Here is a 57,671-nt window from a genome sequence, read left to right as displayed (position 1 = left end):
GTACTCTTTTTTTACCTGTAGAAAATCCAATACTCAAAATAAGATACCCATTTCACCCTTACATCCTAGCATGTGAAATGCTCCTGAAAAAAACTACATTTAACCTATTTACTTATATACTTTAGAAAAACAATAATAATCCCCCACCATTTGGTAAAGGGGATTAACTAAACCTACTGAAAAGTAATTTATTCTATTCGTTATTTAATTGGAGAAGGAAATCTTGCAGCTTCAAAATGTGAGCCGTCTTCTGAAGGACTTAAAACTCCGTCTATGCTACTTTGTGCATAAACCTCAACTTGATCTCCTTCATTCAATTGAATAATCGTCGAAACACTTACTACATTTCCAAAACCTATTGGACCGAAAAAATCATTATCTATAGCTATTGCTGCGTTTCCATTTACACGAATTTCTACACGAGCTCTATAATTTAAGCTAGGATCGTTTGGAAAGAAACCAATCGTTCCAATAATAGAGTAAACTCCCCTAGTCTTCGGAATAAAAATAGACGTTACTGGATTATACTCATTTGCTAAATCAAATTGTTCATTTTGGAACAATACCTTTACAAAAGTATTAGCAGGAACCGTTTGATTCACCGTATTTCTAGCTCTAAATGCAGATACCCTAACAAGCTTCCCCTCGTTGTCATTACACTTACTCGTGCTCTTACAACAATCATGCTGTTTCTTTTTATACTCTTTACAATACTTACAGTAGTAATAGCAAGACATACTAGTTCCCCTTTCATGCTTATTACTACATATTATGTAAGAGGGATTCGCAATGTTTGGACGAGCTATTGTTTTAGCACTATACTTATCGCCTATTTATATACACTTGAGAGGAAAACATATTAATAAAAACACAACCTAGATGTATAGTGCAATCCATTCAAATTTAATGGATTCTTCTCTTAGCTATTTTACTTTCAATACAAAAAAGAGAGAATCTACATTCGCTCTTTTTTTATGGCCCAAAGCTTATCATCCAACCTAACATAAATCCAAATACAGAAAACAGAAACATAAAAATAAATAAACTACATGCCCACAATGCATATTTTCGACTTTTGCTTTTTGTAATCATACCTATGACTGAGCACACCACTCCAATACCAACTATTTGCAGAAAACTTTTATCTATAAATGTTTCTTGAATAAGCAATATAATGTTCAAATACAATAACGCTACAAAGGCAATAATTAATGAAATAGTCCCCATCCACGTTTCCTGTTTATACATATGATTCTTCCCTTTTTTTAAGAATGCCAATTCCATAACCTCGCTTCACCTACTTTCAATTTTCTAACTTTTTCGTAGCTCATCAATTTTTCAACTTCTACTTTAGGCCCAGTTACAACTGCCCCGTATGTTTTTATCCCATTTTTTTCAAGGAAAGAAATACGCTTTGACAACTCTAATACTTTCGCTCTAGATAGCTTCACTGCTAAATCTTCATGCTTCTGTAATGACTTTAAAACATCAATAAATTGTTCCTCATGAGGTGAATCACTTTCAAAGGCACCACTTGGCCTTGAGATCATTTCTGCTGGAAAGCCAATCGGGGCTACATACATACCCTCTTCATTCGTTTGCTTCTCCTCTAATCCTGTATTAACGGCATACCACACAATATCAATAGTAGGAAACATATTCGTTACCTCTTGTACACTTAATAATTCTCTAAAAGATACAAATGCTTCTACAACAGATTCTTGCGGAAGACCCTTTAATACTTGCGCTTCTTCGCTACTATTATAGGACGCATTATAATTATTAGGATGAGACAATACTTCGTTGTCTATATACGGGATTTCTGGAATTTTTTCATCTGTTGTATATTCACGGCTTACTTTCGTTGCTCTACTAAGTACATAATCTGTTTTCTCTTCTCCTATTCGAATATCTTTCTTTCCTACTCTTTTATACAAATCAAAATGCAATTGCAAACTAAGCGGTAACAACGTTTGCTCCATGTCCCTATCTTTCAAAAATACATTTGGTTCTGTTACACTTAACGTTTGATTTACTACATTCCGTATCTCCATTGCGTTTGTAGGTGCCACTGTATAATATAAGAGTGTTGATATATATAAAATAGGTTGAATAAGTAATAAAAAAGTAAATACAATTAAAACATTCGTAATACGTGCTCTTTTTTTACCTATTTTCAACAATTGCTCTTGTTTTCCATCAGATAGTGAAGCCGGTCTTTGATGAATAGCTTCTTGTAACAGTTCTTTATAATCATCTTGTTCAGAATGAGGTTTATCATTTGTCATTTTGACTCTTTTCCTCCTTTAACAATTCTTTTAATCTCTTTCTCCCGCGAAACATGTGACTTTTATACGTATTTAACTTTAAATCTAATACAGAAGCACCCTCTTCGTACGTTAATTGATGTACGTCACATAATAAAATAACTTGTGCCTCTATTACCGGTAGAGTATGAATAATCTGAATTAACTTTTCATAACTATTTTTTGCGACTACATACTCTTCTGTAGATTCCCTCGCTTGTATTGTCTCTAATTCCTCCGTTCCTACAAAGGTTACTTTTTTCTCTTTCCTAACAAAATCAATAAACGTATGATATGCCACTTTAAAAAGCCATGATTTTACCTTTTGATTTTCATAGTCTTCTAAATAAAGATACGCTCGATAAAAAGTCGCTTGCATCAAGTCCTCCGCTACGTGATGGCTACGAGAAAGGGAAAATAAATACCGGTACACATCGTTTATATAAACCTTATATATTTCTTCAATCTCCATCCCCCTCCTCCTTTCATATATAACACGAATAAACAAATTCAAAAGTTGCATTATTTTTCCTTTTTTTCTTTTTTATTTATAAAAAAACATCATTTATACATTTTAATAACTATTTACAATTATAAATAAAATATGTGATGTCATGGCTGTAAATATCTTTCAAGATTAGAAAAAACGGGTCGAATCTTCTTTGTAGGTTACTATTCGATATAACCACAAATAGGACTTCGTTGCTACATCTCGATCTAATCCACGTAAATAAATGTTCATGTATCCTTTCATACAGAGCCATTAACCATCATTTTTCATGATAAAATAATCCCTATTTTTTCTTTAATCGGTATCATCTCATCAAAAAACACTTGTAATATGTACGGAGATTATCTCATCGACTATTTATAAATTGTAGTTGAGAACTATTTGACGCTTACATATCCCCCTCTCCATTGCGGGTAATAAGACTCCCAAAAAATTTCGGAACATGCAAGAAAGATAGGTAGGAGCCGGATCGTCCGTATATGTCCAATTGGTGAGGACTAATAATCGGTTTGGGATACCTGCCCCCTACTGATTAAACTTTTAATTTATAGATTAAATACAGTTCCATACGGGATAGTAAGAAAAGAACTTCCATACGGTGTGATTTGATGCACTGGGTAAAAATACTCCATAGATGAATAATACGGCTGGATACCTTGTTGCTGCATTTGCATTTGTTGTTGCATTTGTAACGCTTGTTGAACAGCTTGAACTGTACTTTGTGCTCCGCTAAACGTTATTGATGTACCATACGCTGGTCGCATACCTGCTTGGGTAGTAAAATATGAATAAAACATTATTTTCATCTCACTTCCGTAAAAGTAATTACAATTTATGTTATGATTTTTTATTTCAGTGGGTGTGGAGAATTAATCTATTAGCTTTGATTAAGTTTAAAGAATTTTTATTATCTGTTACACTTGCATATTTCGTTTACAAGGTTCATCTACTAATACTAATTTAATTTTTGAAGGGGCATTTCATTAACAGGTTTCTGATAACTATTTTTTAAATTCGACCACTTTCAAAATTTTAGAAATGAATGTTCAAGATTACTAAAAATAGATTACTTATCTATACAACCTTCACAAAATAAAAACACCCTAAACGGATGCTTTATTTTTCACTACTTTTATTCATTAACAATAATTCAATTGTCCTCGTATTTCACCATTAGAATGTTGTACTGTATGAACATTAATATATATGTTTCCAGATATGATTTCATTTACAAGAGTACCTAATGTTTGACCCGCTAACGGCCCGACCAAATCTTCTTGAGTAATCATTCCCGTAAGAGTTGCAAACTCTATTGAAACTGGATTTATTATAGGTCCAAATAAAAAAGCTACAACAGGACCGTTCGTTCCTTTTGACCCAAGATGCAGATGGGCAGCTACTACATCCTCTATATCGAATAAATCTAACTTAAATTTTAAGCTAAGCTTGTCCGGGCTTAATTTAAAGAAAGCCTCTCCTCGAGCATCTGTCTCTACTGGTGGAACTTCATTCCTACCGCGTAACTTTGCAAAGAACATATTTACCACTCCTACGTTTTTATATACTCCTAATATATTCTTGTCCTTCATATATGGTGTTAATAAATCAGGTATTAGTCTACTTAATTTTTTTATACTATAGGTTAAATTATCAATTCTATTAAATTCATTAATCTGACTATTACGTATTAATTTTTTATCCATATACTATATTAGATTACTCGAAAGGAGGCGAAAGTATGGAAAGCTGTGTTTTGTTCGTTAATGGACAACCTCTTTTAGTGGTCTCAGTCGCTGGAATCGAAATTGCTAGATTAGAACTTTCTCTTCAAGTAGCATTGACCTTAATAGCATTAGGAATTCCAATTTGTGCATAAACGTTAGGTATCTATTCAAAAGAGAGCTTAGGCTCTCTTTTTTATTTATATCTTTCCTTCACAACAAAAAAGACACCACTAAAAGCATGGCATCGCATAAAATAACTGCTATTTGTTTAATCATTTCTTCACTAGCAACCCTAATTCATGTAGAATTTCTGAGAACGAATAGCCATATGCAAAACCTACAATACGAATCCCTGGAATCCATCTATGTTCTAAATTTTCATTGTATGTTTTCTTATAATACTTTAATTTAGAATCTATACTATATTTGTCGTCAATAATTACTTCATCGCTATGAAATCCATCCATTTCAATCTGAACAGCTACGTACTCTGCTCCCTTAATAAAGGCTTTATTATAACACTTTTCTAATTCTTCTAATGTCACTCCCATTATTAACCTCCTTTCCAAATGGGTGTTTTGTTCAATAAAAAAGAGCATCTAGATCAGTAGATGCGAAGATATATAAAAGGTAAGCTCTTGGAGTATTTAATAGATTATAAACTGGTTGCTTGTCCTACAATATATTATATGATTTTCATATAATAATGGTTCATCAAAAAACAAGGTGAAAATTACTCATTGTCATTTTAGAAAATAGTTACATTTTAATTTTTTAAACTAGTCTATCAATCGCTCCCTTCCAACTCCTCATTTTCTTCACGTATTTGTCCAATTAATGAAATTACGGAACCGACGGCTTGTATCCAACTTCCTGCTATTTCTATCAGCTGTCTTCCTTTATTTTTTCATTCGGTTCGCTATTTACTTGAGTGTTTAAATTTTTTCCATTTATATTACTTTTCCTATAAAACAAAGTAGTTTTTGCAAATAGATGACTTCTTCACTAGAACACTTAATAAATTACTCTTTTTATGTTTTAAGTTAATAAAAATATATTTCCCTATTGTTTTCTAGTCTTACTTACACTTTCTGTTAATAACCAATTATTGATTATACATCCCATAAGAACGTCTCGTTTTTCTAATCATATACTTAGAAGAAAAATATTCCTGAACATTACACAAATACTTACAAACCCTTTAAATGCAGAAGAAAATACAAACTCTTAAAGCATACTTAACGATGATAAAATTTTAAAAAGGAGGTAATTATGAAAAATAATCAAAACTCAAACGATCCGTGCAAAAAATTCCAATTTCCCTGTTTTATTTCTATATCCTCTTGTGATCAAAGTAATTGTTGTACACCTGTTTTTTTCTCATTTTCTCAGCAACAAGAATTATTGTCCCTAATTAACCAATTAAATCAAGCTATCCTTTCTTTCTTTACCACGCCAAATCCGACAACTATACAAATACTCCAATCATCATTACAAGCGTTTAATGATTTAATCATTGCAGTACAACCAAATACTCCAAATAAAAATTTAGTTATACGAACTATCACTCAATTAATCAATTCTTTGCCTACTGCATCTCTTACTCAAATCTCTGCGTTATTCCAATTTCTATTCCAAAATTTATCTTCGCTCATTAGTTGTTCCAATATATCGGACCCATTGTTACAACAAACATTCAACTTAATTTTGCAAGGAATATTGAATAGTTCTCTATTAAATATTATCGGAATACCCGGTCCTACTGGAGCGACAGGACCTAGAGGATTTCCAGGACCTAAAGGAGCTACTGGTCCTCAAGGGGTGCAAGGTATTCAAGGGCCAGAAGGACCAGAAGGAGCTACTGGTCCTCAAGGGGTGCAAGGGCTTCAAGGACCGGAAGGACTTGCAGGAGCTATACTGGACCTCAAGGCGTGGAAGGGCTTCAAGGGCCAGAAGGACCGGAAGGACCGACTGGACCCCAAGGTGTGCAAGGGCTTCAAGGACCACCTGGGCCACCTGGACCCACTGGCTCTGGGACTGGAATGGGAGTTCCTGGACCCCCAGGACCGACTGGACCTCAGGGAGTACAAGGAATTCAAGGGCCGGAAGGACCAGAAGGAGCTACTGGACCTCAAGGTGTGCAAGGCATTCAAGGGCCGGAAGGACTCGAAGGGCCGACTGGACCTCAAGGTGTGCAAGGTATTCAAGGACCGGAAGGACCAGAAGGGCCGACTGGACCTCAAGGTGTGCAAGGTATTCAAGGACCGGAAGGACCACCAGGACCGACTGGAGATTGTGAGTGTCCAACAGGACCTACGGGACCGACTGGGCCAACCGGACCGACTGGACCTTCATGTAATTTTCTTGTTTATGTTACAAACGCAGGGGTCATAGATGATCCAACAGATGATACAGTATCTGTAATTAACACCGGAACAAATACAGTTTTTACTACAATTACTGTAGATAATGCACCACTCGAAGTAACAGTCTCACCAAATGGAACTCGCGCTTATGTTACTAATATTTTTTCTAATACCGTTTCTGTTATTAATACTGCCACTAATATAGTTGTCGCTACTATCCCTGTTGGATCTAATCCAATCGGTGTAGCTGTTACTCCAAATAACACAACTGTTTATGTTGGAAATCACGGTAATAATACGGTTTCTGTTATAAATGCTGCTACTAACACAGTTTTTGCTACCATTCCCGTTGGCAACGCTCCGCAAGGAATCACTGTTTCTCCAAATGGAACCTTTGCATATGTTGCAAACGAATTAAGCAACAATATTTCTGTTATTAATACTGCTACTAATACAGTTAGTGCTACCATTTCTGTTGGCATTCGTCCTAGAATAATCGTCTTTACACTAGATGGTACTCGTGCGTATGTCACAAATCAAAACAGCAATACTGTTTCTGTTATTGACACCGCTACTAATTCCGTAATTAATACAATTAACGTAGGGACTGAACCGGTTGGTATAGATATTACACCAGATGGCACACGTATTTACGTTGTAAATAAAGTTAGTAATAATGTATCAGTAATAAGCGTGGCGACAAATACTGTAATTAATACAATTCCTGTTGCCTTATCCCCGGATCAAGTAACCATCATACCAGATGGCACTCTCGCCTACGTTACAAATCAAGGTAGCAATACTGTTTCTGTTATCAATACTGCTACAAATATGGTTATAGATACTGTTCCAGTAGGCGTTGCTCCAACTGGTATAGCAACTGGAACTATTTGTGAATAAAAAAAACAGAGAGACAAAAATATATGTCTCTCTGTTTTTTTCGCTCCTTAAAAACTTCATATTCAAAGTCCCCCCTTGTATGAAATGAAGTAACTGCTTAACTTTACGAACGTGAAAAACAGTCACAAATTATCTATATCACGCTCTAATCATATTTTCTAATCTTCTAAAATTCTTTTATAAAATAAAAAAGCAGCTGTTAAGCTACTTTACATTCGTTTTATCCCCAAGTGAAATGATATATATATTCTCCCGTTACCCTTTGATTAATCCCATTAATTCTAGCAAACCTCATTAAGTCCGCCCCTTGAAGAAAATACATCGCAAGCATTACTGGCACTTGTGACCACATAAACTGATAAAGCTCCTCGACTCTCAAGTTTGTCGAAACAATTAAATCATTTACAGGTCCTTGATTCCATACAGAAGTTCTAACTGAAATAAACGGAAGATCCTTCCCATTAACCACTATTCTTGCCATGCTTTGAGTTATGTCCACATCAATTCCCTCCATCATTACAAAAATCGGACCTGTGTATTTACTCCTATGGTTATAAATATTCTCGACTTTCATAAATGACTAAGGCAAACCTCTATTTTTCACTTCTATTCAAATGAATTTATTTATTACAGTAAAAAACAAATGAAATTTTAATATTACTCTCCCTCAACTTCCATGTGTATGAACATAGGTTTTTCTAGCATCTAGTTCACCTCCTTAAAAATGCAGGATTTCCCTTTCCAATATCGAATTAGTAATGTTTGGAAAGGGGGTGTAACATGGCAGAAATTAAAGTGGGACTTACACAATTTTTAGACTTCACACTGAAAAGTAGTGCAGCTAAAACAAATTTTGTAAAGAATTTAAAATCTCAACCTGAATATCACCCGGTTTTTGATTACTGGAAACAATTACGAGAAACTGTTATTAAATTTCATAAAAACGAACTACCTTTTGACTGTTTTGAAACATTAGTACAAACTGTTGATCAGAAGAAAAAGCAAAACTACATTGATGTTATAAAGCAGTACAAAAAATTTATTAAAAACAAAGAAGTCTCTTGGTTTGATCCAGGTAAATCACATTGGTTATCAGGTAATTTAATCGTCCGCTCATCACCTGAACTCGGTTTGCTCATTAATGATGAGCCGCATCTTATTAAACTGTTTTTCAAAGGTAAAAAAGAGCGAATTGATAAATATAACATCAACTCAACACTGACATTATTAAATGAATCAACATTTTCAAATGAATATAACGATGCGAATTATACTGTCCTTAACATCCAAAAGAACAGAATGTATACGAATAACTCTATTAATAATGATCATTTAATAGCTCTTGAATCAGAAGCCCACCAGCTTTCTTATTTATGGAATAAGGTGTAAAAGGGTATAGGTATCTATTTCAATACCTTGTTCATGCGTAATTTGGGCACAATTTTCAAAAATCCAATTCGTTTCTTTTAAGTGAAGCTCACCTTCTTGTTTCTCACAAACAATGCAAGGTGGGCGTTTTTTGAAAACAGTTTCTTTACCCATTTCAACATCCTAATTCCCCCCTTGTTAGTCACGCTTCTTTCACCCACATTTCTTTATTTGGTTGTGATTATTGCTGGAACTCAGCTAACGCCGCCCTAATCTCTTCTCTCACAACTTCACGAATAAGTTCTTATAACGATTCCTCTAAATTCATATATGCATCCCCTACATCTTTTTTGAATTTCCTTCTTGTTGTTTAATTCACTCATAAAATTTATGAGTGATCATCCACCGTTTACCTTCTCTAAGTACCGGAAAGAGATTGCTTGTTTTATCCGACATCACATTACGGGCACTTCATAAACTTCTCCTAAAAATATGTGAGAAAAGAACGTTATAGCGATGGCTATCATGAATACACTTTGAATTACCCTACTTATAATAGTAACCTTACAATTCAGAAGTTTGACACAACCCTAGAAAAAGCTTATAAAGAAAAGTGAGGTTCCTAATATTCGTTTCTAGTTTCTAAGGTATACATCCGAAGATCATTAGCGAACGTTTAGGACTTAACAGAGTAGGTATCACATTAGACAATTACTTCCATGTTGTACCAGGACTTCAAGAAACTGCGGTGGATCAATTTGCAAACGAATTATTCAGAAAGAAAACTCTCGTTAGAAGTTTTCATTTCACAGCAAATACACCAACTAAACAATCAAAAATATTGATAGTGAAAAAGGAGCAACAAAACATGAAAGAAATCAAATCAGAACAGGAATTCAAAGACATTATCGCAAGTGAGGAGCCAGTAGTTGTTAAGTTCTTTACTACATGGTGCCCAGATTGTGTGCGTATGGACAACTTTATCGGAGATGTAATGGAAGAGTTCAATAAGTTTGAATGGTATTCTATTAATAAAGATGAGTTCCCAAGTATCGCTGAAGAGTATCAAGTAATGGGTATTCCAAGTTTACTTGTATATCAAAATGGCGAGAAGCTAGGCCACTTACATAGTGCTAACGCAAAAACTGAAGAGCAAGTTACTGAGTTTTTAGAAGCATACTAAGATTAAAACCCTCTGAAAAATAATTTCTAGAGGGTTTTAATCTTTTTTCACAATTATCTTTCGTAGTTGTTTCGTCATTTCTTCAGAAGTGTAATAAACAGTGTCTTCATGACCAATGTACATAATTACACTCCTTTCCCCTTCATCTCCGAGGTATAAATGGATACCCTTCGTATCACTATTTTCATATGTAATTAGTATATCGTATTGTGGTATTTCACCTCTTCTCTTTTGTTTTTTCATGCCATTAAACATATTATTAATTCCATTGATTATTTGTTTGTCTTCCATGTTTAGAAAATAATTTTCATTTAATCCACCGTAGCCATTAAAAGTAGATATGGATACTTTAGAAATATTATGTTCCTTCACATTTTCGTTATTTGATGAATTACACCCAATCATTATAAGAACAATACATAGTAAGAAAAATATTAGTTTTTTCATCCTCTTACCCTCTCACCCTTTAATTGTAAATCAATCCCAATTAATTTCACACCCTAACTTTGCACTTTACAACATATTTTTCCTTCACGAAACTTTGTTATCCCCTTCTTAAAAACCTAAAAAACGTCAACAATGTTTGTATAGACCCACACGAGTTTCGTTTGGTACTCTATTTATAGAAAGAAATTCCTTGTAGAAAGGTGAGTGATTAAAATGGATACTCTTTCTCATAAAGAAGCTGATAAAGGTGCTATTGTCAGCATTATGGCCTACATATTTTTATCCTCTATGAAAATCATCATCAGTTATATTACCCTCTCTAGCGCATTACGTGCTGACGGTTTAAATAACTTAACGGATATCGGTGCTTCTTTAGCTATATTAATTGGTCTAAAAATCTCTCGTAAACCTCGTGATCCAGATCATCCTTATGGGCATTCGCGCGCAGAACAAATTGCATCACTTGTTGCTTCTTTTATTATGGCAACGGTCGGTTTAGAAGTTATTATTAGTGCTATTCAATCTTTTTTAAATCCGAAACAAGCAGCGCCTAATGTACTTGCTGCATGGGTAGCCTTATTTTCTGCTGTCGTTATGTACTTTGTGTATTTGTATACGAAAAAGATTGCAGCGCGCACAAAAAGCAAATCATTAGAAGCCGCTGCAAAGGATAATTTATCAGATGCACTCGTAAGTATTGGTACAGTAGTAGGTATTGTCGGTTCGCAATTCCAAATGCCTATTTTAGATCCTATTGCCGCTTTAATTGTCGGCCTTATTATTTGTAAAACTGCATGGGAGATTTTCGTAGAAGCTTCTCATATGTTAACGGATGGAATCGATCCAGATAAGATGGAAGAGTACGCTGGTGCTATTGAACATATTGGTGGCGTGGAAAACATCGTAGACATTCGCGCGCGTATGTACGGGAATCAAACGTACGTTGATATTACAATCGAGGTAGATGCTCGTATGGATGTTGGTGAAAGTCATTGTATTACTGACAACATCGAGGCTATGCTTCGGAAAAAGTTTGGCATTTACCATGCACACATTCATGTTGAACCAATGGAAAAAGAACCTATTATGACATAGGTTCTTTTTTAATGAACGCTTTATGAAATATAACACATAAAACGAGCCAGCTACCGCCAGCTGCCCATCCTGCTAATATGTCAGATGGATAGTGAACGCCAAGATATATTCGGCTAACTGAAATAGATAATACAACAAAGCTCGCTATAAAAATAATCAACAATTTTTTATGCAATGTAATACGTTCTTCAGTAATTGTGACGTATGCAATAAATCCTAAAAAAGCAGTAGCATTCATCGTATGACCGCTCGGAAAACTATATCCAGTTGCAGTAACAAGCTGCGTTACATCAGGTCTTGCTCGTTCGTACCATAGTTTAAGCATACTGTTTAAATAACGAGATCCATAATAATTAATAGTTAGAAGTAATGCACTAAGCAACTTTTTTCTAACGAGAAAATACATTACAAGAATGATGAGTAACGGAAAATATATTCTTTTGGAACCGATAAAAGATACCCAAGTAAAGTAGGCTGTCAAGTAATCGTTTCGAAAGCTTTGAATAAAATGCGCGACTATATTGTCAAATTTCTCAATACAAGCGGTATGATACGAAAGTGATAATACGACAAAACAAATGAGTAGCGTAAAACTTAACAAGTATAAATGTCGATATCGTTTCACATACATAACCTCACTATACAAAAAAATGGAGCGGTTGTTTTAGTTTTCCTCTCCATTTCTTTTTTATGCATAGTTTATTTAAAAATATAATTGTTAATTTTTTCTTGCATTGTTGGAATATCTTCATTCGTTACTGTAAAGCGAATCACTTTCTCGTCAAGATCAAGCGCTTCTGCAAATAAACCTGCTAATCCGCGAGATTTTCTGTCTACTTCCATAATAATCTCTAGGCAATCGTAAGCGCTTGGTAAGATTAATAATTCTAGTTCATCTAATTTCCCATAATACTCTCCGGAAACAGGAACAAACTCAAATTCTTGTGCAAACGGAACTTGCTTACGTAATCGATACGGTAATTCTTCACATTCTATATGACGCGCTTTAAAACCTAATTGATTTACACTCTCTAACACACTATTTAATAGTGCATTAGGCAACACTTGAATGTAATCACGATCACTTGGATCTATACTACGTTTAATATCAAGACCTGTATGCACCCAAACTGTTTTCATTCCAAGTGTAAGCGGCGTTTCAACTGGCATTATAAATGAAAATGGAATTTCTTTTTTTTCATTCGGCTCAACAGAAAAAGGTTCTGTTAAACGAACTCGCTCTAAATCATATGTTGCTGTTACTTTTTTATCATCCACTTCTCGTACATACGACGTCGATAACGTTAAGTAAATGCTTTCAACTTGTTGGCTAACTGAACCACCAGTTATATGAACCTTCCCTAGTATCTCTTCTCCAACAATATACTCATCTTTTTCAAGAACTGTATCTACTTTTGCATTACCAATACCAACACTTGCTAAAAACTTTTGAAACATGGAACCTCCATCCTCTCTAAAGCAAAAGCTATATCTTTTTTTAAATCTTGTACATTCTCATAGTACGGCGTTTTTATTTGTAACATTCGCATAAGCATTTCACGGTTATAATTTTCCAAAGTTAATTCGTCATACCATGGTTTTTCATGTTTTTCATTAGATTCATAGCCTGCATATAATAAAAATAACGAGAAATGACCAAGCGCATAAAAATCGCTACGAAAGTGAACTTCTCGCATCAAAGCTTGTTCACCTTCATAAGCTGTAGCTCGTTCATCACCCTCACCCTTCAATTTAGCTAATCCAAAATCAATAATACTAATTTGGTTTTCTTTCATTAATATGTTCGGAATACGTAAATCTCGGTGAATTATACCTTTATTATGAAACACCGATACAATTTCTAATATTTCATATAAAATTTTTAAAACTTCACGTTCTGTATATGCATGCCCATCTAAGAAAATATAATCTTCAAAATTTTTACCAGGCATATATTCCATCACGAAAAAGCTTTTTTTCTCCCATACGAAATGATCATATAAACTAGGAATTGCATGATGATTTAATGTTTGTAAAATCATTTTCTCTTGTTCAAATGATTTTCTACCAGACTCATATCTTTGTTTACTTTGTCTTAATTGTTTTAAGACTTTATATCTATTTATTTGTAAGTCATTAACGACATATGTAACCCCATAACTGCCCATTCCAATTACTGATTCAATTTTATAACGTTCTGCAACGATTGTATTTTTTCGCAGTGGTCTATCAAATAAAGCTAGTATACGACGCCATTTCATCAGCTACTTGAAAAGAAGCTACGACTTTTACGTTTTCTTTTATAATGCTGATGCCCATAACCGGATGAACGTCGTTTATAATCGCTACTTGAATAAGAGCGACCTCTATGGCGATAATCACTACTAGAATGCGAACGATACTTTTTCCTACCTAATAAAGAATCAATAATTTTTTTGAACATCCCTTCACCTCTTGAGTAAAATTTTCTTTTAATTATACCAATAATTTCCGACTATATTTGTGACAAGTTTGTAAAGAGTAAAAAACGACGAGTTAAGCCCGCCGTTACTTTCGCTCATCCTCTTCATCAAAAACTTCATCAATCATACATTTCTCTAATAAATACTCGAATGTAATATCTGCGAGATCTTCAATTTCTTCTCGTTTTGGGACGTACCCTCTTTCAATTAGTTGCTCATAAAAAAACTCCGCAATCTCTTCCGTATCAATTACGACCTCAATTTCCTTCATGAGCATCACTCCTTTATTTCTGTTTTATGAAAAAATCTCAAAATTATGTATATGAGATTAGAAAAATAGTTTTTCTTTTTTTATAGGTCATATCCTTTGGACGAGATGCATACGATGGTAGTACAAGCTATCAAAAAAGGGGGATTTAATTATGGAATACCAATATGAGGTAGAACAAGAAGTAGGGCAAACAAAAGAAGAGTTCATGCATGAAGATCAATGGGCAGACTCTCTTATTAAATGGCTTTTTATTTTTTTAATAATTGTAGGCATACCTTATACTGCATATGTTGTTGTTCAATTCATTCTCTCTTTCTAGTTAACTATTTTTTCTCTGTCAATTTAACTAAATAATTATGAACAACATCCATAACAATTTTGTATTCTTCATCTTTAAATGTATCGAATAACAATTGATAATCGTTATAAATATCAAGTAATCCATCAATGATCTCTTGACGATTTGTCTTAACACTCACTTTTTTTGAGTTGTTAATTGACTTTAATTTCCCTAAATCTAATTTATTCATACCAGCTTTATCTTGTTTCATTTTCTTCAAAATTGCATTTGCCGTTTGAGCATTAGCAAGTAACGTTAAATCTGATTCATCCGCTTCTAACCATTCACCATCCGTAATTCGTGACAATTCGTATATAGTATCTTCCCATGCGTCATTTTTATATCTCCATACTTCTGTACGAAAACCAACAATTCGAAACACATCTTTATCGTATCCTGTTACTTGCACGAGATCACCAAATGTGAAATTATAATTTAATTCGATCCACTCAGTTTCACCTTTTTTCATATCTTGCTCTGAAACGTGCTGCAACGTTTGCTCTACGTAAAACCCATCGTGATTATTGACTTCGTATACGTAAACTCCATCCAAAACCTTCATATTTGTGATTTTACCAACGGTTCCATATAGCGTAATCACGACTATGTCCCCTACGTTATATTTAGGTTGCTTTTTTCTCGCCATCTATATCTCTCCTTTTTTTGACGTCGTGATTTTGATAACAGTATATGCAACCTACATAAAAACGCTTATCACAGAAGCGTATATTCATAAATTTTTTCAATAAAAAATATCACCGTATAAAAAAATTATTTACAACGTAAAAAAAGCTAGCAAATAGACTAGCTTCACGTCAAAAATTTCATATAGTTCTTATCTCTCTTGTATGTATAAATCCCAAGCTTCATCAAATATAGACATACTTTCTAGCAATCCACTTAACTCTAAGTATGAACTAATTTCATCATAATCTTCAGATTGCTTTGGAAAGCTTAAATCATCATACATTGCTTCTGCTAAATTCGATACTTCATTACTAAATAAAGCTGCACGATGCTTCATCATATAGTGGTAAAATGTCTTTTTCAAAAATATTCCCTACCTTTCTAACTTGGATACATTATACAAGGCAAAAAAGAAAAAAACCAGCATAAATGCTGGTTAAAAGTCGAAATAATTTCTTTTTAATAGACGTGGTCTTCCCATTAATTCTTCATATGTTAGTTGTTTTGGTAAATCTTTCGTATAAATTAGAAACAATTGATCTTCTATTTCTTTCACTGTTTGATCTGCTTGATAGTCCATACCACATGAGGAACAAGAAATGCATGGTGTCTCTTGGATTTCAATGGCTTTCGTACCATCTGGTAATTCCCAATATACAGTATTCAAGCTTTCTTTCGCTTCTGTACTGTCACACCACATACAATTCATACTGCATCACCCTCATTTTTTTTGTCGTTTTCTTCTAATTTAGCCATTTGCGATTGATACTTTTTATCTTTAAGTTGATCACGCTTATCACGTTTATCTTTTAGTGATGCATGAGTGTCATTATCTTCATAGTCTTTACGACGGCTCATACGCTGTAAGTCGTCTGGAACAAGGTTAAATTTCTTATCACTCATAAGACCTGCGATACCAACATCTGAACGTTTTTCTTCGTAGTTTGGATAGATTTCTTTAAAGTACCCTTCTGCTCTTCCTGGGATATAGCTCTCTGGCTCTGGATACGTTGTAATAACACCTTCAAAGTTACGAAGCACAACTTTATCTGCACTTTGCGAAATTAAATAGTTTGGTTGAAGCGCAATTTTCCCGCCGCCTCCTGGTGCATCTACAACGAATGTTGGAACCGCATAACCAGATGTATGACCGCGTAAACCTTCAATAATTTCAAGACCTTTAGATACTGGTGCACGGAAATGACCAATACCTTCAGATAGATCACATTGATAAATGTAGTATGGACGTACACGGATTTTTACTAAGTCATGCATAAGTTTTTTCATAATTGGAACGCTGTCGTTAATACCAGCTAAAATTACTGCTTGGTTTCCGACTGGAACACCAGCATTCGCTAGCATTTCACATGCTTTTTTCGATTCCTCTGTAATTTCAATAGAAGTATTGAAATGTGTATTTAACCATACTGGATGGTATTTTTTAATAATGTTACATAAGTTTTCTGTAATACGCTGCGGGAATACTACCGGCGCTCTCGTTCCGATACGAATAATCTCGACATGCGGAATCTCTCGTAAATTTTTTAATACATATTCTAAAATTTTATCGTTAATAAGAAGACCGTCTCCACCAGAAATTAATACATCTCGTACTTGTGGTGTATCACGAATGTAACCAATTGCATCATCTAATTGTTTCTTCGGCACACCCATTCCAATTTGTCCACTAAAACGACGGCGTGTACAGTAACGACAATACATAGAACATTGATTCGTTACTAAGAACAATACGCGGTCTGGGTAACGATGTGTTAGACCTGGAACTGGTGAATCTTCATCTTCATGAAGCGGATCTTCTAAATCATATTTTGTTTTATATAACTCTTCCGAGATCGGTACAGATTGCATCCGAATCGGACAGCGTGGGTCATCAGGATTCATTAGCCAAGCATAGTACGGTGTAATATTTAACGGGATCGTTTTTGTTGAAATTTTAACGCCTTCTTCTTCTTCAGGTATTAAATTAATCACTTTCTTTAAGTCATCCAAAGTTTTGATCGTATTCGTTAATTGCCAAACCCAGTCATTCCATTGCTCTTCAGTAACATCCTTCCACAACTCGATATCCTTCCAGTGACGATTTGGTTTGTATACATCATGTAACATTGCTATTCCCCCTTTTTATACGCTCATCCTTTATATAAGCAATAGTTATGCCAACTTTACATTATTGATAAGTAAATGTACGGTGAACGCTATTACATAAACGAAAAAATATTTGTAAGCACTGTATAAAATCCATACATACTATCATATTCATTACTTTTTATATATGTAAACGCTCTTTTATTGGTGCAAACACACAAAAACCGCCAATTATTCGGCGGTTTTGTCGTACTTACTCAATTTATATTGAAGCGTTTGGCGAGGGATACATAACATTTTTGCAGCTTGTAATATATTCCCTTCCGTTTCAATTAACGCTTGATCTATTAATTCCTTTTCTGTTTGATGAAGTGCTTCTCTAAGTGGCAATATGCTCTTCTTCTTTGGCAAATTCTCTTTCCGAAATGTACGCGGTAAACAATTGGCTGTTAGTGTATCCCCTTCTGCAATAATGACAGCATGTTCAATCGTATGTTTTAGCTCACGAACATTGCCAGGCCATTGATAAGCTTGTAGTCTTTCTTTCGCTTCCTTATCCATTTGAAGTACACCTTTTTTATAACTTTTATTATATTCGTTCAAAAAATAAGACGCTAATAATAAGACATCCTCAGTTCTTTCACGTAGCGGCGGAATATATAATGAAAAGACATTTAATCGATAATATAAATCCGTACGAATTTTATTCTCTCTTAAACATATTTCTGGTGGCTGATTCATTGCAGTAATAACGCGAACATCTACTTTTCTCGTCTTATTATCACCAATTCGACGAATAACACCATCTTCTAATACACGTAGCATTTTCGCTTGTAAATCGAGAGGCATTGAATTCAGTTCGTCTAAAAACAATGTCCCACCATCTACAAGTTCAAATAATCCCGCTCGTTCAATTGCCCCAGTATAGCTACCTTTCGTCGTTCCGAACAATAAACTTTCTAATAGCGACTCTGGCAAAGCTGCGCAGTTTTGTGCAATAAATGGCTTGTTCTTCCGTTTAGAAGCTTCATGAATCGCTTGTACAAATAACTCTTTCCCTGTTCCTGTTTCCCCGTATATTAAAACATTTGCATCAGTTGGCGCTACTTTTTGTGCTAATTCTTTCGTCTGTTTAAATCGAGCATCATCCGTCACAATCGTCTCAAATGCAACATGCTTTTTAATTGCTTTTTTTCTAGATGACCGCTTTATTTTTGACTGCAAATCTACAATTGTATCCGTAAGTTTTTGAACTGTGGAATAATCCTTTGCAATTTCAACAGCCCCAGCAATATTTCCATCTATAAAAATAGGTAACGTCGTATTTACTGTACAAATGTCTTCCCCATTTAAATTTTGATAATGCTGAACTTGATGAACGATTGGTTTTTTTGTATCTAACACTTTCATTAACGTACTCGTTTCCCTAGATAAAGAAGGAAACGCTTCTAACAAATGTTTTCCTAACACTTTTTCAATTTTTGACCCATCGTGTTTTGCAGCTACAGTATTATAGAAAATTGTAATACCATTTTCATCTACTGCGTGTATAGCCTCATCAATACTGCCCAAAATCGCTTCAATGACTTCTTGTGTCGAAACTGCTAGCAATGTCATCCCCCCTTTTGCCGAAAATCCAGCAATCACATGCCGAATTTCCGGCATACCTATATGCGATTATAAGCATGACGATTCCGTTCTATTTTTTATACCGTACTATTTAGACAAATCTTTCACCCATATATTCATATCTTCCAGCTTATTGAAAATGTAGCAATTGTTCGCCAGTCTTCCTGTATACGTATAACCTAACTGATGAAAGGCCGCATTCATTCCGAAAGAAAGCGATCGAGCAATTGTATAGGAGCAGAAAATCGATTTTTCTTGCAGTTCTTCTTCTAACTTAATTAGTAAACTTTTCATAAACCCATGCTTACGATATTCGGGTAAAGTAGCACAATTCGTTAATTCTGCATTTCCTTCTTTTATATTCATTTCTGCAGATGCTGTACTAATTATTTTCCCCTCGAATTCGTACACATAGTATATTGTATCGTCTTCCTTCATCGTTTGTTTTACATAACTCGCTTCGTTTAAAGGAGTCGGATAAACTTCAAATACTTTTCCAAAGACAGCCGCTAATTCTTCCGCATCCTCTTCTGTCGCTTTTCTTAATAAAAATTTCTCTGGTACTATTTTTTCCTTTACTTCTTTCGCTTTAACACCGCTTAAAATGGTATCTTCCTCAGCCCAATGAATACTATTTCGTCTTTCATCATTAATAAATTTCACGAAGAAGTATGCATCGTGACCTTGAAAATAATGCGGTATTGTTGCTTCCAATAAAAAACCGAAAGAGAGCCATGTAGAAACATGCTCTCCCTTTCCTTTAATAATACATTTAGTGAAAGAATGCTTCTCTGCTAATTCGTCAATTGTTTGGATAATCCTCTCAATATTTCCTGTGTAGTGGTCTACTCGAATACGTTTATTAAAATAATCTAAAACGCCTTCTACTGTATAGTCATTCGTCTGTTCTCTAAAAGATTCATAGTATTTCATTTTTTCACCTCACACCAATCTAGTAATGTACATGCAATAATTTTTGCGGCAGCTATCATTTTATCAACTTCTATATATTCGTTTGGATAATGTGCTACTTTCGTCTCTCCTGGACCAAATACTATCGTTGGTACACCTGCGATTTGTGTAAATAAACCTCCATCAGTCCCCCACGGAGATGCTTCAATAATCGGTTCATTCCCTTCGATTTCAACAAAGTTATGCTCTAGTGTCGTAATTAACTCATGATTTTCTTCTAGTTCACCAGGAACCCATCTCGCTCCAAACCATTCTACTTCTACAGGATTTTCAACAAACCAATTGTCCACATTATTTAATTCAGCGATCCAATTCTCGAACTCTTCTTTTGCTGCCTCTATAGTCTCATTCGGCGCAATACCACATCTTCCTTCTAAATTTAATGAATCAGGAACAGAACTTGGCCAGCTCCCACCTTCAATTTTCCCAATATTAATTGGAATTGGAATCGGGATTCCTTTAAATAACGGGTCTGTAATTCGGTCATTTCTCTTCACTTCCAATTTTCTCAAATGATCTACAACAAACATACTTTTTTCAATTGCACTTACTCCTTCATAACGCGTTCCACCATGTGCTGCTTTGCCTTTCACATGTAGACGAAACCACATGGACCCTTGTTGTTTCGGGAAAAACTTCATATTTGTTGGTTCTGGAATAATGACACCATCTGCTTTATATCCTCGTAATATAGTCGCTAATGTTCCTGCCCCGCCGCTTTCTTCTTCAATTACACTTTGAAAATAAATATCTCCTTTTAATTCAATACCAGATTCAATAATAGCTTCCATCGCAAGCATCAGTGCGACATTGCCGCCTTTCATATCCGTTGTTCCACGACCATATATACGATTCCCTATTTGCTCACCACTATAAGGGTGATGGTCCCACTGATTCACATCTCCTTCTGGTACGACATCAATATGTCCATTTAATATCATAGATTTCCCGTCGCCACTTCCTTTTAAAGTTGCCACTATGTTCGGGCTATCTGAAAAACTTGTACGCGGTGATACAAAATAAGGATGATCTTTCATTTTAGAAAATGAAGGTTCCCAAATATCAAGATCTAAACCTAGCTCACGTAATTTTTCAATTACAATTGCCTGCGCACCACTTTCATCACCAGATACGCTTTTTTCTTGAATTAATCGCTTTAAAAATTTTACGCTTTCCTCTTCATGACTCTCGATATAATCACAAATTTTCTTTTTTAATTGCTCCATATATTACATCTCCCCTCATTCGATTACTAGTAAGTTAGAGCCAATTTTAAAATCAGCTTCTGTATGTTGTTTTATATCTTCCACTGTGTATGGACTCATTAATTCTTGTAAAACGAGTCCACCCTGCGTCACTTCCATAACTGCCATATCCGTAATAATTAAATCTACACATTTCTTTGAAGTTAATGGTAATGTACACTCCGAAACAATTTTTGCATTTCCGTATTTATCGACATGATTCATCACAACAACGACCCGCTTCGCTTTTTGTGCCAAATCCATCGCTCCCCCAATACCTGGAACTCGTTTTCCTGGTACAATCCAGTTCGCTAAATCACCATTCTCACTTACTTGTAATGAACCAAGAATCGTTATGTCTAATAAACCTTTTCGAATCATCCCAAACGCTGTGCAACTATCAAAATAACTCGCTCCTGTAATAAGAGAAGTCGGTAAACCTGCTGCGTTACATAAATTTTCGTCTTCATTCCCTTTTCTTGGCGTAGGTCCCATACCTACAATTCCATTTTCCGCATGAAACATAACGTTTATATCGTCAGGAAGATGATTCGGTACAAGCGATGGTATACCAATACCTAAATTTACAATCATACCATTTTGTATTTCTTTCGCCGCGCGCCTAGCAATCTTATCTCTCACTTCTACGCCCATACCCATTTCCAATTCACTCCTTCCGACGGTACGATATAATTTACAAATACTCCTGGGACAACAATTTCTTCTGGATCTAAACTTCCAAGTGGAACGATTTCTTCTGCTTCTACAATCGTTATATCCCCTGCCATAGCTACGTGAGGATTCATATTACGAGCACTTTTATCAAACACAAGATTACCAAACGGATCCGCTTTTTTCGCATATACAATTGCAACCTCAGCAGTTAATGCTGTTTCAACTAAATATGTCTTGCCATTCATTTCAACTGTACGTTTTCCCTCTTCTACAATCGTATCAACACCTACATCAACTAATACACCTCCAAGTCCTACACCACCAGCGCGAATACGCTCTGCTAATGTTCCTTGAGGAGAAAACTCGATTTGTAACCTTCCTTCGTTTAGCTGTCTTCCTGCATTTGGATTTGAACCAATATGTGAAGTAATTAATGATTTTACTCTTTCATTCGTAACAAGACGACCGATTCCTACATCAGGAAATCCCGTGTCATTTCCTATTAAATTTAAATTTGTAACTCCTTTTTCTAAAATCGCCTGTATTAAAGATGGCGGGGATCCAATCCCCCCAAATCCTCCAAACATTAATGTCATATCATCGTGGAACAAAGAAATTACTTCCTCTATCTCTTTTAATTTATCGAATGTATTCGTAATAGTTGTCATGCGATACTATGCCCTCCTTTTTGCATCATTTCTTCTACACTTTTTGCAAAAATTGAAAGTAATTCATCTAACTCGGAATATGTAGTTGTCATCGGCGGTGCTACAAGCAGTGCACTATCTTCTTTTCCTGCTTGCCCTGAAACAGCTTGGTATAAAAGAAGACCATTTTTAGCTGCAACCGAAATAAGTTCCGACGCTTTTGTAAACGGTTGCAATTCTACTCCAATCAGCAACCCTTTTCCGCGCACATCAGCAATGATTGTCGATTGTTGCTGAACTTTCTGTAGTCCTTTTATTAAATACTCTCCCTTTTCTGCTGTTTTTTCAGGTAGATTATGTTTCTCCATATATTCAATAACAGCTAGAGCTGTTGCTGCAGATAATGGATTTGCACTTAACGTATGCCCACTCATTACAGAACGCGATCCACGTAAAATTGGCTCCATAACACGGTCACTTACAATCGTCGCTGCCATCGGTGTATATCCAGCTCCTAAACCTTTACCAAGAGTCATAATATCCGGTTCTACACCCCAATGCTCCATCGCAAACCATGCGCCAGTACGACCAAGCCCTGTCATTACTTCATCAGCAATAAATAAAATATCGTAATGACTACAAATATCTTTAATGACTTTATAATATTCTTTCGGCGGAACGACTGCTCCTCCAGCTGCTCCGATAATCGGTTCAGCGATAAAAGCTGCGATATGTTCTGCACCAATTCTTTCAATTGATCTTTCTAGTTCAGTCGCACAAGCAAGCTGACAAGTTGGATATACCTTTTGCACCGGACATCTAAAACAATATGGAGCTGGAATAGTTGGATAATCTTCTAAAATTGACACGAAACGTTGTCTGCGCAGTGGATGCCCAGACATTGATAAGGCTCCCATCGTAATACCGTGATAACTCATCCATCGTGACAAAATTTTATGCTTCCCTTGAATACCTCGCTCTTGAAAATGCTGGATTGCAATTTTCATAGCTGTTTCATTTGCTTCCGTACCACTATTCACAAAAAAGCTCCAGTTCAAATCTCCTACACTTAAATCGCTTAATTTCTTCGCTAATTTTTCAGCTGGTTCACTCGTGAACTGTGATCTATAAACGAAAGCAATCTCCTCTGCTTGCTTTTTTATAACATCTGCAATCTCCTTTACGCCATGCCCAATACCTGCCGTAATTGCCCCTGACGAGCCATCAAAATATTTATTTCCGTTTTGATCATACAAATACACACCTTTTCCATGTGAAATCATTGGATACGGCTGACCAACAAGTGGTTTAATTAAGTAATCGCGCATAGCGCTCCCCCATTTCTCCAATTTGTATATATATATGAAGAAAATTGACGTTTCTTTCATAAAAAAGAACCCTCTGCGAAAGCAGTGATTTTATCAAAAAACTATTATAAAATATACAAATGAGTGCTAAATATTAATTTCAAAAACAGAAAATTCGGAACTTAAAACAAAGACCAACCCTTATCTATACGCTCCAATAACCCTCCTTTATATAAAATAAACGCTTCACTACATATTTTCTTAACATAATATCAGCTTCCCTCAATTGCCGACATTGTGTAAACTTCGACGAAACTCCCTTTAAACTCCTTCCTATTCTCCTACTTTATATTGCATATTTTCAAACAAATATCGACAATTAATCCTACTAAATGCATAGCAATTATTTTTATAGAAACCTATATTTTACATACATTCTCCTCCGTTTTATACAATAAAAAAAGAACCGATTAACCACATTAATCAGTTCGGCACGACGCTCTTTTATCGGTTAATACTGCCACTTGCTAACGTAAATAGAAAAAATAATGTTACAAATTCAAAATTCATCCTACATCGTAAAGCACAAAATCGTCCATAACTCCACAATTCCTTTTTGGATATCCCCATCCCAATATTTTATTCCTTTCCTTATGTTTAAACTACCTTTCCTTTATAATTTATGTAGGACAATTATCACTTTGTATGTGTATTTGCCCATTATTAAAAAAATCCCTAGTTTTCTAAGGATTTTTGGACATGTTTTCGATATGTTACTTCATACGCTCTTAAGGTTTTTTATTTCGAAATATACGTTGTAATCGGTACATCATCATCCAACATAGATGATATATTGCTGTATACTCTAGAAAATTATAAGGCTCTTTCGCCTAAAAAACACTTATCCATAAGCAATACTCTTTATTAATTTTCAACTTTTCTCCTTCAAAAAACAATTTTTTCGCATAACCTCTTTCTTGTTAAGCATATAGTTTTAATGATGACAAAGGAGGAATATTCATGTCTCAATCTGAAATCGAAAAATATGGACAAGAAGCTGCACGTTACGAACAGCTCGCTCGTTACTATCAATTTAAAAATCCGAAAAAATATGTAGAACTATATATGAAATATTACGATGCGCTTACGAAACTTGTACAGGCGTATGAAAAAAGAGATTCACAAGAAGCTGCTTTACCGTCACACATACGTTTTTTTCACTCTGCTTCCAATACACCTGCGGTTGACATTTTAGTAAACGGGCAAAAGGTTATTAAAAATATTTCATTTAAACAATTTAGTCCCTATTTAACATTAGTGCAAGGTAAATACCGTATAGATATTGTCCCTGTTGGAAATGAAACTCCCATCTTTTCAGCTTTAGTACCAATAATGGGGAATCACACTTATACTTTTGCCGCAATAAATAGTGATAATCATCTACAACTACAACCTATGCTTGATAATACACATTTACCAGCTGGTCAAGCAAAAATACGCTTTGCACATTTTTCTCCAGATACCCCTGTTGTAAATGTAGATTTAAAAGGTGGAGATCATTTATTTGAAAATGTACTCTTTAAACAAATAACAGATTTTTTGGAAGTTAGTCCTGGTACAGCAGATATTGAAGTTTCACTCGCCGATAATCCCAGCGTCTTACTAACTATACCGAATTTCAAAGTCGAACCGAACATCATATATACAATTTCACTTTTAGGTTATTCAACTAAAGATCCTAAATTAGAAGCCGTTATACTTACGAATTAAAACAGTCTACACCATTCATTTGGTGTAGACTGTTTATTTTTGAAATACAATTTGAAATTCTGTCCATTCGTTATCTGAACGGCACATGATAGACCCATTATGTTTTTCTACAATTTGTTTACATACAAATAATCCAATACCAGTTCCTAACTTTTTAGTAGTTACAAATGGTTCGAAAATCATTTCTACACTTTCAGCTGGAATCATTGGCCCATTATTTTTTATCACAATTCGAATCGATTGATCTTCTTCAAATACATCAATGATAATTTTCCGTTCTTCTTTCATTGATTCTAGAGCGTCAATTGAGTTCATTAATATATTTAAAAATACTTGTCTCACTTCACTCCGATAGCCAACAAGTGGAATTGGATACGGTAAATTCTTTTCAATCGAAACATTTGCATTGACCAAACTCGGATATAAGAACTGTATAATATCTTGAAACAAATCATTAAGCCAAAATTGTTCTGATTCATTCCACATTTCTTTTTTCGATACGAGTAAAAATTGCGAAATACGAAAATTTAATTGGTCTAATTCATGCGAAATAATATCTAAATAAGATAAACTTGGATGATCTGCCTTTAATAATTTAACAAATCCCATAATTGAAGTGAGTGGGTTACGGAATTCATGTACAAAACTTGCTGACATTTGCCCTAAAATCGTCAGCCTTTCTTTATGTGTTTCGTTAATATATTGCTGTTTTTCCTCTAAATTTTTTGATATAATTTCCGAGTATTTTAAAACAGTATAATAAATTAATTTATCAAAACAAGTATGTATTTGGGCCATAATCGGTTTCAATTCACGTGCGCTAACATCTAATTCACACATCGCTTCGAAAAGTTCATTTCTTCCCACATTTGCATTATAAACAAAATCTCCAATATTCGCATCTGCCCCTGCACGTTCAATAGCAATTTTCTCGCATAATGGCTGAAGATAATCTATATCTTTTTCTTCCATAGTAAGTTCGATAATTAACTCTAATAAATCCTCTCCATTTTGAACTGCTTCTAGTTTAAATGGATCTTTATCGGAAATTATCATTTTGTTTTTCCAGTTCTCAACGAATTGGTGCCTGTTGTTTTTCAAGTGCGAACAAAATACTTCTTTAATATCCTTATCGATTGGAAAAACCCCCATTCCCTCCATTTCCATGCGACGAACACCCTTTATATTTTGAATATTAACACAAAAAATGCGATTCGTTAATAGATTATTGTCACATTTTGTTAATATGTGTTGATAAAATTTTTAATGTCTTTATTAATTGTTTAGATTGATACATTCCATTTCCCTTCCTTTCATTCAAAGTTTTTTACATTCGATGCGACTTTTTTTGCATCCTGCTTCATTCTTTCGTACAATAGAAAATGAAAGGTGTGAAAAATATGGTAAATAAAAATGTGGAAGATTATCTCCAAGAAGGCATTTACGGCCAAAAGCAGAACAAACCAGAAGAACGTAATATGTATTTAACTACGTTACGTGAGCGTGTAGAAATCGCTTTAACTATCGGTCAAGTAATGCAAAGTAATGTATATTCTGAAGTAGCTAGTAGCATGCGCTCTTCTCAATCATTACAAATATTCCTAAATGGTGGCATTGCTTACCCACATTTATCAAAATACATTAAATTAGCAAATGAAAAAAATGTTCCTTTTACAATTGTTCAAAATAAAGGCATAGAAACACCAATCGGTTTAGTATTATCTCATAGCACTGCTGTTGACAAAGAACAAATTTATGTAGAAGATGCTATTTTCAAACAAGAAATGAATTAAAAGGTACACTTGGTTAAATTAAATCGTTCCGAGAAACGTAAAACAAACAATAAAAAAACGAGTATGGAATCGTAAACATTTCCAGCTCGTTTTTTATTAGGATGTTTAAGCTCGATCTACTTTATTTTTTAATACACACTAATTTCATTTCTGTCATTTCTTCTATTGCATATTTAATTCCTTCACGCCCCGTACCACTTTCCTTAACACCACCGTAAGGCATATGATCTACCCTAAACGTTGGAATATCATTAATCATGACACCACCAACCTCTAGCTCATCAATTGCACGCATTGCTTTAAACAAATTATTTGTAAACACACCTGCTTGTAGACCGTAACGTGAATGATTTACTTGCTCAATTGCCTCATCAAATTCTTTAAATGTATTTACTGTCATGAGTGGACCAAATACTTCTTGGCACTGAACAGATACATACTCTGGAACATTTGTTAATACAGTTGGTTCAAAAATCCTTGCATCACGTTTCTTACCACCGTATAAAACAGTAGCACCTTCCTTAATAGCTTCTTGCACCCAAATTTCTATTCGCTCTACATCTTTTTTCGAAATTAAAGCCGATACGTCCGTTTCTTCCAGCAATGGATCACCAACAACAACTGTTTCCATCGCTATCTTTAGCTTTGAAAGAAATTCATCCATTCTCTTTTCATGTACAAAAACACGTTGTACCGAAATACAAACTTGTCCATTGTTTACATATGCTCCCCATTTTACACGTTCAATTACTTCATCTGTTAATTCTACATCTTCATCAATAATAACAGCAGCATTTGATCCCAGTTCCAACGTAACACGCTTTAACCCAGCCTTTGCCTTAATTCCAATTCCAACTTTTGGACTTCCCGTAAAAGTAATGGAAGCAACATCATCATTTGTAACTATCGCCTCACCTACAGTTGAACCGGGACCAGAAATAATATTTAAAGCTCCTTTTGGCAATCCTGCCTCTTCAAATAATTCAACTAATGCGTAAGACGATAATGGCGTTTGATCAGCTGGTTTTAACACAACTGTATTTCCGGCAGCAATTGCAGGGCCGACTTTATGTGCCACTAAATTTAATGGGAAATTAAATGGTGTAATAGCTCCTATAACCCCTATCGGTTTTCGTATTGTGTATGCAATACGCCCATCTGCACCAGGTGCTGCATCAAGTGGCAGTGTCTCGCCGTATATACGCTTCGCTTCTTCCGCTGCAAATTTGTATGTCTGAACGGTACGATCTACTTCTCCCCTCGCAGCACGAATTGGTTTTGCAGCCTCTTTTGCAATAATCTCTGCAAATTCTTCTCTTCTTTCATCCATTTTTTGTGCAACCTTCTCTAAAATAGTCGCACGATCATATGCAGATAATGTATTCATTTTTTTCATTGCATTTTTTGCAGCAGTAACAGCCTCTTGTACATCTTCTTCCGTTCCTTGTGCAATTTCCGCTAACGTTTCTTCAGAATATGGTGCGTATAATGGTTTATAAGTGTTTACAGACTTCCAATCTCCATTTATATATAAATGCTTTTTCATAACTCTTCCCCTTCCAAATATATGTATACAACAATATTTCACCTAGTGAAAGGTCTGACTTATGCCATTGTATCATAGCCCTCATTCTGCCAAAAACATTATGCTCAAAAAAACCCTGCCATATAGCAGAGTCTACGAACTAATTTGTTCTTGAAATGGAATTTGTTTTTCATCTTCTAAAATAACAATTGATTCTACAGTTTTTGTAACTTCTAATCTCTTTATATAGTGTCCATCTAATTCTTTTACACAAAACTTATAATTTTCAATTTCAATGAAATCCTCTTCAGCAATTTCTATATTCTTCGTTAAAATCCAACCACCGATTGTATCAACACCATTATCATCAATTGTTAAACCTAATAACGTATTCACTTCACTAACAAGCACTTTTCCCTCTAGTATTGTTTTCGTTTCACTAACTTGTTGAATTTCTGGCTGTTCATCCGTATCAAACTCATCTTGAATATCTCCCACTATTTCTTCTAAAATGTCTTCAACTGTAACAAGTCCAGACGTACCACCATATTCATCTATCAATATAGCAATATGCGTTCTTTCTTTTTGCATTTTTAAAAATAAGTCGTGTATTGGGATAGAGTCGATAACTAAAATGATTGGCCTAATATATTGCTCTACTTTCTTATTACTTACTGCATTATGCTGCACAAAATCTGTGAAAATATCTTTAAAGTTTACAAAGCCTATTACGTGATCTTTGTCCCCATCTACAACTGGATATCTCGTATATTTTTCCCGAGACATTTTTTGCAAAGCTTCTTCAGCAGGCATTTCTTTACTTATAATATGCATCTCAGTTCGGGGTACCATTATTTCTTTCGCTATACGATCATCAAATTCAAAAATTTTATTTACATATTTATATTCAGATTGATTAATCTCTCCATTTTTGTAACTTTCTGAAACTAACAACCGTAATTCTTCTTCTGAATGAACCTCATCGTGCCCTTTCGGTGGTTTCAGCCCTAACAACTTCGTAATAATTCGGGCTGATCCATTTAGGATCCAAATAAATGGAAACGCCATACGATAAAAGAAAATTAACGGTTTAGCAACAAACAAACTCACTTGTTCAGCTTTTTGAATCGCGAATGTTTTTGGGGCCAATTCCCCTATTACAACATGTAAAAATGTAATAAACAAAAACACTAAAATTACAGCAAAAATGTCTGCTAGTTGAGTAGAAATGTTCAAATTCACAAAAAGCGTGTCAAACATTTGCTTTAACGCCGGTTTACCAAACCACCCAATCCCCAGAGCTGTAACTGTTATTCCTAGCTGACAAGCAGATAAATATTCGTCTAAGTTTGTAATGACTGTTTTGACAGATGTTGCGCGATTATTTCCTTCTGCAATTAAATAGTCAATTCGTGAACTTCGCACTTTAACAATTGCAAATTCTGCTGCGACGAAAAATGCCGTTAAGGCAATTAAAACAATCACTATACTTATACTATATATGTCCAAATACTTCTCCTTACCTACATTGTAAGCAAGGAAGCCACCTCCTACTTAATTTTATTCAAGTGAAGTAAGCATTCTAATACTCTAAAAAAATTCTACATTAGCAACCACCTTTTTATATATTATATGCATACATAAAAAAGATATTTATCATTATGATAATCTAATTCATTTCCCTTAGTCAAATAGTTCTAAATCTTAGGATAAAATATTTTATATAAACGATATATTCTTCACAGCTTCATTTCGTGAAAAAACACTTTCTTTGCCGATTCCACACTTCTTTTGTCACACTAGAAGGGAACTTCCTTCATAGATCGAAATCATTCAACAGGATATATATAGGAGGGATTATTTTGGAATATAAAACACCATTTATCGCAAAAAAATTAGGTGTTAGCCCAAAGGCTGTTGTCCGGATTGCACAACAATTAAATCTTACGATAGAAAAAAATAAATATGGTCACTTTATTTTCACACAAGAAGATTTAGATCAAATGTTAGAATTCCATCTTTCACAAATAGAGCAGTCTCAAAACTCTCACCCTACTCAAAAAACATCATCAAATGATGTTGAAGAATTAAAAACTCAAGTAAATACAATTGTTCAAGACAAATCATCACATGAATTTGAGCAATTAGCAGCTCAATTAAACACTATTACGAGAAGGCTAGATCGAATGGAAGAACAAATGCAAGATAAGGCAAATGATGTTGTTACGTACCAACTTTTACAACATCGCCGTGAAATGGAGGAAATGTTAGAGCGAATTCAAAAGCTAGAAGCTTCCCTGAAGAAAGAAGAACCAATATATATTACTCCCGATTCAAAACCAACATATGAACGAGAAAAGAAGCCGAAGCGCCGCAAAATGATTTTTAGTATATTTGGATTATAATTTTTAGACCCTTATTAAAATAATAAGGGTCTTTTTTCATGAAGAATGACTTCATATTAAAATAGCATTCTCTTTATTATATATATTCATTTCGCTTTATTTTGTTAACATAATATTTTTACTGTATTCTGCGATTAATGCCTGTGCATGAGCATTCCCTTGAATCACATCTCGAAATTCTTTTAAAGAATACAAATGCGTAGCCCCTTTTCGGGCATGAATTCGCACTGGTACACCTTGTAAAGTATCATGAAACTGAAATGGCTTATCTACCGGTTCAATTGGGAAACCGAGTGTTAATAAATACATATACATTCTTTTTGTCACTGCTGCAATATACCATTCTGCTTTCGTTTCTAATGCATGCATAAATAAAATAGCTGTTAGTCTTTTGAAGTGTCCTCTCCCACGAGACGTTTTCGCAATACTCAACTTGCCTATTTCATACACATTTTTCAAATCTTTCACTAAATCATTTTTAGAAAACGGATAGAAAAACTCAGAATTCGATTGCTCTGGTTCCGTATACTTAATACATTCTACTGTACCAATATGATGTTCATCTTCTATTAATAAAAATCGTGATGGATTTAAATTACGTTCTACGAACATTAAGTTTCTTTCTTCACAAAAATCTCCCCATAGTTGCTCGAACCAAAAATGTTCTTCTTTTGTTTGAACACGCTGGAACATATTTACCCGCCTTTCCCATCGCCGCTCTGTTTTTGATAACGCTTTCACTATCTATCATATAAGAACAAATCTTCGTATGCAACTAAAAATATTTATGACTTATTATATTCTGTAAAACGAATTAAATTCCATCTTAATCGTCTTTTATCCCTCATGTACCGTTCTTCTAACAACATACTTATATTACTTTCAAATTCAAATCGTATAAAGTTGTCTTCCATACAGCATATATTTCTTCTTAATCTAAAAAAATCCTTTATAAAAAAGGATTTTTTTACTTCTTCATGCTTTTTAACCACTTCTCAAAAATTTGTACCATTCCATGTTTTCCGGCTAATTTCTCTTCCCCTTGTTTCGTTTTATATGGATATAATTGCAAAAACACACCACATCCAGACTCAATTTTTTTACTATGCATATGACTTCCTGGATATACACAAATAACTTCATAAATGGCCCTTCGATAATAGACTCTCTTTCCATCCTGTTCTTCTACATATTTTATAGACCAGTACTTATACATTTGCTCAGTTGCCTTCGTATTTCCAACGTGCTGAAAAATGTTGTACATTGGGCTATACTTCACTTCAATAATAATAGAAGATTGATATACGTATTTCCCTTCTTCCTTTACATAACAGTCTAAGCGAATGTCTGGCTTCTTCGTATCTTCTCCATTATAAAAATTACTCCCTTTACTTAATGCAATAAGGGGATGAGTTTCAATTAAATCATTAAATGCGACATGTACTCTAATATCATCTCGGTGTAAAACTACTGTCGTTCCATCCTGTAATCCATCTACATAAAAATGTTCTTGAATTTGTTCACGAATGGAATTTCTAGCCTCAAAACCAATTTGCTCTAACATGGAAATAACGATAAAAAAAGCGTAATATTCATACACTAAAAATGTTGGTTTATAAACAAATAATAAAGATGGAGATTGTTCTGTATATTGTGGAAGTACATCTAAATGCTGTAGTAGTTGTTGATGTGGTATCGGTAAATTATGTGAGTACATGTTACCTGTTTCGGAAACTTCTCTCCAAAATGGAGAATGCATTAAAGTTTGAAAGTATTGTACACTTTCATGTACAAAGTGCGCTAATATTTTATATTCTTGTATCTTCATAGAGCTTTTTCGCAAATCCGCCTCTTTTAGTAAATGAATATTTTTATACTTTTGTTTCTCTCTATCGGTCACTGATCCATTACGCTCAATTGTTTGTATAATCGTTTTTACAGCTTGAAATTCTTCTGATTTCTTTCTTTTTGCTCTTTCTAATATTTCAATTGTTTGGCTCAAAAAACTTTCAGCTTCAAGTAAATAGAAATAAAAGTGCATCGCTTTAAATTTAAGAAATGCATTTTCCTTACTATTTTTTTGTTCTATAAACTTACGATTATAATATTTTGCATACGGTTTTCTTTCCGCCACTACGGCTCCTTTTCTCGTTGCTTTCCGCTCTTTTTCTTCCCATTTATATTCATGTATAAATTTTGAACTCGATTCTATTTTCTTAAAAATTTGCTTTATCTTTTTCATTTTTTGCGGCAACTTTCTAAGTAACACTAAATAAGAAGAATCTTCAATATCACTAAGTGCAGAGAAAGTCTTTTTATAATAACCTCTATCTAAAATCAACTCATTCAAAATTGACTTTACATAGTTTTGAATCATTTCAAATTGATCATCAAAAAAATTTTTGGGAACGATTTGAAATGCGCCATAATACGTTCTATCTTCTATATTCACTTCAAAATGATATAATCCACAACGCCATGGATAAAAGAATTCCGTTTTTCCATGTTCATATATTAATACCTTTTGTTTTTTTTCATTTATTTCATATTTTGACTCTTTTATATTTTTCTGTCCCTCATATACTTTATTCCATATAAAAGTAATATTCATTGGACTTTCATAATGGTAATGCAATCTAATTGGTTTTAATTCTTGTACTTTATAAATACATTGAACTAATGCTGTAGTAGATGTACAAAGACGATTTAATAAAATATATTCCCCCTTTGCCTCAGTTCCAATGATTAACTTTAATACAAAAGGGAGTGTTTCTTTCGTATCAACGATTTCTGTTTCATATCGCCCTTCATTTTGCATAGCCATACAGCTCCAGTTCTCTACGCTTTTCTCTTATATATGCTAAAGAGTGTTCAAATGTAGATACTCTGTTTGCAAGTGGCGATTGCAAAAGAGGTAGTAATGTCGCCCCCCTTTTTACGTCTTCAGAAAGTAAAGACCCAACCATCATTTCAGTACCTCTTATTTTCGTCAATACACGTTGCTTAATTTGTAAATCAAATCCCTCTTCTCTACTGATCATATAGGAATGATTATTTTGGAACGGTATATTTTGCAAGTAAGTAGCGATTGCGTTTGCACATCGAAATGAAATTCCCTTTGACATATCATGTGATGACAATACAACATGTAACTTATCTAATAGTTCTAACTCTTCTTCAGAAAACACCTCAATCATCGCTTTATTCCTGACCCAGCTTATACGAAATTCTCCTGCAGTTACTTTCAGAGGTGGTTGTAATACAATTTTCTCTTGTTCCATACACATCTCACAAAACGGAATCTTTTGTAACGTTATTAAATTCGTCCGATCTAATAATCGATCTGAGAGTTCTTTCGTTGTTTCATCAAAATTTACTGTACCTACAAATATAATATTTTCACCAATTTCAATTGTTGATGGAATTGGATTTTCTTTTCCTTGTACACCTTCATACAAATTTAGAATACGGTTTTGCTTTTCAAGTTGAAGAACAGATAGAAATGGAGTAAACCAATGCTCAATATGTGACATATTCATTTCATCAAAAACGATTATATATAGTTGATTTTGATTTTCTTTTGCCTTCATTAACGCCCTAACTAATTTTGTTTCACTTTCAATAAAAGTACCATTTGGGTGAAGGTAACCAAGTAAATCATGTGGTTCTTGATACGATGGTGAAATCGGAATCCAAACCAATTCTTCCCCATACTGTAACCCAAGTGCTTCTGCATAAGCTTGCACAAATCGGGATTTCCCAGCGCCTGGTATACCACCTAGAATCGTCAACATATTTGTTTTCGCACTTATATGGAAATTATAAATGTCCGTTTCATCCAAATATAGCCCTTTATTACGTACAAAACTTTTTACATACTGTAAAAAGACGGATTCACGCTCATCCCATTCCCATTCATCCTTGTGCACTTTTATTTCCTCTACTTCTACATGCTTACCTTCTTCAGTCATTCGTTTTTTTAATTGCTCATACATGTGATTGCTTACAAAATACAATTGATCTTCTACCGCTATTTCCACATACTTCATCCAGTCATTTAAGTCTATATACTTACATTCCCTCTGCTGTTCAAAATATGCGATTGAACTAATTGATGATGACTTTAAAGATATATTTCCATATAACCTTCCATCGTGCCACAATAATTCGGGAGGCTCAAAGTCTTTCGGATATTTTGGCATTAGAAATGACAAATAGCCATTTCCAAGTTTTCTTTCTAAAGACTCTCCTTTTTTGTATTCGGAAACTTTAGGTACTGGAATCATTTTATAGCCATTGGCCATTTCTCGTGGTTCTTCTGCACAAATTAACTCCACGTATATATGTCCTCTTTCATAATAGAGACGAAACATAACCAATTGCTTTTCTAATTTTCTTTTCTTTAATTCCGAAAAGACTTTTTCATTCTTTTTATTGCTACATAAACCTTCAAATACGTATGGTTCATTTTTTAATTGCTCTTGTAACGTGAATGGTATTGGCGATAGGCATTGTACAAAGAAGTTCTCTCCATTCTTCTCTCTCTCTGCTTTTGTAAACTTTCCGATAAACCTCATATAGTACATTCTTTTTATAAAACTTGGCTGAAGAGCTTTATGTAATCTCACCTTCGTCACCTTCTTTTTTTCATACTATTCTTAGTGTATGAAAGAAACGAAAAACTAGAAACAAAAAACCTGACGTTATCCGCCAGGTTCAAAATTAAAACGTATATTAATGAGATAGAAATGCTTTTTTCTCTTGTAAAATGGCATTATGAGCAATTTTCATTTTAGCAAGTACATATCGCAATCGATCTTCAGCGTTTTCATCTGTATTTTGCTGTAATTCCGCCAAATTCTCTACAGCACTCGCTAAATTTTCAATCACTCCTCGTAGTTCAGGATGATGATTAAAAAAGGATTCTTGCACTAATACTTTCCTTACTTCACTCGCTAAATCAACAATTCTGGTTAACTGTTCTTTTTCTTCCATTTTCATCCCTCCTGAATATCTTATGTATTAAATATTCTCTAGACAAAGAAAAAAGCCCTTTATTTAAAAGGACTTTTACATTTTTATATTTCCAGTTAATAACATATAAAGTGATGTGATAGCTGCGATAACAATTGCCCACATTACATATCTCTCAATACCTTTAAAACAACGATTTCCTTTTTCTTTTCTTGCATACATGTAAACAATAATCCCAATTCCATACACGATTGAAACAAGTAATAAATTTTTCAAACCAGCTGCATATAGAAGCCATACAGAATAAGTAGAAGCAATTAAAGCTAACGAGCCGTTTTTTACTTTTGCATCTTTTAGTTCGTTTGTAATAACTAATTTAAATTGGAATAACGCTGATAATAAATATGGTACTAAAATTGATGTTGAAGCAATGAAATACATAATTTGATATGTTGATTCTGAAAACAGAACGATTATAAATATAATTTGGGCAACGCCATTTGAGATCCATAATGCCATATGTGGCGTTTGTTTTTTATTTGTTTTCGTAAAGACTTTCGGAAACACGCCATCTTTTCCTGCTACGTGGGAAATTTCAGAAACAAGTAAAAACCAGCCTATTAATGTACCTACAAGTGAAGCAACTAACCCAATGTTAATCGCAACCGCGCCCCAAGTCCCAACAACATGTTCTAATACATGTCCCATTGACGGGGTTTCTAACACGGAAAGCTCTCCTCTTGTCATCGCTCCCATAGACAAAACAGAAATTAAAATATAAATAGACATTACTAAAATAAGTCCAAGTACTGTCGCTTTACCAACATCTCGGCTATTTTTCGCTCTACCAGATAATACAACCGCTCCTTCAACCCCAATGAAAACCCAAAGAGTTACAAGCATTGTATTTTTCACTTGACCAAGTATAGAGGAAACTGAGATCGTTCCTTCTCCCCAAAAATCATGTGTAAATGTATCCCAGCGAAACGCTGTTACCATTACAACAATAAATAATACGATTGGAACTAATTTCCCTATCGTTGCAATAACATTCATAATAGATGCTTCACGAATTCCAAATAAAATTAGAAAATGAAGTGTCCATAATAAAAGTGATGCACCAACGATAGACGCAACATTATTTCCACCTTTAAAAATGGGGAAGAAATAACCTAATGTACTAAACAGTAACATGATTGTTGCAACGTTTCCTAAAATTCCTGCTAGCCAATATCCCCAAGCACTGTTAAATCCGATATATTCTCCGAAACCAGCACGTGCATAACTATAAATCCCGCCCTCAAGCTCTGGTTTTTGTCTTGCTAACGTTTGATATACGAGCGCGAGTGGAATCATTCCCATCGCTGTAATACACCAGCCAATTATTATAGAGCCGCTATTTGCTCCTACTGCTAAATCATGCGGTAAACTAAAAACACCGCCACCAACCATTGTTCCGACTACTAATGCAATTAATGGAAAAAATCCTAACTTCTTTTCTATTTGTACCACCCCATCTGTCATTCTAGGTGTTATGTTCGTTCAACTATTAAAGTCACCTTTTTCTCTAATAGACGTTTCTCTTATATTTTTTCAGGAAAACATTACTTATTCTAAAAGAAAATGAAGAAAAATGGAATACTTTTTTGAAAAAATGTATAAGTATGCACAAAAAAACCGTTCATTTTGTAATGAACGGTCATTTCATACATATAAATTTGTATATTTCTTGTAAAATTAACGAAGTAAATTCTCTTTTTGTAAAAATTGTTTCGCAACTTCTTCACTACTTTTTCCATTCACATTTACTTCATAATTCATTTTTCGCATTTCTTCATCTGTAATCTTCCCAGATAATGTATTTAATACTTTTTCAAGTTCAGGATATTTCTGTAACGTCTCTTTTCTTAATAATGGTGCACCTTGGTACGGTGGGAATAACCCTTTATCATCTTTTAGCACTGTCAGTCCATACTGCTCCAGTTCACTATCAGTTGAATATGCATCGATTACGTTAACATCCCCTGATTGAATTGCACTATAACGTAGTTTCGGTTCCATCGTTTTCACATTTAAAAACTTATAGTTATATAATTTTTGCATTCCTTTATAACCGTCTTCACGATCAGCAAATTCTAATGTGAATCCTACTTTAGCATCCTGTGCCATTTTTCCTAAATCAGAAATTGTATTTATATTATTTTGATCTGCTATTTTTTTCGGCATAGCTAGTGCATATGTATTGTTATACTCCATCGGCTTTAACATAACCATATTATATTTCTTTTCCATTCCAATGCGAGCCTGCTCATATACTTCATCCCGATTTGTGCTTTTTGGCTCTTCTTTCACGAAAGTAGATAAAGCTGTTCCCGAAAACTCAGGGTATATATCTACTTCTCCTGATTTCAATGCTTCAAATACAAATGCTGTTTTTCCAAGACCTGGTTTTAATTCCACATGTAAATCAGTATCCTGTTCAATAAGCTGCTTATACATTTGAATTAAAATTTCAGGTTCTGATCCAAGTTTTCCGGCAATAACAATATCTTTCTTTTGTGTGTTCCAAAGAAAGGGAGAAGCAATCATTATACAAGTAATACATATCGTCAATATAATACGCTTAGAAGAGCGTTTTGGACTCTCAAGTACTCGAAGTACTACATCAAAGAATAAAGCGAGTAACGCGGCTGGTACGGCCCCTAAAATGATAAGCGCATGATCATTTCGATCGATACCAAGTAATATGAGTTTTCCGAGCCCACCAGCACCTATAAGAGCTGCTAATGTAGCTGTTCCAACAATTAATACCATCGCCGTACGAATACCGGCCATAATAATTGGTAATGCAAGAGGAAGCTCTACCTTCCACAGTCTTCTCCAGCTATTCATCCCCATAGCTCTCGCTGCTTCGATTAAAGATTCATCTAACTCCCTTATTCCTGTATATGTATTTCGTAAAATAGGTAATAGTGCATACACAACTAATGCAATAATGGCCGGGAGTTTTCCAATTCCTACTAACGGAATTAAAAGTCCGAGTAATGCCAGTGATGGCACTGTCTGCATAACCGCAGAAGTTCCTATTATAAATTCAGCCATTCGTTGTTTTCTCGTTAATAAAATGCCAAGTGGCACCGCAATAATTACTGCAAAAAATAGTGAAATAAGCGATATTTGTAAATGCTCACTTAATGCAGTTAGTAATTCTATTTTTCGCTCTTGGAACGTTTGTATAAAATCAGTCACTGTTTAGCCTCTTTCCTTCATTTGTTCAACAATGTAATTAACAATATGACGACTTGTTAAAGCTCCAACATATTGACCATTTTCTTCAACTGGAACGACTTCGTCAGCTCGTACACGAACTAATGCTTCTTGTAAAGAAGAATGCATTGATAGTGCATCCCCTTCTACCCGTATACTTTCATCAAGTGGCAATACATCTTCTATACTTTTCCCCTCATACCAAGGTTGTCCACGATTTCCAATGAACTCTTCTACAAATTCATTTTTCGGATTATGTATAATACCTTCTGGTGTATCTAATTGAACTACTTTTCCTTCTTTCATAATACAAATACGATCTCCAAGTGATAATGCTTCTTGCATATCATGTGTTACGAATACAATTGTTTTTTGAATCTTCTTTTGCAATTGTACGATATCCTTCTGAAGCTGTTCCCTACTTAATGGATCTAACGCACTAAACGGTTCATCCATAAGAACGATTTTCGGGTTTGCGGCTAATGCCCTTACGACACCAATGCGCTGCTTTTGCCCTCCTGACAATTCATCAGGCATACGATCGCGATATACGTCTGGATCTAGCCCGACCATCTGTAGCAACTCATCGACACGAGCTTTTATTTTTTCTTTGCTCCATTTTCTCATTTCAGGAACTACTGCAATATTTTCTGCAATTGTCATATGCGGAAACAAAGCGATTTGCTGCAATACGTATCCTATATTCCAACGCAATTCATTAATATTATATTGTTGAATATCTTTTCCATCGATTAAAATAGATCCTTCAGTCGTTTCAATTAAACGGTTAATCATTTTCATTGTCGTTGTTTTCCCGCAGCCACTCGGACCAATGAGAACAAAAAATTCTCCCTTTTTAATTTCTAAATGCAATGAATCCACTGCTTTCGTGCCATCTTCATACGCTTTTGACACATGATTAAATTGAATCACAAATACAGCTCCTTTAATGTTGTTTCCTTTATTTTGATGGAATACGGCATTCATTTCAAATGATACGCTTTATAATTAAAAAAGAGCTCAAATTTGAGCTCTAACGGTCGAACAATATTGTTTTCATTATTGCAGCATATTCACGTACATACATTTTTTTCTTAGAGCGCATTGGTGTTTCAGCAGCTAGTGCCTCCATCTTCATGCCTAAACGCTTTGCGATTATTTTCGTTCTATATAAATGATACGTATTACTTACAACTACCGCATGTTTCACATCATATAAATCCATACTAAACTTTAAATTCTCATACGTATTTGTAGATTGATCTTCCATTAAAATACGATTCTCATCTATACCATGTACCATTAAATAGTTTCTCATACTTTGAGCTTCCGGTATATCTTCATCTTCTCCTTGACCACCTGAAACGATTACTTTCGCTTCAGGATGAGAAAATAAATATTCCAACGCTACATCCAAACGGTTTTGAAGAGATAACGACGGTCTTTCTCCAAATAACTTTGCGCCTAAAATAAGAACGTATGGAGAGTGATTACTCAATTTTTCACGAGCAACTTTCTTCATTCGAAACGTCATATAAAGAATGTATAGTGGTGGTAATAATAAGATTATAAGCAAGATCCATTTGTTCATAAATAAATTTGCACTCCCTTTCTTTTTATTATATAGAAAAAGATAGGAAGGCAGAAGTACTTTTTATACGATTGATTTATCACTCCACTCCTAGTTGTTTTTTCACCTCTTTATATACGCTCATATATGCTTTTAATTCTTTAACTAAATCATGAATTAATGGTTTTGCATCTTCTCCCAGTTCACCGTCTTGTACATGAAGTCCATCAAGCACAACTTGTTTTGGGATTGCATTTGCGTACACCCCTCTAGCAACAATACGCATACTGTTTAATGCGTTAATGCCACCTTTACCGCCTCCAGCAATTGCAAGTAATGCGACAGGTTTATGAACAAATTCACTACTGCTTAAGTAATCTAACGAATTTTTCAACGCTCCACTCATTGCATTATGATATTCAGGTGTACATAGTACTACACCGTCTGCAGTTTTCACTAATGCCTTTAATTTTTTTACCGCTTCTAATTCACGTTGTGATTCTTCCCCGTTATATAAAGGCAGTTCCTCTACTGATAAATCGTATAACTCCCCTTCAAATTGATCAGCAATATATTTTGCCACCACACGAGTTCTACCGAATTTTCTTGGCGTACCGTTAATAACGACTAGTTTCATAATTATTTCTCTCCTTTGTTTTTCAGTTACACTCATATATTATCAGAAATTTCTATACAAAACACAATATAAAGAGGGAACTAGCTTGATAAAATAGTATGATAGACGAAAAAAAGAACTCATACGAAAGTAGGAGTTCTTCACAATTAATTTTCTTCCGCTTTATCGCTCAGTATGTCTATGCTTCTTTTTGCTTCAAAATGGTTATACGCTTTTTCTGCTAATTTAATACGTTCTTCTGGTAATTCTATATATTTCATAACGTTTTCTATTATTTTTTCATACGGAGTAAACACTATTCCTGGCCACTCTATCTCGTCCTCGGGATTACTATTTTCAGAGATAATAAATTTCTTATTTGCCACTGCATAAGAAACTCGAGGAGTTTCAAGAATACCCGATAAGTAAAAATGAATATTTAATATAATTTTAGACCTAGCAATCAACTCATTTCTAACAATTCCCCACGCATTATTTTTAAAAACAATATTTAAATTCGGGGCAACTACTTTTAATTGATTAAAAATAGCTTGTCGCCTTGGGTTAAGAGCACCTATAAACAGTATATCGATGTCTTCAGTTAACTCTTCATCAAATGCATCTTTTTTTATTTCTAGAGTTGGGGCATAGTTCATTTCCACATGTTTTATTTCTTTTCCTACTCCTTTTTGTTTTAACCATTCTATATTTTGTTTACTATAATCCCAAATTTCCTTATCTTTTAATAACATTAAATAAAGAGGATGCGCATAAGGGCTTCCTTCATATAGCTGTTCTAAATTATAAACAATTGCATTTTTTGGTAGTAGATTCGGATTATGTGCGTACGTATGCGCTCCAAAAACAATTGTATTTTTCACATTTTCTAGTATTGTTTCTGAAATAATTGCTGTATTTCCCTCCTGCTCCAATCGCCATTTCAAAGCTCGCGCAACATCTATAAAACTACCATACGTCTTTGGGCATATAAAAAGACAATAATCATATTCTTTATTCAAATAAGCTTCCATTAGTCTTAAATTATTTTTATATAAATCCACATCCGGATATCTAATTAAAAGCTCACTTGCATGTTTTTTTGCTACTTTATACATTCCAGCATAATAAGCAGCAATGCACCTTCTTAATTCGATTTTTTGCCGATGCTCTTCTGCTACGTCCATGTCTATAAGGAGATTTGCGATACAATACGCTTTTAAATGATCACGATCATAATAATAATCTAGTAGTGGCATCAATTCTTCATACGTATTTCCATGCACGGATTCCCCTAGTTCTAGCGCCCATCGTATTAATTCCATGATTACTCCACTACTCCTTTAACCGACAATGTATTTAATAAAATTTCGCATTACTTTCTACCATATTTGCTATATGCAACGGTAGCTCTTCTTTTCTCGATTCCAAATATTTTTGTGATACTGCACCTAAATGTTTTTTATGCGGTATATAAAAAGCACTTATAGAAATCTCATAGTCAAATAAGTAATCATACACATGATAATCTACAAATAGCAGATCATTTTTCGGAAAAGGAATTTCCTTCCCTTGCAACGCATACATCAAAGCAATATTATTTTGAGATTTTAATCGATACATTCTTGCAAGTTGGTATAATGGCTCAGCCCGAGTTGGTCTATATTCCCACGCTTTTTGAAAATAAAGAATAGCTAATGCTGTATATTGCTCTTCTTGCGCCTTAGCATTTTCTTTTTCATCCACTTCTGTTACCTCATATTGTTTATTTGCTGAACGGTTTGCTAATTGTTCATAACAAAATCCTATTCGCAATAACGAATAGAACACCTCTTCAACCCATCCACCTGCTTCCACTCTTTTTTTGTACCATTTAATCGAATCTTCAAATTGACTTAAATGAAAATAAGTTTGGGCTAAGTAAAATAAATATCTTATATGCAAATCTGGCGTTGTTTCTGGATCACTCAATCCTTGTAACAACAACCGCTCATCTCTCTCAAATTTATCAGCTTTACTACCACCATCCCCAGGATCGTTAACGACAAGCGTCTCTAACCTAGCTACCCTCGTATTGTAATTCGCACCAACTTTGGAACGATCTATATCCCAATACTCATGAGTAACACCGACAGATTTCCATGGTAAAGAAGCTTTCAAAAGGCGTGTAAGCCAATACTTAATATGAATATCATATTGCATTGTAAGATAGTGGTCTTCCGTTAAACTAGTCTTATCAAACTCGGGATCAACTTCTAATATCATATCTGCATCTAATATTAATAAATAATCTGCTTCTGGATATGTTTTTTGTGCTAATGAAACTGCTAAACTTCTGTTATAGCCAAAATTTTGAAATGGTTCATGATGAACTGTTCCAGGGATTTCATTTTCTTCACACCAATTTTCAATAATTTCAGGTGTATTATCAGTTGATCCCGTATCACAAATAGAAACAAAATCTACAATTGATTTTGTAGCATTTAAACATCTTTCCATAATTCTAGACTCGTTTTTAACAATCATACAAAGACATAACTTTTTTTCTTCCCCTGCATTCTTCACTTGCTCATTTCCCATTTAACCACCTCATATTTTATTAACACGCTCTTTTCATATGTAACACCACTTCATAGCTACACTGATGACATAATCATCCTTTTACTATTTATGAAAATTTCATTTTATTTATTCTTATTTTTATGTTGGGACATCTTTCATGCTTCACTATATATTTGATACAATCAGTACAAATAAACAATGATTGATTGATATTTTTAAATTAGAGATTTCTTACACTATAAAAAAAGAAACTTGCGCCTATGCACAAGTTTCTTTTTAAAAACAACCTTATTTTTTCACAACTTCATGTCCACCGAACTGATTACGAAGAGCTGAAACTACTTTTCCGTGGAATGTATCATCTTCTTGAGAACGGTAGCGCATAAATAATGACATTGCGATTACCGGTGCTGCCGCTTGAAGTTCAAGTGCCGTTTCCACAGTCCATTTCCCTTCTCCTGAAGAGTTCATCACACCTTTAATGCCATCAAGTTTAGGATCATCTGCAAATGCCTTTTCAGTTAAGTCCATTAACCAACCGCGGATAACTGATCCGTTTGCCCATACTTTAGCAACATCTTCATAATTGAAATCAAAATCACTTTTATCTAACACTTCAAAGCCTTCAGCGATTGCTTGCATCATTCCGTATTCAATACCGTTATGAACCATTTTTAAGAAATGACCACTTCCGACGCGGCCTGCATAAGAATACCCATTCTCTACTGCTAAATCTTTAAATAAAGGTTCTAATTGATCGTAAATTTCTTTTTCTCCACCAACCATTAAGCAAGCACCGTATCTAGCTCCTTCTACACCGCCTGATGTACCGATATCTACGTAATGTAAACCAAAACTTTTCGCTTCTTCAGCACGGCGTAACGTATCTTTATAGAATGAATTCCCGCCTTCAATAACGATATCGCCTTCCTCTAATAATGGATATACATCTTTTAGTACCGATTCAACAACTTCTCCCGCAGGTACCATTACCCAAATTTTACGAGGAGCTTCTAGTTCAGCAATCATTTCTTTTAATGTATGACGAGCGGTAATCCCTATTGCCCCTGCCTTTTCAACAAGCTCTTTATTAACGTCATATACCACTACTTCATGCTTGTCTTCATATAAATGTTCTGCTAATGGGAATCCCATTTTTCCTAATCCAATTAAACCTAGTTTCATATTAATCAATCTCCCATTCTATACAAATATATTTAATAACGAAATGAGTCCAAGTGCTACAACAGATAATATCGTCTCCATTGCAGTCCATGTTAATAATGTTTCTTTCACAGTCATTCCGAAATATTCTTTAATCATCCAAAATCCAGAATCATTTACATGTGATAAAATTAATGACCCTGCACCTGTTGCAAGTGCTAGTAGTTCAACATTTACACCTGGTGTACTTGCTGCAATCGGCGCAACAATACCAGCTGCTGTCATCATAGAAACCGTTGCCGATCCAGTTGCGATTCGGATAAGTGCCGCAATTCCCCAGCCTAATAATATCGGTGAAATATGAGATTCTTTCGCCATTTCTGCGATTGTCGTTCCAATTCCAGAATCTAATAATACTTTATTAAATGCGCCGCCTGCACCGATAACTAACAGTATGTTCGCAATAGGCCCAAGGCAATCGTTTGTAAATTGTAATACTTTATCCTTTGAGAAACCTTTTGCATAACCAAGACTAAAGAAAGAGTATATCGTTGCAATTAATAACGCGACGATTGGATCTCCAATAAAGTGCAATACTTGTGCAAGTTGACTTGTTTTGTTTAGTGCTACTTCCGCAATTGATGCACCTAGCATTAGAAATACTGGAAGTAAAATTGTAAACAATGTATTTCCGAAACTAGGAAGCTCCTTCTTCTTATCTCTTTCAATAAATTGCTCCGCTATATCTAATGGTACTTCTTTATGTATACGAGCACCAATCCATTTCCCGTAAAGCGGACCTGAAATGATTGCAGTTGGAAGTCCGACGATTAAAGCATATAAAATTGTCTTCCCTACATCTGCTTTAAAAATACCTACTGCTGCCATCGCTGCTGGATGCGGTGGCACGAGTCCGTGTACAACAGATAGTCCTGCTACTAGTGGAATACCGATTGTAATAAGTGATACCCCTGTTTCTAACGCAATTGTAAATACTAATGGAATTAGTAGTACAAATCCAACTTGGAAAAATACTGGAATCCCTACTAAAAATGCAACGAACATCATCGCCCAGTGAACACGTTTCTTCCCAAAGCGATCTATTAATGTGGTAGCAATTCGTTCAGCACCGCCAGATTCGGCCATCATTTTTCCTAGCATGGTTCCTAATGCTAATACTATCGCTAAAAACCCTAACGTATTACCAAGCCCTAGTTTAATAGAATCGATAATCCCTGGATCTTTTGGTGAAGTTCCAATCAATGGCATTCCCATTGCTAGTCCTACACCAATTGCTGTTAAAATTAACGCGACAAACGGATGCCATTTTACTACTGTAATAAGTAAAAGTAGTATGACAACTGCCGCTAGTACGATTCCAACTACCATTTCTCCCAATCCCCCTATTGTTTACGTTGGAAAGCAGCTATACAATCAAATTCTTCTTTCAAGCGATTGTAAAGTCGTTCATACATATAAAACATTTCTAAATATATAGCCGTATTTTCTTTATTCGGTACATGATGGTGAACAATATCAATCCAATCCTTTACCTCTTCAAGAGAATCAATTTTTCCTACAGCATATAAAGCAACTGCCGCTGCCCCAAGCGCAGATGCTTCATGACTTTCAGGAACAAGCAATTCTTTTCCCATCATATCGGATAACATTTGTCTCCAAAATGCAGATTTCGCAAAACCTCCTGAAACGCGTATTTCAGTAAGTGGCCCTGTACAATCCCTGATTGCGAGTGCAACAGAATATACGCTCATACAAACACCTTCCATGACTGCACGTATAAAATGTTCTCGTTTATGCTGAAGGTTTATTCCAAAGAATGTACCACGAGCATTTGCATTCCAGTACGGTGCACGCTCTCCAGATAAAAACGGTAAAAATAGCAATCCACCCGCTCCAGCTGGTACACTTTCCGCATACTTAATTAATAAATCATACGGATCAATGCCAAGTTTTTTTGCTACTTCTTGCTCTGGGCTACCAAATTCATCACGTAACCATCTCAGTAATATTCCGCCGTTATTCGTTGGTCCGCCGATCACCCAGTGCTCGTCTGTTAATGCATAACAAAACGTTCTTCCTTTTTCATCTGTATTAACACTTGATGAAATTGTTCGAACCGCACCACTTGTACCAATTGTAATTGCAGCTGAGCCAGGCGATATTGCCCCAACGCCCACATTCGCAAGAACACCATCACTTGCACCAATAACAACTGGCGTATCTTCACGAATACCCATCTTTTGTGCTAATTCCGGTTTCATACCCGACAAAATATATGTAGTTGGCACTGGTGTTGATAATTGTTCTGGTGACATATGTAACAACGTTAAAACATCTTCATCCCAGTTTAATGTTTCTAAATTAAATAACCCAGTAGCTGATGCTATTGAATAATCCACTACGTAACATGAAAACAATTGATACATAACATACTCTTTAATGGAAATAAATTTATATGCGCTCGCATATAATTCTGGCTCTTCCTCTTTCATCCACAATAATTTAGAAAGTGGCGACATCGGATGAATTGGTGTACCCGTTCGTCTATAAATTTCATGACCATTCATATGTTGTAATAATTTTTCTGACTGTTTCGTACTTCGATTATCTGCCCAAATGATAGAACGCGTTAATGGTGCACCGTTTTTATCTACTGCAATTAATGCGTGCATTGCTGTACTAATACCGATTGAAGAAATATCCTCTGGTAACACGTTACCCTTCCGGATGGCAACGCTTACAGTTTTATATACAGCAGCACATATTACATCAGGATCTTGCTCAGCCCATCCGACATTCGGTTGAATAATTGGATAATCAACTGCATGTGATGCAACGACTTTTCCTTTTTCTGTAAACACAACCGTTTTTGTACTTGTGGTACCGATATCAATCCCGATTACTCTCCCCCTTGTTTCCATGCGAATCTTCCCTTCGTTTCTAGCAAAATACGATCTAGTAAACCGTTTACATGAATTAGTATATAAAATATTTTTTCGTTAATCAAGTTTTAAAAAGAAAATTTTTTTCATAACAAAAAATATATCCCCCTCATTCCATTTCACTTACATACTAAATTTAGATTTTCCCCGCGGTAAAGTTGCGTTATATTCGTTACATTTCGCAACACACTCACACTCTCTTTTTCTTTCATTAACAACACATACATAGTTCTTCCTTACGTTCTACTCATTTGCATGAAAAAGAGTTGAGAAGCAATATTCATTTTTAAGGGTCACTTTACATAACCATCAAGCTAAGAAAAATGATTAGTGACCCTTCTTTTTATACAAGTCCGAAAAATAAGGGATATTTTTAAAAGATTATTAAGTAGGCAATAGTTAATTGATTAGGCCAGTATTTTTATTCTTCACTAATAAAGGGAGCAATTATCTTTTTTTCATGAGAAGATAACACGATATTTGTTGATGGCGTACCATATTGCATCGAATCATCAATAAATTTTTCTAAACTTTCTACAGAATACGTTGCTAATTTGACAATATAGCTAATTTCCCCTGCTACTCTGTAACACTCAATTACATCTGGATGATTATAGCAAAAGTTAGATAATGATTTACAATTCGTTGATTTAAACAATATAAGTGCAGAAATTGGACGATTAATTTTTTTTAGAGAAACACGTGCATGGTAACCTTCAATAATCTGTTGCTCCTCTAACTTCCTTACTCGCTCAGTTACTGACGGAGAAGATAAGTGAACTGCTTCAGCTAAATCCTTCATTGAAATTTTTGCATTTGACTGTAATAACCCCACGATTTTTTTATCAATTTGATCCATAAACTATCCAACCTTTTTTTATAAAATAGAATAACCTAAATTCTTTATATAATAAAGCCAAACAATTGAATATCCTTATTTAACTTATTCATCAGCTTTTTATATTTATATAAAATAAGGATATTAGGAGGCGATTTACGATATGAAAAAGATTTTATTATTATTAGCTGACGGATTTGAAGCAGTAGAAGCTAGTGTATTTACAGACGTACTAGGCTGGAATAAGTGGGAGGGTGATGGATCGACCGAGGTCATAACAGCTGGTCTTCGGGATAAATTAACCTGTACTTGGAATTTTACTGTCATACCCGAAAAAACGGTTGATAATATTCAATTGGATGAGTTTGATGCACTAGCTATTCCAGGAGGGTTTGAAGAAGCTGGTTTTTATCGGGATGCATTCAGTAAAGAATTCTTACATGTTATTCAACATTTTCATGTCAAACAGAAGCCTATTGCAAGTATTTGTGTTGCATCATTAGCGCTTGGTAAAAGTGGAATTCTTATAGATAAAAAAGCTACCACATACAGTCATCCAACGAGTAAACGAAAAGAGCAGTTAAAGAATTTCGGTGCAAAAGTACAAAATGATTTAATTGTTCAAGATGGAAATATTATTACATCTTCAAATCCAGGTACAGCTTTTGATGTTGCATTTTTATTACTTGAAAAATTAACATCTAAACAGAACGCTAAACATGTAAAGAATCTTATGGGGTTTTAAACATTAAACTTCAACAAAGAGTTTAAACATTAAACTTCAACAAAGAGATAATTCTAGAGCTTGTTAGAATTATCTCTTTGTTGAACCACAGGTGCCCTCCTAGGAATTCATTGATCCCTAGGAGTTTTTTAAATTTCCTACACGTAGCCTAAAAGAAGAAACCATCTCGTCTAAAATTAACTTTGCATCAGCTTAGCTTTATCGCGCTGAAGTCGCGTAACATAGCCGCTACCTCTCCAAATAAGAATTCTGTACATTTTGCTCTATTAATTGTTTTTGGTTCACTCATCCTATTACCTTAATAAACTTAGAGCGCGGATCCTACTATAACTTTATTAACTTGTAAATATATGTTCCATACTATAAAATCTAATAGTATTTTTATTTTTCAGAAAAATAAAACAATATTTTAGACTTTATTGTATAATGTTGTAAAAAGATGTCGGAGGGATTTAATGTTACATAAAATATCTCAATTCACAATTAAGCTTTCATCAATTCTTTTATCACTGTTACTATTATTAAATTTACCTTATTTATTTATCACTCAACAAGGATTCACCTTTCAACCAATTTATTTTTTTAACCAGATCGTTACTATGTTAAAACAGGTTTTCTCACCTGAATCATTGTTGGTTATAGGATCAGACCCAAAGTTTGGTCATTTAAAAACAACACCATTATTTCCAACTGTTTTAGAACCTTACCTATATTCGTTTATTGTATTATTTGTGGCCTTTTTGCTTGCGCTCTTTATCTCATCTAGCATGGCATTTTTTTATTTTTTAGCAAAAGATTATATAAAAAAATGGATAAACCGAATTGTGTTCATATTAGAAGCTGTCCCTGATATGATGATGATGATTTGTTTGCAAATATTTTTCATTTGGGTACTTAAGAAATTTGGGGAAGCTCCTTTCACCATTATTTCTTTTAATGAAAATCGTGCTTATTTACTCCCTATTTTATCTTTAGCGGTCTTACCTACATTACAAATGTTTCGGATGATGGTGTTATACATACAAGAAGAACATGGAAAACATTACGTAGAGGTTGCATATGGAAAAGGGTTTTCATCAAGTTATATACTATGCATTCATTTATTCAAAAATATATCTATCCACTTTTTCCACCATTTAAAAACGATTTTTGTTTTCTTACTTTCTAACTTATTCATTTTAGAATTTGTTTTTAATATGCAAGGCATTATTCAATTTTTATTTAAAAAGGCGTTTATTTCACCTCCAGCTGCATTTATCATACTTGTCATGATTATCTTACCGTTTTATACCATTTTTCAAATAACCTCTTTCATGATGAATAGATGGCAAAAGCAATTGAAAGGAGCAACTTTATGAAATCTATTTGGAAATCAAAACGCTTTTTAATCGGCTTTACTTATTTATTCATACTTGTTTCAGCTAGTTTTATTTATAGTTGGTTCTTTAAAGATAACATCCCAAAACCTCCTCAGTTACTTTACAATGACAATAACGAATTACTTGGAAAGGCCCCCTTTCCACCATCGTTAATACCGCCTTTTGGATCTGATCGTTTTGGAGAATCTGTTTTCTTACAAATTATAGAAGGAGCAAAATTTACCATTTTATTAGCCGTGGCAATTAGCTTCTTTCGAATTTTATTCGGAACATGTATAGGGATCCTCTTAAGTTTATATGCTCCAAAATTCAAGAGATTTTTCCAGTCATGCTCAGAAGTTTTTTACTATATTCCTACTTTATTTATCGCATTTATACTCATCACGCCCGTTAATATTGTAATCATATCAAATGCTGATAGATTAGATCCAAATATTTCATTTGCGTTTTATCAAGTACTCGTACTTATTTTCGTCGCTCTGCCTACACTTTCTTTATATATATCCTCAGAGGTTGATGAATTTATGAAACAAGATTACATTTTAAGTTCCCAATTGCTAGGGGCTAGCCGTTTTCATATTATCAAAAAACACTTACGAGTCTTATTACTTGATCGCTTATTTGTGTTATTCATGGAACATATCGTCCAAGCACTCATACTCGTTATCCATTTAGCGTTGCTTGATATTGTAATTGGCGGGATACAAATGCGTGAACTCTATGACGGAGTACTCAAACCTGTTTCTCTATCTAATGATTGGGCAGGCCTTATTGGATTAAATCGTTATGAAATGAATATTTCATGGTGGATTATTTTGTATACTCTCGTTTCATTCTTTATTACGATTCTATTTATAAAGCTTATGACAATCGGGATTCAAGATGCACTGAAAGCAAGAGATTCGCAAGTTGTAGCAATTCAAACCGTTCCAAATCATAAAAAATTTGTTAAAAGTAAAGATTCTTTTTCGTTTGTAGATAAAGTGAACCTTTAATCCTTTCTCGTTAGTCGACATTGATAGTAGTGGAATGCAAAGAAGATGATTCCTGTTGAATGCAGGGATCATCTTCTTTCTGCCGTCTAACTTTTTTACATGTCTTTAGCTAGACTCATGCTTTTTATATTTAAAATGAATTATTTGCAATCACAATTATGCTGTTTAAAATCGATTACCATACGCCCTTGAATTCTACCTTGTTCCATTTCTTCGAATACATTTTGTACTTTATCTAGAGAACAAGTTTGAACAACCGGCACTACTTTTCCTTCTGCACCGAACATGAATGCCTCTTCTAAGTCTTTACGAGTACCGACTAGAGAACCAACTACTTCAATTCCATCTAGTACAAGTCGCGGAATGTTTAAATCCATAGTTTCTACTGGTAAACCTACTGCAACGACTTTACCACAAGCACGTACTGCATCAACTGCTGAATTGAACGCTACTTTAGAAACGGCTGTTACTACAGCAGCATAAGCACCACCAAACTCATCTTGAACAATCTTATCAGCAGGACCTTGAGAAATTGGATTGATAGTCATATCCGCACCAACCTCTTTTGCTAACGCTAATTTATCGTCATTAATATCTACTGCAATTACCTTTGCACCAAATACGTTTTTAGCATATTGGATAGCTAGGTTACCTAATCCACCACACCCATAGATGACGATAGGTTGACCAGGTTTAATGTCTGATACTTTTATTGCTTTATATGTAGTTACGCCCGCACATGTGATTGATGATGCTTGAGCAGGATCTAATCCTTCTGGTACTTTCACAGCATAATCAGCTGTAACAATACATTGTTCTGCCATACCACCATCTACTGAATAACCAGCATTCTTAACTTCACGGCAAAATGTTTCTCTACCAGTTATGCAATATTCACAACGTCCACAAGATTGGAACATCCATGCAATACTTACACGGTCACCTACCTTTAGTGAAGTTACATCATCAGCAATTTTCGTAACAATACCTACACCCTCATGACCAAGAATACGGCCATCTGTATTTCCAAAATCATGATTTGCAACGTGTAAATCAGTATGACAAACTCCACAATACTCTACATCCACTAGCGCTTCACCTGAGTGTAACGGACGCAATTCCTTTTCAATAACTTCAATGTTTGCTTTACTATTTTTATTTACTACTACTGCTTTCATATGTGATCTCCCCTTTAGTGTTTTAGAATTTTAATGAGTTCATCTCACAACTTCTACCTGCACTGTTTCGGCCAATTATTGCACCAAATTTAAATGTTCAATCATCATTACACGTTCATCATAACATGTAATTTTAAAAGCTTATTGTTAAATATTGAACAATATTTGAATTATTAACCAAATGTTTTCTTACTATATTTGAAGGGAAAACTGAGATTTCATCTATGTATCGTTTATTAGAATTCAAGATGCGAAGTAATAAATAAAGATTTTTTAATATAGGAAATTATTATCATCATATTTTCAAAAAAGATTATAACGAGTAAACCTAGATTATATATCATCAAACTATTGACCAATATAAAAAGCCCTTCAACTGAAGGACTTTTTATATTCGTTTCATCGAAATTGTTTCACGTATACTTTGTAAATTTTGCAATGTCTCTTCTTGGCGTTGTAACGATAACCCAACGTATAAAGTATCTAACAAACTTAACTGTGCTAATCTTGATGAACTTGCTTCTGTACGGAATTCCGTCTCACGTGTTGAAGTATATAATGTAATATTAGCAAGTTGACTTAATGCTGATTTCTGATAGCTCGTAATTGCAATAATGCGAGCTCCTCTTGCTTTTGCTACTTCTAACGCTTCCAGTAACCCTTTATTGCTACCAGAATGAGAAATTGCAATTACCACTGCTTCTTTAGTAAGTAAACCCGCACCCATAATTTGAAAATGTGAATCTGTATGAGCAATACAAGAAATACCCGTTCTCATAAATTTATGATATGCATCCATCGCTATAATACCAGAACCACCATTTCCATAAAACTCAATACGACTTGCATCTTGCAATACCTTTACGGCTTGCTCTAGCGCTGTATCATTTAACAAATGCAATGTATCTTGCAGTCCTGTAATATGCGAATGAAAAACTTTTTTAGCAACAGTTACCATACTATCTTCTGCCGATACTTCTTCATGAATATTTTGCATAGGAGTATGTACAATTTCACGAGCTAATGTAATCTTTAAATCTTGAAACCCTTGAAAACCGAGGTGCTTACATAAGCGGAATATCGTAGCTTCAGAACTATTCGTAACTTCAGCTAATTCTGTAATAGATTTATGTACAACATCTTGTGGATGTTTCAATATATGTTCGGCAATACTTCGCAATTTCGGTGATAAACCATTTAACGAAGCCTGAATCTTTCCAATCCCACTTCTTGTACCTGGCATAGCATATCTTCCCCTTCCATCGTAGTTTTATTGTACCTAATTATAGAAAGAAGAAAAACCTTTATTTAGCACTACTATAAATTGAAACTTTAATCAGTGAGAGTATTGTACATCTCCCACTAATTATAAGCCCGCAAATAGCGGGATAAATTTTAAATACTCCTATGTATTCTGTCGTAACATGGGACATAATTATTCATACTTATTATTTCCCCCGTGCTTCACCGCATATAATGCAGCTTGCGTACGATCATCTACTTCCAATTTAGCTAAAACATTTGAAACGTGTGTTTTCACAGTCTGTTCTGTAATATGAAGCTCTGCTGCAATTTCTTTATTACTTCGCCCTTTCGCAATTTCACGAAGTACTTCTTGCTCTCTTTTTGTTAACATGGAAAAAGGGTTCTCTTTTTCTTTCTTAACTGCTGATCGTCCGAATAGTGCTGGTGTTACTTTCGGATGAAAATTCGCATTTCCTTCATGTACTGCAATGATAGAAGCAACAAGTTGCTCTGGTTGTACTTCTTTTAATTGATAACCATCTGCTCCAGCTTCCAGTGCTGGTAAAACATAATCTTGCTCTGAAAAACTGCTTAATATAAGTATCTTTATTGTTTCATCATATTGTTTTATCCGTTTTGTTGCTTCTATACCATCCATCTTCGGCATTGATAGATCCATCAATACTACATCTGGTCTTTCCGTTTGAATGAATGTTAATGCCTCTTCACCATTTTCTGCTTCCCCAACCATTTCAAATTCTTCTCTCGTTTTTAAAAAGAATACAAGTCCTCTTCGAACGATATGATGATCCTCAACTAGTAGTAATTTAATCTTCAATCTTCTTCTCCCCTTTAAACCGGCAATTGAATTTCAATTTTTGTACCCTTTTTCAGCTCAGTTTTTATTTGAAATGATCCCCTCATTAACTGAATACGTTCCTTCATACTTTTTAAACCGAGCGCTGACTCTCTTACGTGATCTTGTATAAATCCTATTCCGTTATCCTCTATGTAAAAATACAACTGGCTATTTTCTATTTTTAAAAGAACATTTACCTTTTCACATGAAGCATGTTTTTTACAATTATGTATTGCTTCTTGACTAATACGCCATAAAACTTCTTCTATTTCATCTCCAATTGAAACCATACCATCAATTCGAACTTCCACGTGGATCCCTAACAACTTTCCGTAATTTTTAATTGCTTCTGCTAAACCTTTCTCTAATCCTTCCGGTCTTAATTGCCAAATTAAAAGTGTCATTTCTTGTAATGCTTCCTGTGATAATTCTCCAATATAGCTCAACATCTCTTGCAAGTCTCTATCTTGCGTCATATTTAAAGTACCTTTTGCTGTTAGCATAATAGAAAATAACAATTGTTTTACTGAATCATGTAAATCACGTGCAAGTCGATTTCTTTCAGCTACCACTACGTATTTACGTTCTTTCTCTACTAACTGAATACGTTGTATTGTCGTTCCTATTTGAAATGCAATTGATTCTAGTAATGCTAATTCTTCCTCTGAAAAATGTGTTTTTTGAGGTGAGGCCACATTTAATAGACCAAACTTCTCCGATCCAGACCTAAGGGGAATTGTCGCATGATGCGTAACATCTTCGGTCTCTCCCCAATTACATTCAATCGCATCCTCTATCCGCTTACATTCAATAATATTTGTTGCTTTTTCTAATCTCCCATTCACAAAACGCTCTACACACCAGCAATCTCCTTCACACATCGGCTTCTTCTCTTGCCATGTAAGAGCCGGTGGTAAGTTTTCATCTACAAGCATACGGTGCTTTCCACTTTCATCGATAAAGAATATCCACCCTGTTTGTAAATTCATAACTTGTAACAATGTATGTAACACTTTTTCTAACATGACTTGTAAGTCTGTTGCTTCATTTAATAATTCTGCAATTGCTTTTAATGCTTCTAAACGATGCATCTCTTTTTCTTCAAAGTTCATCTTCATCACCATCTATCATTATAACATTAAGAAATTTCTAAATTCTACAAATAAGAAAGAACTGAATTCCTTCAGTTCTTTCTTTATATTAATCACTTTATTATTGTTTTTCTATCCAATGTTGGAAGCTAGATTTTTGTTAACAAACTATTCTATTTTAGCTGTCCGATACAGATTGTCCACCATGGGCATGCTGTATACTTTCAGTAGTAATGAACATATTTGCTGATGGCATTTGCACTTGATTCTTATGGAACATAGACATTAATTCAAATCTTACTTGTCTAGAAATTTCAAAATAATCTTCTGGCTTTATTAAACCTGTAATACAAAATTCATATCCAACATATTTAAGATTCGGGTTTAAATCTGTGACACCAACATATTTAAACGGTTCAACAGCTTCATCCTCTACTTTATAAAGACTCGAAGCCAATTTTTCATTACAATTAACACAAACTTCTTCTAACAATT

At 34.5% G+C, this 57,671-nt stretch carries 59 protein-coding genes and 2 pseudogenes (1 of these 61 only partly in view); 12 read left to right on the top strand and 49 right to left on the bottom strand.

The features are described 5' to 3' along the window. Positions 1-200: 200 nt before the first annotated feature. From DN389_RS19800 to DN389_RS19770, 6 genes are all read right to left on the bottom strand, one after another. Positions 201-737 carry a C1q-like domain-containing protein gene (locus tag DN389_RS19800; protein ID WP_098190140.1) on the bottom strand — a complete coding sequence of 179 codons (537 nt, stop codon included), beginning with the start codon at positions 735-737 and terminating at the stop codon, positions 201-203. 235 nt (positions 738-972) lie between these two features. Continuing rightward, entirely contained in the window at positions 973-1,284 is a 312-nt protein-coding gene (locus DN389_RS19790) for a hypothetical protein (RefSeq protein ID WP_142343515.1), read from the bottom strand. Further along, a complete protein-coding gene (locus DN389_RS19785; RefSeq protein WP_149237494.1) occupies positions 1,266-2,288 on the bottom strand; it encodes an anti-sigma factor in 1,023 nt (340 codons plus the stop codon). The genes DN389_RS19790 and DN389_RS19785 overlap by 19 nt, the downstream gene beginning before the upstream one ends. After that, positions 2,278-2,778 carry a sigma-70 family RNA polymerase sigma factor gene (locus DN389_RS19780; protein WP_149237493.1) on the bottom strand — a complete coding sequence of 167 codons (501 nt, stop codon included), beginning with the start codon at positions 2,776-2,778 and terminating at the stop codon, positions 2,278-2,280. The genes DN389_RS19785 and DN389_RS19780 overlap by 11 nt, the downstream gene beginning before the upstream one ends. A gap of 584 nt (positions 2,779-3,362) precedes the next feature. Then, a complete protein-coding gene (locus DN389_RS19775; RefSeq protein WP_000500107.1) occupies positions 3,363-3,614 on the bottom strand; it encodes a DUF3947 family protein in 252 nt (83 codons plus the stop codon). Positions 3,615-3,956: 342 nt separating this feature from the next. Beyond that, positions 3,957-4,355, bottom strand: a complete 399-nt coding sequence (locus DN389_RS19770; protein ID WP_098190138.1) for a CHRD domain-containing protein — start codon at positions 4,353-4,355, stop codon at positions 3,957-3,959. A 200-nt stretch (positions 4,356-4,555) separates the two neighbouring features. On the opposite strand from DN389_RS19770, the gene DN389_RS19765 reads away from it, so the two are divergent. Next, positions 4,556-4,693 (top strand): DUF3956 family protein, encoded by a 138-nt coding sequence (locus DN389_RS19765; RefSeq protein ID WP_000443219.1) that lies wholly within the window; start codon positions 4,556-4,558, stop codon positions 4,691-4,693. A gap of 120 nt (positions 4,694-4,813) precedes the next feature. Here the strand turns inward: DN389_RS19765 and DN389_RS19760 are convergent, their stop codons facing one another. After that, on the bottom strand, positions 4,814-5,092 hold the full coding sequence (locus DN389_RS19760) for a hypothetical protein (RefSeq protein ID WP_000539239.1): 279 nt from the start codon (positions 5,090-5,092) through the stop codon (positions 4,814-4,816). Between the two features lie 236 nt (positions 5,093-5,328). Continuing rightward, a pseudogene (locus DN389_RS29345) lies at positions 5,329-5,498 on the bottom strand (DUF6944 family repetitive protein); the annotation flags it as partial. 315 nt (positions 5,499-5,813) lie between these two features. On the opposite strand from DN389_RS29345, the pseudogene DN389_RS29070 reads away from it, so the two are divergent. Beyond that, positions 5,814-7,807, top strand: a pseudogene (locus DN389_RS29070) (collagen-like repeat preface domain-containing protein). 220 nt (positions 7,808-8,027) lie between these two features. Here the strand turns inward: DN389_RS29070 and DN389_RS19750 are convergent. Continuing rightward, a complete protein-coding gene (locus tag DN389_RS19750; protein ID WP_046955713.1) occupies positions 8,028-8,381 on the bottom strand; it encodes a hypothetical protein in 354 nt (117 codons plus the stop codon). 206 nt (positions 8,382-8,587) lie between these two features. On the opposite strand from DN389_RS19750, the gene DN389_RS19745 reads away from it, so the two are divergent. Then, positions 8,588-9,196: a hypothetical protein gene (locus DN389_RS19745; RefSeq protein WP_149237492.1), complete on the top strand. Its 609-nt coding sequence runs from the start codon at positions 8,588-8,590 to the stop codon at positions 9,194-9,196. Here the strand turns inward: DN389_RS19745 and DN389_RS28485 are convergent. Further along, on the bottom strand, positions 9,179-9,349 hold the full coding sequence (locus tag DN389_RS28485; RefSeq protein WP_162616915.1) for a hypothetical protein: 171 nt from the start codon (positions 9,347-9,349) through the stop codon (positions 9,179-9,181). The two genes, DN389_RS19745 and DN389_RS28485, sit on opposite strands and share 18 nt — an antisense overlap. A gap of 694 nt (positions 9,350-10,043) precedes the next feature. Here DN389_RS28485 and DN389_RS19735 point away from each other — a divergent pair. Beyond that, positions 10,044-10,358, top strand: coding sequence for a thioredoxin family protein (locus DN389_RS19735; protein ID WP_000658777.1), 315 nt, complete (start codon positions 10,044-10,046; stop codon positions 10,356-10,358). A gap of 36 nt (positions 10,359-10,394) precedes the next feature. Here the strand turns inward: DN389_RS19735 and DN389_RS19730 are convergent, their stop codons facing one another. Then, the gene (locus DN389_RS19730; RefSeq protein WP_098190135.1) at positions 10,395-10,805 is read right to left on the bottom strand and encodes a YhfM domain-containing protein; all 411 of its coding nucleotides are present in this window, start codon (positions 10,803-10,805) and stop codon (positions 10,395-10,397) included. Between the two features lie 213 nt (positions 10,806-11,018). Between DN389_RS19730 and DN389_RS19725 the strand changes: the two genes are divergently transcribed. Continuing rightward, positions 11,019-11,900, top strand: coding sequence for a cation diffusion facilitator family transporter (locus DN389_RS19725; RefSeq protein WP_046959341.1), 882 nt, complete (start codon positions 11,019-11,021; stop codon positions 11,898-11,900). Here the strand turns inward: DN389_RS19725 and DN389_RS19720 are convergent. From DN389_RS19720 to DN389_RS19700, 5 genes are all read right to left on the bottom strand, one after another. Further along, the gene (locus DN389_RS19720; RefSeq protein ID WP_000833364.1) at positions 11,890-12,525 is read right to left on the bottom strand and encodes a phosphatase PAP2 family protein; all 636 of its coding nucleotides are present in this window, start codon (positions 12,523-12,525) and stop codon (positions 11,890-11,892) included. The genes DN389_RS19725 and DN389_RS19720 overlap by 11 nt on opposite strands. A gap of 74 nt (positions 12,526-12,599) precedes the next feature. Next, positions 12,600-13,358, bottom strand: coding sequence for a sporulation protein (locus tag DN389_RS19715; protein ID WP_098190134.1), 759 nt, complete (start codon positions 13,356-13,358; stop codon positions 12,600-12,602). Next, entirely contained in the window at positions 13,340-14,161 is an 822-nt protein-coding gene (locus tag DN389_RS19710; protein ID WP_000872031.1) for a serine/threonine protein kinase, read from the bottom strand. The genes DN389_RS19715 and DN389_RS19710 overlap by 19 nt, the downstream gene beginning before the upstream one ends. Beyond that, positions 14,161-14,343 (bottom strand): hypothetical protein, encoded by a 183-nt coding sequence (locus tag DN389_RS19705; RefSeq protein WP_046959337.1) that lies wholly within the window; start codon positions 14,341-14,343, stop codon positions 14,161-14,163. The genes DN389_RS19710 and DN389_RS19705 overlap by 1 nt, the downstream gene beginning before the upstream one ends. Before the next feature lie 104 nt (positions 14,344-14,447). Next, a complete protein-coding gene (locus tag DN389_RS19700) occupies positions 14,448-14,633 on the bottom strand; it encodes a YozD family protein (protein ID WP_098190132.1) in 186 nt (61 codons plus the stop codon). A gap of 151 nt (positions 14,634-14,784) precedes the next feature. On the opposite strand from DN389_RS19700, the gene DN389_RS19695 reads away from it, so the two are divergent. Next, complete coding sequence (locus DN389_RS19695; protein WP_000456535.1) at positions 14,785-14,952, top strand: DUF3930 family protein; 168 nt, start codon at positions 14,785-14,787, stop codon at positions 14,950-14,952. A 4-nt stretch (positions 14,953-14,956) separates the two neighbouring features. Here DN389_RS19695 and DN389_RS19690 read toward each other — a convergent pair whose 3' ends face one another. The 10 genes from DN389_RS19690 to DN389_RS19645 all read right to left on the bottom strand — a co-directional run bounded on the left by DN389_RS19690 (position 14,957) and on the right by DN389_RS19645 (position 24,261). After that, a complete protein-coding gene (locus tag DN389_RS19690; protein ID WP_000101496.1) occupies positions 14,957-15,619 on the bottom strand; it encodes a hypothetical protein in 663 nt (220 codons plus the stop codon). A 189-nt stretch (positions 15,620-15,808) separates the two neighbouring features. After that, entirely contained in the window at positions 15,809-16,024 is a 216-nt protein-coding gene (locus DN389_RS19685) for a YozE family protein (protein WP_000750728.1), read from the bottom strand. A gap of 72 nt (positions 16,025-16,096) precedes the next feature. Continuing rightward, positions 16,097-16,369: a YokU family protein gene (locus DN389_RS19680; protein ID WP_000995761.1), complete on the bottom strand. Its 273-nt coding sequence runs from the start codon at positions 16,367-16,369 to the stop codon at positions 16,097-16,099. Continuing rightward, positions 16,366-17,787, bottom strand: a complete 1,422-nt coding sequence (gene kamA / locus DN389_RS19675) for a lysine 2,3-aminomutase (RefSeq protein ID WP_000902134.1) — start codon at positions 17,785-17,787, stop codon at positions 16,366-16,368. The genes DN389_RS19680 and kamA overlap by 4 nt, the downstream gene beginning before the upstream one ends. Before the next feature lie 210 nt (positions 17,788-17,997). After that, positions 17,998-19,383 (bottom strand): arginine utilization transcriptional regulator RocR, encoded by a 1,386-nt coding sequence (gene rocR / locus DN389_RS19670; protein ID WP_080377731.1) that lies wholly within the window; start codon positions 19,381-19,383, stop codon positions 17,998-18,000. 99 nt (positions 19,384-19,482) lie between these two features. Then, complete coding sequence (gene ablB, locus DN389_RS19665; protein ID WP_098190131.1) at positions 19,483-20,328, bottom strand: putative beta-lysine N-acetyltransferase; 846 nt, start codon at positions 20,326-20,328, stop codon at positions 19,483-19,485. Continuing rightward, positions 20,325-21,593 (bottom strand): peptidase, encoded by a 1,269-nt coding sequence (locus tag DN389_RS19660; RefSeq protein ID WP_046955707.1) that lies wholly within the window; start codon positions 21,591-21,593, stop codon positions 20,325-20,327. The genes ablB and DN389_RS19660 overlap by 4 nt, the downstream gene beginning before the upstream one ends. 15 nt (positions 21,594-21,608) lie before the next feature. Beyond that, a complete protein-coding gene (locus DN389_RS19655; protein ID WP_000525267.1) occupies positions 21,609-22,271 on the bottom strand; it encodes a CoA transferase subunit B in 663 nt (220 codons plus the stop codon). Continuing rightward, complete coding sequence (gene atoD / locus DN389_RS19650) at positions 22,256-22,954, bottom strand: acetate CoA-transferase subunit alpha (RefSeq protein ID WP_000208097.1); 699 nt, start codon at positions 22,952-22,954, stop codon at positions 22,256-22,258. The genes DN389_RS19655 and atoD overlap by 16 nt, the downstream gene beginning before the upstream one ends. Further along, the gene (locus DN389_RS19645; protein WP_001205889.1) at positions 22,951-24,261 is read right to left on the bottom strand and encodes an aspartate aminotransferase family protein; all 1,311 of its coding nucleotides are present in this window, start codon (positions 24,259-24,261) and stop codon (positions 22,951-22,953) included. The genes atoD and DN389_RS19645 overlap by 4 nt, the downstream gene beginning before the upstream one ends. Positions 24,262-25,260: 999 nt before the next feature. On the opposite strand from DN389_RS19645, the gene DN389_RS19640 reads away from it, so the two are divergent. Further along, positions 25,261-26,010, top strand: coding sequence for a DUF4397 domain-containing protein (locus DN389_RS19640; protein WP_000083266.1), 750 nt, complete (start codon positions 25,261-25,263; stop codon positions 26,008-26,010). Positions 26,011-26,043: 33 nt separating this feature from the next. Here DN389_RS19640 and DN389_RS19635 read toward each other — a convergent pair whose 3' ends face one another. Continuing rightward, positions 26,044-27,177 (bottom strand): BA2291 family sporulation histidine kinase, encoded by a 1,134-nt coding sequence (locus DN389_RS19635; protein ID WP_000425100.1) that lies wholly within the window; start codon positions 27,175-27,177, stop codon positions 26,044-26,046. 233 nt (positions 27,178-27,410) lie between these two features. Here DN389_RS19635 and DN389_RS19630 point away from each other — a divergent pair, with 233 nt between their 5' ends. After that, entirely contained in the window at positions 27,411-27,803 is a 393-nt protein-coding gene (locus DN389_RS19630; protein WP_098190130.1) for a YueI family protein, read from the top strand. A 121-nt stretch (positions 27,804-27,924) separates the two neighbouring features. On the opposite strand, the gene DN389_RS19625 is transcribed toward DN389_RS19630, so the two are convergent. Then, the gene (locus tag DN389_RS19625) at positions 27,925-29,349 is read right to left on the bottom strand and encodes an aldehyde dehydrogenase family protein (RefSeq protein WP_046955704.1); all 1,425 of its coding nucleotides are present in this window, start codon (positions 29,347-29,349) and stop codon (positions 27,925-27,927) included. 132 nt (positions 29,350-29,481) lie between these two features. Then, positions 29,482-30,837, bottom strand: a complete 1,356-nt coding sequence (locus DN389_RS19620; protein WP_002108356.1) for a hemolysin family protein — start codon at positions 30,835-30,837, stop codon at positions 29,482-29,484. Between the two features lie 353 nt (positions 30,838-31,190). On the opposite strand from DN389_RS19620, the gene racA reads away from it, so the two are divergent. Then, positions 31,191-31,733, top strand: a complete 543-nt coding sequence (racA, locus tag DN389_RS19615; protein ID WP_000456016.1) for a chromosome-anchoring protein RacA — start codon at positions 31,191-31,193, stop codon at positions 31,731-31,733. 96 nt (positions 31,734-31,829) lie between these two features. Here the strand turns inward: racA and DN389_RS19610 are convergent, their stop codons facing one another. The 15 genes from DN389_RS19610 to DN389_RS19540 form a co-directional block, all read right to left on the bottom strand. Continuing rightward, positions 31,830-32,426 (bottom strand): hypothetical protein, encoded by a 597-nt coding sequence (locus DN389_RS19610; protein ID WP_000487799.1) that lies wholly within the window; start codon positions 32,424-32,426, stop codon positions 31,830-31,832. Between the two features lie 274 nt (positions 32,427-32,700). Then, positions 32,701-34,551 carry a hypothetical protein gene (locus DN389_RS19605; protein WP_001178709.1) on the bottom strand — a complete coding sequence of 617 codons (1,851 nt, stop codon included), beginning with the start codon at positions 34,549-34,551 and terminating at the stop codon, positions 32,701-32,703. After that, on the bottom strand, positions 34,541-36,361 hold the full coding sequence (locus DN389_RS19600; protein ID WP_046959329.1) for an AAA family ATPase: 1,821 nt from the start codon (positions 36,359-36,361) through the stop codon (positions 34,541-34,543). The genes DN389_RS19605 and DN389_RS19600 overlap by 11 nt, the downstream gene beginning before the upstream one ends. A 106-nt stretch (positions 36,362-36,467) precedes the next feature. Then, complete coding sequence (locus DN389_RS19595) at positions 36,468-36,728, bottom strand: LemA domain protein (protein ID WP_098190127.1); 261 nt, start codon at positions 36,726-36,728, stop codon at positions 36,468-36,470. 75 nt (positions 36,729-36,803) lie between these two features. After that, entirely contained in the window at positions 36,804-38,231 is a 1,428-nt protein-coding gene (locus DN389_RS19590) for a basic amino acid/polyamine antiporter (RefSeq protein ID WP_000129474.1), read from the bottom strand. Between the two features lie 213 nt (positions 38,232-38,444). After that, the gene (locus tag DN389_RS19585; RefSeq protein WP_046955702.1) at positions 38,445-39,956 is read right to left on the bottom strand and encodes an ABC transporter permease/substrate-binding protein; all 1,512 of its coding nucleotides are present in this window, start codon (positions 39,954-39,956) and stop codon (positions 38,445-38,447) included. Between the two features lie 3 nt (positions 39,957-39,959). Then, positions 39,960-40,907, bottom strand: coding sequence for an ABC transporter ATP-binding protein (locus DN389_RS19580; RefSeq protein ID WP_149237491.1), 948 nt, complete (start codon positions 40,905-40,907; stop codon positions 39,960-39,962). 100 nt (positions 40,908-41,007) lie between these two features. Next, positions 41,008-41,565 (bottom strand): YdcF family protein, encoded by a 558-nt coding sequence (locus DN389_RS19575; protein WP_149237490.1) that lies wholly within the window; start codon positions 41,563-41,565, stop codon positions 41,008-41,010. Positions 41,566-41,644: 79 nt separating this feature from the next. Further along, complete coding sequence (locus DN389_RS19570; protein ID WP_149237489.1) at positions 41,645-42,181, bottom strand: NADPH-dependent FMN reductase; 537 nt, start codon at positions 42,179-42,181, stop codon at positions 41,645-41,647. Positions 42,182-42,327: 146 nt separating this feature from the next. Further along, a complete protein-coding gene (locus DN389_RS19565; protein WP_149237488.1) occupies positions 42,328-43,482 on the bottom strand; it encodes a CgeB family protein in 1,155 nt (384 codons plus the stop codon). 34 nt (positions 43,483-43,516) lie between these two features. Then, positions 43,517-44,737, bottom strand: a complete 1,221-nt coding sequence (locus tag DN389_RS19560) for a tetratricopeptide repeat-containing glycosyltransferase (RefSeq protein ID WP_087982498.1) — start codon at positions 44,735-44,737, stop codon at positions 43,517-43,519. A gap of 270 nt (positions 44,738-45,007) precedes the next feature. Then, on the bottom strand, positions 45,008-45,904 hold the full coding sequence (gene gnd / locus DN389_RS19555) for a phosphogluconate dehydrogenase (NAD(+)-dependent, decarboxylating) (protein ID WP_088092666.1): 897 nt from the start codon (positions 45,902-45,904) through the stop codon (positions 45,008-45,010). Positions 45,905-45,922: 18 nt separating this feature from the next. After that, positions 45,923-47,272 (bottom strand): GntP family permease, encoded by a 1,350-nt coding sequence (locus DN389_RS19550; RefSeq protein ID WP_141547252.1) that lies wholly within the window; start codon positions 47,270-47,272, stop codon positions 45,923-45,925. A gap of 14 nt (positions 47,273-47,286) precedes the next feature. Then, complete coding sequence (gene gntK / locus DN389_RS19545; RefSeq protein ID WP_097890794.1) at positions 47,287-48,825, bottom strand: gluconokinase; 1,539 nt, start codon at positions 48,823-48,825, stop codon at positions 47,287-47,289. Between the two features lie 442 nt (positions 48,826-49,267). Then, positions 49,268-49,705, bottom strand: a complete 438-nt coding sequence (locus tag DN389_RS19540; RefSeq protein ID WP_060488643.1) for an Lrp/AsnC family transcriptional regulator — start codon at positions 49,703-49,705, stop codon at positions 49,268-49,270. 142 nt (positions 49,706-49,847) lie between these two features. On the opposite strand from DN389_RS19540, the gene DN389_RS19535 reads away from it, so the two are divergent. The 3 genes from DN389_RS19535 to DN389_RS19525 all read left to right on the top strand — a co-directional run bounded on the left by DN389_RS19535 (position 49,848) and on the right by DN389_RS19525 (position 52,803). Next, complete coding sequence (locus DN389_RS19535) at positions 49,848-50,429, top strand: DJ-1/PfpI family protein (RefSeq protein WP_088080590.1); 582 nt, start codon at positions 49,848-49,850, stop codon at positions 50,427-50,429. Positions 50,430-50,884: 455 nt separating this feature from the next. Beyond that, positions 50,885-51,787, top strand: coding sequence for an ABC transporter permease subunit (locus DN389_RS19530; protein ID WP_087982507.1), 903 nt, complete (start codon positions 50,885-50,887; stop codon positions 51,785-51,787). Beyond that, positions 51,784-52,803, top strand: a complete 1,020-nt coding sequence (locus DN389_RS19525) for an ABC transporter permease (RefSeq protein ID WP_142343513.1) — start codon at positions 51,784-51,786, stop codon at positions 52,801-52,803. Before DN389_RS19530 ends, DN389_RS19525 begins: the two co-directional genes overlap by 4 nt. 140 nt (positions 52,804-52,943) lie before the next feature. Here the strand turns inward: DN389_RS19525 and adhP are convergent, their stop codons facing one another. From adhP to DN389_RS19500, 5 genes are all read right to left on the bottom strand, one after another. Further along, positions 52,944-53,981, bottom strand: coding sequence for an alcohol dehydrogenase AdhP (adhP, locus tag DN389_RS19520; protein WP_088609141.1), 1,038 nt, complete (start codon positions 53,979-53,981; stop codon positions 52,944-52,946). Between the two features lie 388 nt (positions 53,982-54,369). Beyond that, complete coding sequence (locus DN389_RS19515; protein WP_088063262.1) at positions 54,370-55,224, bottom strand: MurR/RpiR family transcriptional regulator; 855 nt, start codon at positions 55,222-55,224, stop codon at positions 54,370-54,372. 192 nt (positions 55,225-55,416) lie between these two features. Further along, the gene (locus tag DN389_RS19510) at positions 55,417-56,064 is read right to left on the bottom strand and encodes a response regulator (RefSeq protein WP_149237487.1); all 648 of its coding nucleotides are present in this window, start codon (positions 56,062-56,064) and stop codon (positions 55,417-55,419) included. A gap of 14 nt (positions 56,065-56,078) precedes the next feature. Beyond that, positions 56,079-57,197 carry a GAF domain-containing sensor histidine kinase gene (locus DN389_RS19505; RefSeq protein ID WP_046959321.1) on the bottom strand — a complete coding sequence of 373 codons (1,119 nt, stop codon included), beginning with the start codon at positions 57,195-57,197 and terminating at the stop codon, positions 56,079-56,081. A 157-nt stretch (positions 57,198-57,354) separates the two neighbouring features. Beyond that, positions 57,355-57,671, bottom strand: the final stretch of a protein-coding gene (locus DN389_RS19500; protein ID WP_046955690.1) for a mechanosensitive ion channel family protein. 577 nt of this gene lie beyond the right edge of the window; only the last 317 of its 894 coding nucleotides appear in the window; its start codon lies beyond the right edge, outside the window; it ends in the stop codon at positions 57,355-57,357.

It is taken from the genome of Bacillus sp. AY3-1, from assembly GCF_008368785.1.
Taxonomy (GTDB): Bacteria; Bacillota; Bacilli; order Bacillales; family Bacillaceae_G; genus Bacillus_A; species Bacillus_A wiedmannii.
The sequence above is the reverse complement of the archived record's forward strand: the minus strand, read 5'-3'. Positions and strand labels throughout refer to the sequence as shown.

Coding starts and splice junctions, on each gene's coding strand:
- DN389_RS19800 (WP_098190140.1), bottom strand. CDS start 737: ATGTCTTGCTATTACTACTGTAAGTATTGTAAAGAGTATAAAAAGAAA.
- DN389_RS19790 (WP_142343515.1), bottom strand. CDS start 1,284: ATGGAATTGGCATTCTTAAAAAAAGGGAAGAATCATATGTATAAACAG.
- DN389_RS19785 (WP_149237494.1), bottom strand. CDS start 2,288: ATGACAAATGATAAACCTCATTCTGAACAAGATGATTATAAAGAACTG.
- DN389_RS19780 (WP_149237493.1), bottom strand. CDS start 2,778: ATGGAGATTGAAGAAATATATAAGGTTTATATAAACGATGTGTACCGG.
- DN389_RS19775 (WP_000500107.1), bottom strand. CDS start 3,614: ATGTTTTATTCATATTTTACTACCCAAGCAGGTATGCGACCAGCGTAT.
- DN389_RS19770 (WP_098190138.1), bottom strand. CDS start 4,355: ATGTTCTTTGCAAAGTTACGCGGTAGGAATGAAGTTCCACCAGTAGAG.
- DN389_RS19765 (WP_000443219.1), top strand. CDS start 4,556: ATGGAAAGCTGTGTTTTGTTCGTTAATGGACAACCTCTTTTAGTGGTC.
- DN389_RS19760 (WP_000539239.1), bottom strand. CDS start 5,092: ATGGGAGTGACATTAGAAGAATTAGAAAAGTGTTATAATAAAGCCTTT.
- DN389_RS19750 (WP_046955713.1), bottom strand. CDS start 8,381: ATGAAAGTCGAGAATATTTATAACCATAGGAGTAAATACACAGGTCCG.
- DN389_RS19745 (WP_149237492.1), top strand. CDS start 8,588: ATGGCAGAAATTAAAGTGGGACTTACACAATTTTTAGACTTCACACTG.
- DN389_RS28485 (WP_162616915.1), bottom strand. CDS start 9,349: ATGGGTAAAGAAACTGTTTTCAAAAAACGCCCACCTTGCATTGTTTGT.
- DN389_RS19735 (WP_000658777.1), top strand. CDS start 10,044: ATGAAAGAAATCAAATCAGAACAGGAATTCAAAGACATTATCGCAAGT.
- DN389_RS19730 (WP_098190135.1), bottom strand. CDS start 10,805: ATGAAAAAACTAATATTTTTCTTACTATGTATTGTTCTTATAATGATT.
- DN389_RS19725 (WP_046959341.1), top strand. CDS start 11,019: ATGGATACTCTTTCTCATAAAGAAGCTGATAAAGGTGCTATTGTCAGC.
- DN389_RS19715 (WP_098190134.1), bottom strand. CDS start 13,358: ATGTTTCAAAAGTTTTTAGCAAGTGTTGGTATTGGTAATGCAAAAGTA.
- DN389_RS19710 (WP_000872031.1), bottom strand. CDS start 14,161: ATGAAATGGCGTCGTATACTAGCTTTATTTGATAGACCACTGCGAAAA.
- DN389_RS19705 (WP_046959337.1), bottom strand. CDS start 14,343: ATGTTCAAAAAAATTATTGATTCTTTATTAGGTAGGAAAAAGTATCGT.
- DN389_RS19700 (WP_098190132.1), bottom strand. CDS start 14,633: ATGAAGGAAATTGAGGTCGTAATTGATACGGAAGAGATTGCGGAGTTT.
- DN389_RS19695 (WP_000456535.1), top strand. CDS start 14,785: ATGGAATACCAATATGAGGTAGAACAAGAAGTAGGGCAAACAAAAGAA.
- DN389_RS19690 (WP_000101496.1), bottom strand. CDS start 15,619: ATGGCGAGAAAAAAGCAACCTAAATATAACGTAGGGGACATAGTCGTG.
- DN389_RS19680 (WP_000995761.1), bottom strand. CDS start 16,369: ATGAATTGTATGTGGTGTGACAGTACAGAAGCGAAAGAAAGCTTGAAT.
- kamA (WP_000902134.1), bottom strand. CDS start 17,787: ATGTTACATGATGTATACAAACCAAATCGTCACTGGAAGGATATCGAG.
- rocR (WP_080377731.1), bottom strand. CDS start 19,383: ATGACATTGCTAGCAGTTTCGACACAAGAAGTCATTGAAGCGATTTTG.
- ablB (WP_098190131.1), bottom strand. CDS start 20,328: ATGAAATACTATGAATCTTTTAGAGAACAGACGAATGACTATACAGTA.
- DN389_RS19660 (WP_046955707.1), bottom strand. CDS start 21,593: ATGGAGCAATTAAAAAAGAAAATTTGTGATTATATCGAGAGTCATGAA.
- DN389_RS19655 (WP_000525267.1), bottom strand. CDS start 22,271: ATGGGTATGGGCGTAGAAGTGAGAGATAAGATTGCTAGGCGCGCGGCG.
- atoD (WP_000208097.1), bottom strand. CDS start 22,954: ATGACAACTATTACGAATACATTCGATAAATTAAAAGAGATAGAGGAA.
- DN389_RS19645 (WP_001205889.1), bottom strand. CDS start 24,261: ATGCGCGATTACTTAATTAAACCACTTGTTGGTCAGCCGTATCCAATG.
- DN389_RS19640 (WP_000083266.1), top strand. CDS start 25,261: ATGTCTCAATCTGAAATCGAAAAATATGGACAAGAAGCTGCACGTTAC.
- DN389_RS19635 (WP_000425100.1), bottom strand. CDS start 27,177: ATGGAAATGGAGGGAATGGGGGTTTTTCCAATCGATAAGGATATTAAA.
- DN389_RS19630 (WP_098190130.1), top strand. CDS start 27,411: ATGGTAAATAAAAATGTGGAAGATTATCTCCAAGAAGGCATTTACGGC.
- DN389_RS19625 (WP_046955704.1), bottom strand. CDS start 29,349: ATGAAAAAGCATTTATATATAAATGGAGATTGGAAGTCTGTAAACACT.
- DN389_RS19610 (WP_000487799.1), bottom strand. CDS start 32,426: ATGTTCCAGCGTGTTCAAACAAAAGAAGAACATTTTTGGTTCGAGCAA.
- DN389_RS19605 (WP_001178709.1), bottom strand. CDS start 34,551: ATGCAAAATGAAGGGCGATATGAAACAGAAATCGTTGATACGAAAGAA.
- DN389_RS19595 (WP_098190127.1), bottom strand. CDS start 36,728: ATGGAAGAAAAAGAACAGTTAACCAGAATTGTTGATTTAGCGAGTGAA.
- DN389_RS19590 (WP_000129474.1), bottom strand. CDS start 38,231: ATGACAGATGGGGTGGTACAAATAGAAAAGAAGTTAGGATTTTTTCCA.
- DN389_RS19575 (WP_149237490.1), bottom strand. CDS start 41,565: ATGAACAAATGGATCTTGCTTATAATCTTATTATTACCACCACTATAC.
- DN389_RS19570 (WP_149237489.1), bottom strand. CDS start 42,181: ATGAAACTAGTCGTTATTAACGGTACGCCAAGAAAATTCGGTAGAACT.
- DN389_RS19565 (WP_149237488.1), bottom strand. CDS start 43,482: ATGGAATTAATACGATGGGCGCTAGAACTAGGGGAATCCGTGCATGGA.
- DN389_RS19560 (WP_087982498.1), bottom strand. CDS start 44,737: ATGGGAAATGAGCAAGTGAAGAATGCAGGGGAAGAAAAAAAGTTATGT.
- gnd (WP_088092666.1), bottom strand. CDS start 45,904: ATGAAACTAGGTTTAATTGGATTAGGAAAAATGGGATTCCCATTAGCA.
- DN389_RS19550 (WP_141547252.1), bottom strand. CDS start 47,272: ATGGTAGTTGGAATCGTACTAGCGGCAGTTGTCATACTACTTTTACTT.
- gntK (WP_097890794.1), bottom strand. CDS start 48,825: ATGGAAACAAGGGGGAGAGTAATCGGGATTGATATCGGTACCACAAGT.
- DN389_RS19540 (WP_060488643.1), bottom strand. CDS start 49,705: ATGGATCAAATTGATAAAAAAATCGTGGGGTTATTACAGTCAAATGCA.
- DN389_RS19535 (WP_088080590.1), top strand. CDS start 49,848: ATGAAAAAGATTTTATTATTATTAGCTGACGGATTTGAAGCAGTAGAA.
- DN389_RS19530 (WP_087982507.1), top strand. CDS start 50,885: ATGTTACATAAAATATCTCAATTCACAATTAAGCTTTCATCAATTCTT.
- DN389_RS19525 (WP_142343513.1), top strand. CDS start 51,784: ATGAAATCTATTTGGAAATCAAAACGCTTTTTAATCGGCTTTACTTAT.
- adhP (WP_088609141.1), bottom strand. CDS start 53,981: ATGAAAGCAGTAGTAGTAAATAAAAATAGTAAAGCAAACATTGAAGTT.
- DN389_RS19515 (WP_088063262.1), bottom strand. CDS start 55,224: ATGCCAGGTACAAGAAGTGGGATTGGAAAGATTCAGGCTTCGTTAAAT.
- DN389_RS19505 (WP_046959321.1), bottom strand. CDS start 57,197: ATGAACTTTGAAGAAAAAGAGATGCATCGTTTAGAAGCATTAAAAGCA.